Raw genomic sequence first — 57,671 nt, 5'->3', positions numbered from 1 at the left:
TCTCTAGCCGCTTCAATGGAAATTCCTTTTTTTGCAATTACTAATTTATCTTTTGGTGTCATTAATTCAGATACTTGTCTTTTTGGATTTCTTTCAAAACGGATATCTCTGTTTGTAATTAACCCCAAAAGTTTATTATTTTCATCTACAACAGGCAATCCTCCAATTTTATATTCTGCCATTATTTTATCAGCTTCTTCAACTGTTACATTCGGCAATATAGTAACTGGGTCATCAATTATTCCATTTTCTGTTCTTTTAACTATTTTAACTTGATGTGCTTGTTCTTCAATCGTCATATTCTTGTGTATTATACCAATTCCACCTTCTCTAGCTATAGCTTTTGCAAGCTCTGCCTCAGTTACAGTATCCATAGCCGCACTTAAAAGTGGTATTTTAAGTTCAATTTTTCTGGTAAGTCTAGTAGTTACATCTACTTGTGCTGGTAAAACTTCACTATAACCTGGTACCAACAAAACATCATCAAATGTTAATGCTTCTCTCATAGATACACCCCCGCTTTCAGTTTTTATATTAAAATTCTTCTAATGTTGCAACAAACGCTCTTGATAATGCATAAAGATAATCATTTGATAAGTTTTCTGCTATATATGATTCTATTTCATCCATATGTTGCCAAATCTTATCAAATGCCAAATTAAACATCCTGTTTACAGCATTTCTAGTCCAAATCTCCTCGGGCCAATCTCCATCTTCAAAAATTTCAACCAAAATTTCTCCCACTTTTTCAGCAAAATTTTCCATGAAATAATTTGTATAAACTACTACAAGATCTCTATTAATCTCATATCTTTCTGCATCTAATTTTTCTAAAATTTCTTTTGTTTCTTTACTCAATTTTTCTTCATTTCCCCAAAATAAAGCATCTAAGGATCCAATTTTAATTGATTCAATATCCCCAGAAAATTCCTCTATTGTTTCTAACATTTCATCATCATCTAATTGTTCAAACAAATAACTTTCATCTTCTTCATCATCAAGTTCTTTATAATGACATTCCTCAATTATGCTCTCTATATTTTCAAGCAGAAAATCTTTTATATCTTCATCACTCAAAACTTCATCATAGTTAAAATAAACTATTTCAGAATAGACTTCATTGAAGTTAATAATAAAATTACGTAAAAATTTTACATAATCTTCATCCGACAAACTTTCTAAAAAATTCATAACACAATCTCCTGCGTCACCTTCACATCCACTAAAATCTGCTTCTTCTAAAGTTTCAATAATTTCATCTGGCGAATCATAAACAATATCTTCAATAGATGGAAATAAAGTCTCTTTTTGAGGCAAAACTCCAAAACTAATTCCTTTAATATCATCTTTCTCATTTAGTTTCAAATAGTCATTTATTCGCTCATCGTTTGTAACATCATTAACTCTATAAATAGGCATTTTTACACCTCCGAAAAAGTAAAATGAAATTTATCTTCTTAAAATTATTTGGTAGAGATAGTAAAAATACATGCTAAGAAATACTACTGCTTCAAATCTAAATATTCTCTTTCTAAAGATTGAAAAAACAAACAATAATACAGCCATTAAATTCATAACTATAAGATCAATTGTAAAATTATTAACATCAACAATTAAATTTCCAAACAACGAGCTAACACCTAGTATCAGTAAAATATTAAAAACATTACTTCCCACTATATTTCCAACTAAAATATCATTTTCACCTTTTACTGTCGAAATAACACTAACAACAATTTCAGGCAATGACGTTCCAACAGCAACTATAGTTAAACCAACGAAGGTTTCACTAAGATTAAAAAGCTCTGCAATTTTTACAACATTTCTAATTGTCATTTCTCCACCAACAGAAACTCCAACTACACCTAAAACAATTAAAAATATAGAAAACCATGTACTCTTAACTTCTTTAACTTCTTCTTCAAATTCTTCTTGAACAATTTCTTTTGCACTAGTTATAAGATAGTATATATAGATAATCATCAATAATAAAAACACTATTCCATAGTTCCAAACTAAATTGTAATCTTTCAAAAATAGCGCAGTGAAAGTAAGAGTTGAAATAAGCATGAAGGGCATTTCAGCGCGTATGGTTTGCTTTTTTATAGGAATTGAAACAAATAAAGCCGACAAGGCAAGAGCAAGCGAAATATTAGCAATATTACTTCCAACTACATTTGAAATTGAAACACTTGAATAACCTTTAAAAACTGCAACTAACGAAGCGACAAGTTCTGGCAATGATGTTCCAAAAGCAACAACTGAAAGACCAACAACCATTTTTGAAACACCCAAATTTAAAGCTACAGATACCGCTCCTTCTACAAGCCAATCTGCTCCTTTAATTAGCAAAATAATACCAATAATAAGCCCTATAAAAGTCCAAAACATATTTTTTAAGACCTCCCCAATTAAAAATATCTAAATTCAACATATGCTATAGAAATTATCAAAGAAATTAATGATGGTATAAGAGAAAATTTCATATACTCTTTAAAAGAAACAGATCTTTTTGAATATTTTAATAGCATGGTAATTGCAACAATATTTGCAGATGCACCAATTTGTGTAAGATTTCCTCCAAAACATACACCAAGAGATAAAGCCCACCAATAAGGATTTAGATTAACAAAAGTAGAGTTAATTGAAGGAAGCATCTTAATTACAGGAATCATTGTCGCAGTAAATGGAATATTATCAAAAAATCCACTAACTACAAATGACATAATAATCAGAAACATTCCAAATAATTTTGGTGTACTTCCAAAATTTTTGCTTAAAATCATTGCTAAATTTTTTAAAATCCCAGTATCTTCAAGCGCACCTGTTATTATAAACAAACCTATAAAGAAAAATATAGTGCCCCACTCAATTTCACCAAAATGTTTTTCAACATTTTTTGGATCAATAACCAAAATCGATAAAAAACCCATTCCAAATGCTATGACTGAACTATGCACTCCTATTTTTTCTTGAATTGTAAATAAAATTATTACACTAATCAACAAAACTGTAGATTTAATTAAATTACTTTTTGTAATTTCAATAGCAGAAAATTCAAAACTTATATTTTTTTTTCAAATATTTTTTATTTTTTAATACAAAATATAAAATAATAGTTCCCCAAGTTATTAATGTGGCTGGAGAAGTATTCAGTATAAAATCATTAAAAGTAAGCCTTGCTGCATTTCCAATTAAAATATTTGGGGGATCACCTATTAGTGTAGCTGTACCACCAATATTAGAACTAAAAACCTCTGAGAGAACAAAAAAGGTAGGATCAATACCCGCGGCATCAGCAACTGCAAGTGTTATTGGAATAAAAATCATTATTGTGGTTACATTATCTACAAAGGCCGAAAAAAATGCTACAAAAAAGTTTAAAAGAATAAAAATAGATAAAAATGAATTTTTAGAAAAATGAATCAGTTTAAAAGCTACATATTCAAAAAAACCAGTACTTTTAACAGCAGAAACAAGAAGCATCATTCCAATTAAGAGAAAAATAGTATCAAAATCAACATAATTTTTAAACAAGTAATCAGGATCTTCAAATACTCCAAAAAAAGTTAAGATAAAAGCACCTAAAACTACAGAAATTGATCTATGAACTTTTTCAGAAATTATTAAATAATATACAACAACAAAAATAAATAAAGAGATAATTGCATCTATAGTCAAAGTATTACCTCCCAATGTTGTCTATTAAAAAAAACAGGGCTTTTAAGCCCCGTTGGAGCGGGCGACGGGACTCGAACCCGCGGCCCTCAGCTTGGGAAGCTGATGCTCTACCACCTGAGCTACACCCGCTCAATTACATTTTTATTATATCAAATACCATTTATATTTTCAAGTTTTATAACTTTATCATACCCTGGAATCCCATAAATGCTAAAGACAACAAAGATGCTGTAATCAACGCAATTGGAAGTCCTTCAAATGGTTTTGGTAAATCATATAATTCCAATTTTTCACGAATTGCACTAAATATTATTAATGCTAAAAGAAAACCAAGCCCCGCACCAAGAGAATTAAAAATTGTTTCTAAAAGATTGTAATTATTCATACTATTTATAAGGGCAACACCCAATATTATACAATTTGTGGTAATGAGTGGAAGAAATATTCCAAGTGCATCATACAAGTTTGGATTATTTTTCTTTAAAAACAATTCAACAAATTGAACAAACGATGCAATAACCAAAATAAACGCAATTGTTCTTAAAAATTCAAGGCCAAGTGATATTAAAAGTCTATCAACAAACCAAGAAATTGTAGAGGACATTACAAGAACAAATGTTGCTGCAAGACCCATTCCAACGGCTGTATCCATTTTTTTAGACACACCTAAAAACGGACAAATACCTAAAAATCTCATAAAAACATAGTTATTAACAAGCATTGCTGATAATAGTATCAAAAAAATCTTCATTTAGTGTTCCCCCTTTCTTTCCTCTTCATACCTATATATGCAAAAAGTGCAGCAAGTAAACCTAATGTCAAATAAGCACCAGGGGGAAGAATCATGATAAACACATTAAATGCTTTACCCCAAATTTTTACATCAAATAATGTACCACTTCCAAGCAATTCTCTAATTGCACCTAAAAGAGTTAAACTTGCTGTAAAGCCAAGACCCATTCCAAGACCATCTAACATTGAATACCAAACATTATTCTTTGATGCAAATGACTCTGCTCTACCCATAATTACACAGTTAACAACAATAAGAGGAATAAATAATCCTAATGTTTTCCAAAGATCGTATACATAGGCATGCATCAAAAGATCAACAATTGTAACAAAAGATGCAATTATAGTTATAAATATTGGAATTCTTATTTTTTCAGGAACTGCTTTTCTCAAAAGAGAAACAACTATATTTGACATAACTAAAACAGCAGTAGCAGCAAGCCCCATTCCAAAACCATTCTTCGCGCTAGTAGTAGTTGCAAGTGTTGGACACATTCCTAATGCTTGAACATAAGTAGGATTTTCTACAATAAAACCTTTACTGAATTCTTTCCATGATCTGCTTGCCATTAATTATTGCACCTCCTTTTGCAAATATTCGAACATTGCGTCAATAGTTGATGCAACTGCTCGAGGTGTAATAGTTGCTCCTGTCATTACATCACTTATTTTTACAACTCCAATCTTTTTTGCTTCTTCAGGCGAAAGATTAGATTTTCCAGCATCTTTGTCAACTTTAACTCCATTTTTTAAACCTTCATATGGGATAGGATAAAATCTCTTTTGAGATGTCTCTTCAGATATCTTTGCTCCAAGTCCAGGTGTTTCTTGTGAATATTCAATAACCCTTATTGATAAAAGATCAATTTTTTTATTATTTACTAAAAAGGATGCTATTGTAATAACTTTTCCACCATAGCCAATACCATACCCCTTTAAAACGTAAACCTTTCCTCTTTCAGTATCAAAATTTAAAACAGGGGTCAAAACAGCACTAGTTCCTTTTTTAAATATTTCTTTTTCTTCCTCTTTTGAACCCTTTAATACTGCTTCTTTTATTACTTTCTCTTTTACTAATAGATTCCCATTTTCTGTAAGAACAAACTTAACCGCGTCAATGGTATTTTTCAATTCAGCTTCTTTTATTGCAGTTTGGGTTGAAGTATAGATAAATCCTAAAATCAAACCTGCAACTAAAGTATATACCATCAAAATTAGACCTGTTTTTATCATATCTTTCATGATTTCACCTCACCAAAAATGCGGGGTTGTGTGTATCTATCAATAAGTGGAACAAATGCATTCATTAAAAGAATTGATAATGAAACACCTTCTGGATAACCCGCAAAATACCTTATTAGTAAAGTCATAACTCCAGCACCAATACCAAATATAGCTTGCCCTTTTATTGTCATAGGACTTGTAACCATATCAGTTGCCATAAATAATGCACCTAACATCAAACCACCACTGAGAATATGAAATAGAGGTGTACCAAATGTTGGATTTGCAAAATAGAAAAACGATGACATAACAAAAACAGTTCCTATATAAGAAATTGGAATCATTAATTTTATTCTTTTTCTAGCAACAAGGTATGCAAAACCTATTAGCAACAATAAAACACTTGTTTCACCTATGGATCCGGCTCTATTTCCTATAAACAAATCCCAATAACTTACATTTACGCTTCCTGTTTCTTTTAAAACAGCAAGTGGTGTAGCAGTTGTTTGAACATCAACCCATTTAGAAAAGGAAAGTGTAGGTTTATACCATGTCGTCATTTGAACAGGAAATGAAACTAACAAAAATGCCCTCCCAGCAAGTGCAGGGTTAAATATGTTCATTCCAAGTCCACCAAAAGCATGTTTTGCAACACCTAATGCAAAAACTAATCCAAGTAAAAATACCCACCATGATGTTGCAGGGCTAACATTCATCGCAAGAAGCATTCCTGTTACCGCAGCACTTCCATTTGGCACAAAATTTTTATCTTTTCTAAGTACTTTCATAATAAATAATTCAAAAAATTCACCAACAACTGCACCTAAAATAGCAAGAAAAAATGCATAAAAACCAAAAAAATACCATGCACCTATTAAAGCTGGTAATAAAGCTATAATAACATCCAACATTACTTTTGAAGTTGTGTCATTTGATCTTAAATGTGGAGCATTTCCAGTAATCAACTTCATCATTTCTTCCCTCCCCTCAGGGCCCTATACACTTTTTTAGCAAGTTTAATAGTTTTAACATGTTCAATCTTAGCAGGACAAATATACGTACAAGAACCACATTCTATACAATCCATTAATCCTATACTTGCTGCTTCATCATATCTTTTTTTCTTTCCAAGCAAGTCTAATAAGTATGGCTGGAGTCCCATTGGACATACATTTACACAATAAGAACATCTAATACAAAAGGTGCTTTTCTGTTCATGTGGAACAATACTTGTAATTCCATTATTTCCCTTTACTATTGGAGTTTCTATATTGTTTATAGGTATTCCCATCATTGGTCCACCCATTAAAACCTTTATTTCTTCAAGTCCTTCTTTAAATCCTTCACCTAAATTATCCACAATCCATGAAATAGGAGTACCAATTCTTATCCACCAATTTCCTGGTTTTTTAATTGCTTCCCCAGTTAAGGTTAAGCCTCTTTCTATAAGAGGTTTACCATCAATTACTGCTTCCTTAATTGCATACATAGTACTTACATTTTGAACTACAACTCCAACATCCAATGGAAGGCCACCACGTGGAACACTTCTTTTTGTAACAGCATAAATTAATTGTTTTTCAGCACCTTGAGGATATTTTGTTTTTAATGGAACAACAGTAACTTTTCCTCTCCATTTATCATTTAAAAGATTAATTGCATCAATTTTATTATCCTCAATTCCTATATACACATTTTTAACATTTAAAATTTTCTTTACAATTTCAATACCTAACAAAATCTCTTCATGCTTTTCTAACATCATTCTGTGATCAATTGTCAAGTATGGTTCACATTCTGCACCATTTATAATTAATGTATCAATTTTTTTATCCTTTGGAGGATTTAACTTTATATGTGTTGGGAACATTGCACCACCAAGTCCTACAATACCTGCTTTTTGAATGATATCAAGAAGCTCTTCTTTTGAAAATTTCTCAAAATCACCATGAGGAAGAAGCTCCCAATCATCTTCAGATTCTCTTTCAATAATAACTGCGTCAACTGCTTTTCCAAAAATTATATTACTTATCTTTTTAACTTCAACAACTTTACCAGTTACTGGTGAATGAACATACGCAGAAACGAACCCGGAAGGTTCACCAATAACTTGACCAGTTTTAACTTCATCACCAACCTGCACTACAGGTTTTGCAGGAGCACCCGCATGCTGTTGCATAAATACTATAACCTTTTCTGGTAAAGGGGCTTTTTTAATTGGAATATCTTTACTCAACGACTTATTTTCGGGAGGATGTACTCCTCCCAAAAAGCTCGATAGCTTCAAGACACCACACCTCCCAAAAAATTAAAATTCACCATCCAATTTTACATTATAACACACTACTTCGAACTTTTCACAATCTTAAAGAATATGTTATAATAAAGAAGAAATTAATTAAGAGGTGATTAATATGGATTATCTATTAAAATTACTAAATGGAAACTTTGTCGATGAAGTTACAAGACTTCCAAATGAATCTTTTTTTAATACCGTATACTCGATGTTGAGTAATTCGAATTCAACTTTTTTTGTAATAACACTCGACCTTGATTTTGATTCACTTGCAGAAGATGAAATAAATTTTGTAATTGCAAGAGCTGCATCTGTAATCAAACACAGTGTAAGGATTCCAAAAGATTTCGTGTGCAGGAGCGGTCAAAAAAGATTTTCAATAATTTTACATGGGATTAATGAAATAACAGCCAAACAAATTGCAAATAGAATAAAAGAATCTTTAGACTATTTGCTTTTAAATTATAAAGATAAAAACATAAAAATTGATACAAAAATAAAAGTAGAAAAATTGGGAGGTGCAATTGGTGAATAATGAAATTGGCACAAGGTATGATCCAGCAAATATTGAAACAAAATGGTACAAATTTTGGCTAGAAAAAGGATATTTTACTCCTAAAAAAGAAGGCCCAAAATATTCGATTGTTATTCCTCCTCCTAACATTACTGGAAAAATACACATGGGTCACGCTCTAAACATAACCCTTCAAGATATCTTAGTAAGATTTAAAAGAATGAATGGATTTAAAACTTTATGGGTACCAGGAGAGGATCATGCAGGAATTGCAACTCAAACAGCTGTGGAAAAAGCTATTGAAAAAGAAGGTAAAAAAAGAGAAGAACTTGGAAGAGAAAAATTTTTGGAAATTGTTTGGGATTGGGCTAACACATATCGTAATACTATTAAGAATCAAATAATGGCTATTGGTGCTTCAGTTGACTGGACAAGAGAACGTTTCACTTTAGATGAGGGACTTTCAAAAGCTGTAAAAAAAGTTTTTGTTTCTCTTTATAAAAAAGGACTAATTTATAAAGGCAAATATATAGTAAATTGGTGTCCTAGATGTAAAACTGTTCTTTCTGATGAAGAAGTCGAATATGAAGAACACGATGGAAAATTATATTACATAAAATATCCTTTTGCTGCTGGTAATGGCGAAATTATAATCGCAACAACACGCCCTGAAACCATGCTAGGAGACACTGCTATTGCTGTTTCGCCTTCGGATGAAAGATATAAAGAACTTATTGGAAAAGAAGTTATTGTTCCACTTGTTGGAAGGAAAATAAAGATAATAGCTGATATGCATGCAGATCCTGAATTTGGAACTGGTGCTTTAAAAGTAACACCTGCACATGATCCTAATGACTATTTAATTGGTCAAAGACATAATCTTGAATTTATTAATATTTTCAACGATGATATGACAATTAATGAAAATGGAGGAAAATATAAAGGTCTTGATAGGTATCAAGCAAGAGAAAAAATAGTAGAAGATTTGGAAAAAGAAGGTTATTTAGTAAAAATAGAAGATATTAAACATTCTGTTGGTCATTGCTACAGATGCAATACAGTTATAGAACCTATGCTAATGGACCAATGGTTTGTTAAAATGAAACCTCTTGCCGAAAAAGCTATTGAAGCTGTTGAAAAAGGAGAAGTAAAGTTTTATCCTGATAGATGGAAAAAAGTATATTTAAATTGGATGTACGAAATCAGAGATTGGTGTATTAGTAGACAACTTTGGTGGGGACATAGAATTCCAATTTGGTATTGCCAAGATTGCGGTCACATTAACGTTTCTGAAGAAGAAGTTAAAAAATGTGAAAAATGTGGTAGTACTAATCTAAAGCAAGAAGAAGATGTTCTAGATACTTGGTTTTCATCTGCACTTTGGCCCTTTAGTACACTTGGCTGGCCTGAAAATACATCCGATTTGAAAGAATTCTATCCAACAGATGTATTAGTCACAGGTTTTGATATAATCTTCTTCTGGGTTGCAAGAATGGTCATGATGGGCTATGAATTTATGGGCAAAAAGCCTTTCAATGATGTTTACATCCATCAACTTGTGAGAGACAAATTCGGAAGAAAAATGAGTAAATCCTTAGGAAATGGTATAGATCCATTAGAGGTTATTCAAGAATATGGTGCAGATCCAATGAGATTCACTTTAGCTCTACTTGCTGCCCAAGGAAGGGACATTAAACTTGATATTAAAAACATAGATACTAGTAAAAAATTTGCTAATAAAATATGGAACGCAACAAGATTTATAATAATGAATTTGGAAGATTATAAAGAAATTCCTCTTGAAAATCTTAATTTATCTGATAAATGGATCCTTTCAAGACTACAAAAAACTATAAAAAACGTAACTAATGCAATCGAGCAATATGAATTTAACCTTGCAGCAAGAGAGATATACAATTTCTTCTGGGATGAATTCTGTGACTGGTATATTGAAGTATCAAAACCAAGACTAAAAACTGAGGAAAAGCATCTTGTTCAAAACGTCTTAGTTACTGTTCTAGATAATAGCTTAAAATTATTGCATCCGTTTATGCCATTTATTACTGAAGAATTATGGCAAAAACTTCCAACATCAGGAGAATCAATTACGGTATCTGAATGGCCAAAAGTTAATGATAAATTAATAGACAATATTAGTGAAAAACGCTTTTCATTATTAATGAATATTATAAAAGGTATTAGAAATGTAAAAGCAGAAATTAACATACCTCAAAGTCAAAAAGTAAATATTTCTTCAAATCATGACTTTACAGAAGAAGAAAAGTTATATATAAGAACTCTTGGAAATGTAGAAAATATAAAAATCAGCGATCAAAAGCCTGAAAAATCAGCAAGTGCATTTGTAAATAATGAATTAGAAGTTTACGTTGAACTTGGTAATTTAATAGATATTGAAACTGAAATAAATAGACTTAACAAAAAAATTGAAAAACTTGAAAAAGATGCACAAAAATTTAGAATCAAACTTAGTAACAAGAAATTTTTGGAAGGTGCACCTGAAGAAATTGTGGAAGAAGCAAAAGAAAAGTTAGCAAACATAGAAGAACAAATCAAAAAAATTAAAAATATAATTACATCACTAAAATAAGAAGTGATAATATGGAGTATTTAGACGCATTAAAATACTTATACTTTAAACGACCTTATGGAAAAATTAAAATAGGACTTTATAGAATAGAAGAATTATTAAAAAGGCTCAACAATCCAGAGAAAAATTATAAATGCTTTCATATTACTGGATCAAATGGAAAAGGAAGTACTACAACATTTCTACATTATTTAGCAAAAAATCATGGGTATAAAGTGGGGGGATATTTATCTCCCCACTTATCTTCAATTCTTGAAAGATTTCCAATTAACGGAAAATATATATCAAAGGAGCGCTTTTTAAATGCCTTTAATCTAGTTAAGAAATACTCTGAAGAAATGGATAAAAAAGGTGAAGAATTTTCTCCAAGTTTTTTTGAATTTGCAACTGCTCTTGCATTTGAAATAGATAAAGAGGAAAACGTAGAAATTTCAACCATTGAAGTTGGTCTTGGAGGCAGATTTGACGCAACTAATGTAATTATTCCCGAAGTTTCAATAATTACCACGGTAAGTCTTGAGCATACAAAAATTCTCGGGAACTCTCTTGAAAAAATTGCGTATGAAAAAGCTGGAATCATAAAAGAAAATAGACCAGTAGTAATTGGTAATGTTCCAAAAGAAGCTAAAAAGGTTATATATAATATTGCTGCAGATAAGAATGCAAAAGTATATGAACTTGGAAAAGACTTTGATTATGAAGTTGTAGAATATCAATTTGGAAAAAATATAATAAATTATTACGGTGAAACTACTATTAAAGGGCTTGAAGTAAATTTAAACGGGACACATCAACCCATAAACGCAGCAATTGCCTTAAAAGCATACGAGTTGTTTGAAAAAATTGATTTAAATAATACTTTTGTAGCATTTAAGGAAGCATTTATACCTGGGAGATTCGAAATGTTCAATGGTTTTCTCCTTGATGGCTCACACAATCCACAAGCTGCTGAAAAATTTTTGGAAAACTTAAATATATACTTCAAAAACGATAGTAAAATAGCATTATTTGGAATTTTAGATGATAAAGATAAAATCTCTGTTATTTCAAAACTGATACCAGAATTTGAACATGTTATAGTTACTTGCCCACCATCACACAGAGCTATAAATTGTTTAGAAACATATGAATTGGTTAAAGACTTTTCAAAATCTTGTGAATTTATAGCTGATCCAATACATGCAATCGAAAAACTAAAAGAAATGAAAGCTGATTTAAAAGTTGTTACTGGTTCATTTTATCTTGTTGGTTTCATAAGAAGCTATTTAGGTAAGGGTTATATAGATGAAGAGTTAAAATTAATGAGGAGGTGATAATTTGGAAATTTTAGAATTAATTTGGAAAAAAATTTTAGAGAAAGAAGCAATTGAACCTGTTATTTTGGATATGTCAAATACTAATGTTCCTACAGATTATTTTATAATCCTTACTGCTAATAGCAACACTCATATGAATAGTTTAAGAGATACAATATTAGATTTATTATCTGAAATTGGAAAACAAGTAATTTATTATGACAAAGAAGATAATCATGAATGGCTAATAATTGATGCATCAGACATTGTTATACATATTTTTACAAAAGAAGCAAGAGAATTTTATGACCTTGAAGGATTATGGATTGATGCCAAAAAAATAAAGGGTGAAAAATAATGATTTTAAGAAATGCATATGTTTTAAGAAATTGGAAGTCCAATATTGAGAAGGTTGACATAAAAATTGATAAAGGAAAGATAATAAAAATTGATAAGAATTTAAAAGATAATGAGGATGAAGAATTTGATCTAGATAATAAATTAATAATTCCAGGCCTTGTAAATACACACACTCATGCAGCAATGTCTATTTTAAGAGGTATTGCAGAAGATTTACCTTTTAACAAATGGCTTTTTGAACATATAATACCACTTGAAGAAAAATTAAACGAAGATATAGTTTATTTTGCATCTATGCTCTCAATGATGGAAATGTCTAAAAACGGTATTGTAGCTTTTTGTGATATGTATATGTTTGAAGATTCTGTTGCACAAGCTGTAAAAGATTTTGGGATGAAAGCACTTTTAACTAGGGGACTTGTTTCAGAAGAAAACAAAATTGAAAAAAGTAGACTTAACGAAGCACTTTCTCTTTTTGAAAAGTGGCATGGTATTGATAATAGAATTTTCGTAGGACTCGGTCCACATGCTCCTTATACCTGCTCTTTAGAAGCTTTAAAGGAAATTGGTAAACTCTCCAGAAAATTAAAAATTCCTGTTACAATGCATTTATTTGAAAATAAATGGGAGAAAGAGCAATTTTCACTTTCACAAATTCTTTCTTCTGGAATTGCTGATTATCATTTCCTTGCTGTTCACTGTGTCCATCTTGATGATAATGATATTAAAATGCTAAAAGATTTTAATGTGTTTATATCTCATAACCCTACTAGTAATTTAAAATTAGGAAATGGTATAGCACCTATTCAAAAAATGATTGAAAATGGTTTGACTGTAGCTCTTGGAACGGATGGACCTGCTAGTAACAATTCTCTTGACATACTATTTGAAGCTCGAATTGCTTCTCTATTACAAAAAAAGGACAATCCTCAAAATCTTGACATTAACCAAATGCTCAAAATGCTAACAATAAACGGTTATAGATCGTTAAATATAGAAGGCGGAGAAATAAAAGAAGGTTTCCCAGCTGATCTAACAATAATTAATTTGAAAAATCCAAGTTTTTATCCTATCGAAAATATGAAAAAACATATAATTCATTCAAAAGTTGATGTATTTGCTACGATGGTAAATGGAAAATTTACATATTATAATGGTACATTCCCAACTATTGATGAAAAGGAGGTATATAGAAAATTTTCGACTTTTTACAGGAAGGTTATAGGTATAGAAAATTAAGTGTCGAACTAAAGAAAAAATATGGTGAAAAAGTATATAGATTACCAATAAATGCAGGTTTTAGCTGTCCAAACCGTGAAAATGGATTACCTGGTTGTTTGTTTTGTGATGAAACAGGTAGCGGTTTTACCACTTTTGGTGAGTTTGATATAAAAACTCAAATAAAAAAAATGAAGGAAAGATATACAAAAAAGGGCGCTAAAAAATTTATAGCATACTTTCAAAATTATTCAAATACTTATGCACCAATTGAAATGCTTAAAAAAGTTTATTTTAGCGCAATAGATGAAGATATAGTTCAAATTTCTATTTCAACTAGACCTGATTGTATTTCAGACGAAATTTTGGATTTACTAGAAGAATTAAGAGAAAAGATTGACGTATCAATAGAAATGGGACTTCAAACTTCAAATTATCATACTCTTGTAAAAATGAATCGTGGACACACATTAGCTGAATACATCTATGCTGCCAAAAAAATTAAAGAAAGAAATTTTGAACTTATTTCACATGTGATCTTAAACTTCCCAACTGATGATATGCTTGATGTAATTGAAACAGCAAAAATTCTATCAGTTCTAGATATAGATGGTGTTAAAATACATTCACTATACGTTGTCGAAAACACAATTTTAGGAAAACTTTTTAATGAAAACAAAATTCAAATTGGAACACTTGAGAGTTATATTGAAAGAGTCATACGATTTTTAGAATTTCTCTCACCAAAAATAATTATTCATCGATTGGTAGCAGATCCTCCAAATAATGGGACTATCTTTGGTAATTGGGGAATTCCAAAAATACAAATTATTAATATGATTGAAAAAAGATTAAAAGAAAAAGTTACATACCAAGGAAAATACTTTTATAAATGGTTCGAGCCAAAAACAAACAAACTTAGCAAAAGGAGTTAAAAATATGAAAAAGATTGTTCTTTCTATAATATTATTTATCTTTTCTATTTTTTTACATGCAAATGTAATAACCTCTACTAATACAGACATTGATAATGATGGGATACTTGAAAATATAACCTTAGAAGGCAATAAATTAAGTGAAATTTATTATGACGCTTTTGTTCTGAAAATTAAAAATGAAAAGTCAGAAAAGAACATAAAATTGGACTTTGGAGGCTATTCACCAAAAATGGAAATTTATGATTTTGATGGTGACAGCATTAAAGATATCCTAATCATTAGCGATAGTGGTGGTAGTGGTAACTATAGTGAATATTTTATTTACTCCATAAAGAAGGGAGTTTTATTAAATAATGATTTAAAACTAGACCTTAAAGCAAAGTTTTTTGATGGATTTAAAGCGCTAATATCATATAAAGACAAATATACTTTTTTAGATTTAAGTGAAAAAAAGGAACAATATATAAATGAAAAAATTTACAACAAATTTGGTCAATTTATTGGTGAAAACAAAGATTTATTTATTGGAGGCATATCAAATCTAGAAGCTTTTGACTTTGGAAAAGATGATATTTATGAATTGAAAGGAATTATCACTTTATCAGGTATATATCATGCTGATAGAATTGGCTACATTCACTTTGTATATTCCATCAAAAACGACAAATTTATATGGTTAGAAGTTTCTAAATTACTATATGCAGGGTTTTGAGAAATTATGATTCATAGGTGGGATGTTACTCCAAAAGAAGCTATATCAATTCAAAAATCTTTAAATGATAAATTAATTTTCAAGCCCTTCAATAAAACTCCTACATATGTAGCTGGAGTCGATTTGTCTTACGTTAATAATAAATCATTGGCTGTTATAGTAGTTATAGACAGCAAATTCAATGTTGTGGAAATCACTTACCACATTGACAAAATTAAATATCCATACATTCCAGGACTTCTTGCATTTAGGGAAGGTCCTGTGTTTTTAAAAGCATGGCAAAAAATTAAAACAAATGTAGATCTTGTTATGTTTGACGGTCATGGAATTGCACACCCTAGAAAGCTTGGAATAGCATCTCATATGGGATTATGGATCAAAAAGCCAACAATTGGTATAGCAAAAAAGAAATTAGTTGGAACGTATGATGAACCTTCGAATACTAAATTTTCATCTTCTTACCTTTGGTACAACGGAGAAAAGATCGGAATTGTTTTAAAAAGCAGAGAAAATACAAAACCAATTTTTATTTCTCCTGGACATTTAATAGATCTTGATAGCTCGCTAAACATAGTAAAAAAATACATAACCAAATATAAACTTCCTGAACCAACGCGTCTTGCACATATTTATACACAAAAACTTAAAAACAAAATTATTGAGAAAGAATAACTACAAAATCTACTGATAAATCTGGATAATTTCTATTTTTTGTTAATGTGTCAATTAAAATCAAATAATTCTCAAGATCTTCTTTTGCAAGTAAAATTTTAAAATTTCTCTTTGGATGCACGGTTTTAACAATTTTTTCTACTTCTTCTATTTTCACTTCTTCGTTTACAATATAAACTGTATCTGATAAAAAATTTGTATTTTGCATAAAATAAATATCTTCCGGTATATATCCAGCCGCTTTCCACATATAATGCAAGTTTACATTATATGTCCTATTTTGATTTTTTGTATTGTTAACTATATAAAATCTATAGCGTTCATCTACCTTATTTAAACTTTTTGAAGAAAAAAATTCTTTTAATTTGCTTAAATCCCCAGGATAAATATTTCCATTAACGTCATATTTTATAGGGAAAGAATAACTTTTTATTGAAAATCCATCTTTAAATTTTGTAGCTAAAAATACAAGCTCTGATGTTTTTATATTTGTATCCATAGATTCATAGACCTCTTTAAAAACTTTTGCAAGTGTAAAAACATCTTTTTTCAACGCCGCTTTTATTAATTGGTTAATAATATACTTTTCTCGTTCAATTCTTCCGATATCCCCTAATGAATCCTTCCTAAATCTCATATAAGCCAATAACTGCTCCCCATATAAATAATGTATTCCTGGATCAAAATCAATAATAAGATTCTGAGAATAGTCAGTATATTTCATGGGCTTATCTACATAAACCTCAATAGGACCAATTCTATCACCTACTAATTTTACAACGTCATAATCAACAATTACATATTTATCAATCTTTTTACCAACAAAATTTTCAACCAATTCTTTTAAATAACCTAATCCTTCTTTTTGATAAATTGAATTTATCTTTGAATTATTTATTATTAAATCTCTTGGTATATTTGTAATTTTTATCTCTCTATTTTTCACATTAATGTTTAAAAACATTATTACATCAGTTCTTCGCGTATTTTGTATATCTTTATCAAGACCCAAAACCAAAAAATTAGTCTCCTCATCAAGAGGAGAGTAAATTACAGACAATAAAATATTTATCCACGGCAAAAAAACAACACCTAATGAAAATAATGTTACAAAAATTGCGATTAATAATAAAACTATATTTTTATTCATAATTCTATTCTAAATAACCAATATATGGAATATTTCTATACTTTTCATCAAAATCCAAACCATATCCTACTACAAATTTGTCTTCAATTTCAAAGCCTACAAATTCTGCATTTACAATAGGATTTTTAGAAGTTTTTTTCAACAAAGTTGCAACTTTTAAATCTGCTGGATTATACCTTTTTAAGTAGCCCAGAATGTATGACAATGTTTGACCTGTGTCTAATATATCTTCAACAACCAAAACATGCCTTCCTTCAATAGGCTCATCAATCCAGCTTTTTACTCTAATTCTACCAGTAGATTCCATACCGCTGTAACTTGAAACATGAATAAAGGAATATTCAACATTTAAATCAATGTTTTCAACAAGATCCGTAAAAAAATGAATAGCACCTTTTAAAACACACACGGCATGAATTGTATCCGTTTTTTCTTTGTAATACTCAGTAATTTCTTTACCAAGAGATTTTATACGTTCCTGAAGCTTTTGTTCACCTATTAGTACATTCAAATTCAATTCCATCCCTCCCCTTCAATTATACCTGAAACTATAACTGAATCATCAAAACCATACACTACTGCTATCTGCCCAGGTGTAATAGCAAAAATTGGCTCTTGCGTTTCAATATATAACCTTTCATTTTCAAAATGGGCTTTACATCTAACTTCTTTGAATTTTTTTCTTACTTTAACATATCCTTCAAAATCTTTGGATACATTCTGCAAAAAATTTGGTTTCAAAACTGTAAATTTTGTACTAAAAGCCGATTCTTTATCACCGACAATTAAAATATTATTTTTAAAATCTTTTTTAATTACATAAAGCCTTCTTCCTGTTGCTACACCTATTTTTCTTTGACCAATTGTATAATTAGCAAGTCCTTTATGCGTTCCAATAATATTGCCTTCAGTATCAATAATTAATCCTTCTTTAAATTCCATATTATTTTCTCTCAAAAATTCAGAAATATTTCCATCTGGTATAAAACATAAATCTTGCGAATCCACCTTGTTATGAACATGAATTCCAATTTTCTCAGCTATCTCCCTAATTTGTTGCTTTGTATATTCTCCATTAGGTAAAATAATTTTTTTCAGCTTCTCTTTCTTTATAGAAGCCAGAAAATATGATTGATCTTTTTCATAGCTTTTAGCCTTATATAATTTACCATTCTTTATTATTGCATAATGTCCTGAAGCAACATAATCCATACCATCTTCAAACATTTTTTCCATTAAAACACCAAATTTTATCCAATCATTACAAAAAAAGCATGGATTTGGAGTTTTACCACGCTTATATTCACTAACAAAGTAATTAATAACCATTTCTCTAAAATCATCTTCTAAATGCACTACTTTAAAGTCTACACCAAACTTTTCCGCAATCTTTTTAGCATCATATGTATCTGAAGGACTGCAACAAACCTTATGTGTAATTTTTTTTGTTAAATATATCTCATCAAACACTGTCTTCATATGATAGGCAGTCACCTCATATCCTTCTTGTAAGAGAAAATATAGAGCTACTGCACTATCAACACCGCCACTTAAGGCAACACCTACTTTTATAATTTTTGCCTCCTTTCAAATTCTTCACATTTTTTTAAATACGATTCTTTCAAATCTTCTAAAGTAACAGATTTTAACGATTGTTTAAATCTTTTCATAACAATTTCCCAAACTTCATTTACAGAGCAAATTTCAGGTGCCAAACTTATTTTATCAGGTGGAACAAAACAAGTTATCATTGAACTAATATCATCTACTGAAGTAACAATGTCATATACTGTAATATCTTTTGGATCTTTTACTAATTTATAACCTCCGAACTTACCTCTTGATGACTCCAAAATTCCGCTTGCTACAAGTTGGGAAAGAATTTTTTGTGCAAATTCATATGGAATACTTGTCTTACATTTTGAAATCAATTCTGATGTACTCATCCTCTTATTTTCAATAGATAATAAAAGTAACAATCTTAATGCATAATCACTTTTCATTGTAACAGCCACGTTTTAACTCCCTCCAACCTCTAAAACATATACATCATATTTTTTAATACTATTTTTTCTCGCAAGAGAAACCTCTTCTACGTAGACATCGATTCTTCTTCCATTCACAGCACTACCTGTATCCTCTGCAATGAAAACTTTTTTTAATTGTGGAATATATACATAACTTCCAAGTGGAATTAAACTTGAATCAACAGCTACAGTTTGCCACTCTTTGGCTATTTTTCCTATCCTTGTTAATCTAAAAGTTGGATGTTGAACAATTTTGCCATCATCCCATGGGGTATAAAAGGTAACATCAAATTTTCCTTTATATTTGAAAAAAAATCTAAACGGATCCTTAGGCTCACCATCAACCCAAATTTCAAAATGAAAAATTCCATGGACTTTACCTATTGATTTTTCTGAAACAACCCAATCATTCTCCTTAAAGTCAGTTTCTATCCCTTTATAAATAGCAAGAACTCCATTTCCATGGTCTATGTATAAAACGTTATTACCTTTTACAGTTACTCTTCCAGGTAAAATTGGATATACATCTTTTCCTTCAGCACTTATATCTATTCCAAGATTAGTCGCACCACTTTTTATATCTCCAAAATAGCTTAATATATCTTCCGGTTCAATGTCAATAGGTACTCTAACATAGTCATTTAAGTTATCTATAGGAATCTTTATTACTTGTCCTGGAATAATCCGATTTGGATCTTCAATAGCATTAAACGTGATTAGTCTTTCTACACCATCCTTACCTAAATTATATCTTTTACTTATAATATATAATGTATCCCCAGGCCTGATAACATAATTTATATAACCTTGTCTCAACTTTAATATATCTTCTATATCTTCCATTTTAAACTCTTGCTTTAAAAAATTCAATTCAGAACTAATTTGTTTGATAGTAGCGAGTTCTCTTTCTAAATTTTCTTTCGAAGAAATACTATCTACTTTAAAACTTAAATCGTTTAATCTTTCTTCCAAGTCCTGAATTTTTTCAAACTTTTGTAAAATCTGATTTACCGCAATTGAATCTTGAGTAACTCCTTCTCCACTTATCGACTGTATTTCATCAACTGTTTCCTTTAATGAATCTACAGTTAAATTCATTTCATATAATCTATTTTCAATGTCTAGTATCTGTTTATATCCTGTTTCATATTTTTTGAGCGCTTGATTTAACAAATCATTTACTTTACTTAATTCTAAACGTTCCGCCATTCCTTCTAAATAATTCAACCTGTAAATAACTGTTTTAAGATTGTATGAAGTTATCTCTGAAGTAACTTTATTCATTTGATTTTGCAAATCTGAAAGTTCAATTGCAATTTTTCGGGTAAAATTTTTTAAATATTCAATATCACCTGCATTATTTATTTCAATTAATTTATTATTTAAATCATTAATCTGAGTATCAATTCTTTGAGATAAATTATAAAATTGTTTTTCCAATGAAGATATTCTTGTTTCATGTTCATTAACTATGTTTTCAATACCATAAACTCGCTGCTCCAAAAGTTTATACTGATCGTATGTAACATAATTACACGAAAACAAAAAAAACATTAAAATCAAAATTACTCCCGCATACTTTGCCATCTATCTTTCCCTACCTTTGCATAATAAGAAGAACTGTTTTTATATTTCTGCATCAACTTTGAAAACCATTTTACTGCCTCACTTTTATTCCCAAAATGCCTATTTAACTCACCAAGGTAAAATAATATTTTTTCTTCCATTCTCCCGTCAGAAATGTCTGAATTCATATAGCAATTTTCAAAATTCTTAAGCGCGTGTGCAAGTGATATTTCTTCTTGTTCTTTTTCACCGCCCTTTTCACGCAAAAGCCAAGCAATCTTTAAATAAGAATCTGCAAGTTTACAATATTTTTTGAGTAATGTGGATAATATTACTACTATAGCATAAGCTTTAAGTGCAGTATCAATATCTCTTTCATCGGTAAATTTAACATTTGATAATTTCGATTTTAGCTTACCAAGTATACTTTTTATTTTTTCAACTTCTGTTATTTTTACATCTTTTTCAAATATACTTTCGTACTCTGCATATAAGCAATTTGGGCAAACAACTACTTCATATAAAAAAGGATTTACATCCAAATAATTTGGTTTTAAATCTTCATCATAACTAGCAATCTTTATAGAATCGATCCTTACTTTTTTACTATAAAATTCATTTCCACATACTGGACATTTATAACTTTTATCCCATAATGCATTCATGCTAATCATCCCTCAAGTAAAGCATTAACAAAATCTTCAGCATCAAACGGTTTTAGATCGTCAACGCCTTCCCCTAAACCTACAAATTTTATAGGAATCCCTAATTCCTTTGCAATTGCAATGGCAATTCCACCTTTTGCTGTTCCATCCAACTTTGTCAATACAATACCTGTAATATCTACAAATTCTTTAAAGATCTTTGCCTGTTGCAAACCATTTTGACCTGTTACAGCATCTATTACTAATAAAACTTCGTGTGGCGCATCTTCGATTTTCTTCTTAATTACCCTATTAATTTTTCTTAATTCTTCCATTAAATTTTTCTTGGTATGTAATCTTCCAGCAGTATCTAAAATTACTATATCTTTCTCTTTAGATATAGCATGACTTACAGCATCAAATGCAACGGCAGCAGAATCTGCACCCTCTTGATGCGCAATAAACGTAGAAGATGTTCTCTCCGCCCATACCTTTAGTTGATCAATTGCAGCAGCTCTAAAAGTATCACATGCAGCTAACACAACTGACTTTCCAGACTTTGAAAAATATTCTGCAAGTTTTCCAGCAGTGGTAGTTTTTCCCGAACCATTAACACCAACCATACTAATTACAAAAGGTTTTTTTTCTATTTTTAATTCACTATTAAAATTAAGTATTTCCAATAATACTTTTTTCAACGATTCATATGCATCTTCTCCCTTTAACTCCTCAATTCTATTTAAAATATACTCAGTTGCTTCAAAGCCTACATCAGATAATATTAAAAGCTCTTCTATCTCTTCTTTTGTTTCATCATCGAGTTTTTTTCCTGATAGGATACTTTTCATTTTACCAAAAAAACTTTCTCTCGTTTTTTTCAATCCTTGCTTGAACTTTTCGAAAAATCCCATCAACTTACACCTCCGATTTATTAATAACACCATACACTATTCCACTTTTTCGTGAAATAAATTCCTTTGAAAAATAATTTTTAATTTTTTCATACAAACTATCCTTTTTTAGTGTTTTAATAACAACTCTTTTTCTTGATATTCTAATCATATGTTCGAGATCCTCCAAACTCAAAGGTTCATATACAGCAAAACCTCTCAATGGATTTAAAGAATTACTCTCGTATATTGGATTTTCAAACATTGGATCACAATATACAATATCAAATGAATTATCAGGTTGATTTCTAACAAAATTTTTATAATTATCATGTATAAGCTCTATTTTTTTCATAGCATTATTTATCCATTCTTCATCAGAAATATATCTTTTTAATCCCCATTTAACAACTCTATAAATATGCTCAGACCCTTCAGTAGCAACTACCTTTTTTGCAAAATTAGCAATTAAAATAGCATCTGAAGCAAGCCCACAAGTAGCATCATATACTACGTCCGTTTTTTCTGGCTTCAATGATTCTATTAGGTAATCTCTTTCTCCATGCTTAATATTTTCCATCCTGATCTTTGCTATCCCTTGGTGAAAAAAGAATTCTCCATCTTTCCATTTTATTTTCAACATACCTTTTTTATCTACAACATAATAAAAGTCTATTTTTCCACTTTTTAAGTATTTTGAAACATGATTTCTGTTAATATACTTTACATTAAATTCCTCTGCTATATTTTTTGCCAACCTTACAATTTCTTTATTAGCATTGTATGATGTAGTAACAATATATCTCATTTCCTTCCCTCTCTTAACATTTTTAATTTTTCATATATAATCAAATTTTTTTCATACTTTTCTTTTAACTCTTCATATTGCTTTTTAACCTGATTTAACTCATTTAAATTTACTTTATATCTTATAATTGAACTAGCAAGTATAACCACCAAGAAAAACACTAAAAGCAAAACAAAAAGAATATATATATATCTAAATAAATTTTTCTTTTTTTTTCTTCCCAAATCAAACACCTACCTAGTAATCATTTTACTCAGAAGGAAAGACGTATATGTTACTAAAATCAGAATCTGCATCCACATATATCTCATTAACTTTGTCATTTTTCAAAATTGAATAAAAATCATTATTAGATTCAACATAATAAATTTTTCCATCTTCAACTATACCTTCTTTAATTACTTTTTTATCTTCATATAAAATCTTTGGTTTTAAAGTAGGTGTACCACTTTCATCATGGATAAAAAATACTAAATTCAATTCCTGAAAGTCTAATAAATTTAAATCATCTATTAAACCTGTATCTTTTAAGACAACTTCTGTACTATCAATTAAATCCCTTTTCAAAGTATAAGTTACCTCAATATCATATTTCACCATTGCATCTTTTGATTTTTCAATAACTATTGGAGGGGTAACATTATTGTTTTTTCCCTTAAGATTAAAAGTAAATATATCAGAATCATTAACTTTTAATTTCACAGTTATTTCATCTAAATCTGAAAGCGTAAAACTTTTTTCAAGTTTTTCTTCAAAAAAATCTTTTAAACTTGTAGAATAATAAGCTTCAAAATAAACATTAAAATTAATTGTTTGATTTGATTCTTTTTTTGGAATTATCTTATCCAATGTAAGTGCACAACCAGACAACAAATAGATTAACACTCCAATTATAAGAGCTATTTGAAATTTATATTTGTAACAATTACAACGTAACCATCTTCTTCTTGACAATCTACTTTCACCCTTTCAACAGGCACATTAAATTTTCTCGAAATAATCTGTACTACTTCTTTTTTTATTTCTTCTGAATTCTTAGAAAATACTTCAATAGGGATCTTGTGTGTTATTTCCTTTCGCCTGCTAACAATACTTTCTAATCTTTCGAGAGCCTCATCTCTAGGTTTTCTTTTTTCACTTCTTTTAAAAACATCTAACAACCACATTTTACTCACCTCTTATTAAAAAGGGACAAAAATTTTCTGAAAAAATTCTCATTATTTTGAATATCTTCTGCTAAAGAAATTTCTTCACCTTTTAATCTCTTTACAATATTTTCAAAATTCTTTGAAATTCCTTCATCTTTTTCCAAAACAATCGGTATTCCCTTATTAGTAGAAATTATAACCTCATTTGAATCGGGCAAAACACCTATAAGTTTAATTGCTAAAGCCTTTTCTACATCAGCTTCTGATAACATGTCACCTTTTTTGACCATTTGAGGTTTATATTTGTTTAAAATCAACATAATATTTTCTTCATTAAATCCATTATTTTCAAGTAATCCAATTACTCTATCAGCATCAGAGATCGCAGGAAGTTCTGGAGTAGTTACAACAATAGCATATTCTGATGGAGCAATTGCATTCCTAAAACCTCTTTCAATCCCAGCAGGTGAGTCAATTATAATATAATCAAAATCTTCGTCTAGTTCTTTTACCAGATTAATCATATCTTCTGGTGAAACCATTTCCTTTGTTGCAATCTGTGAAGCAGCAATTAGATATAAATTTTTTAAATTTTTGTGTCTTACAAGCGCTTCTTTAGCACTAACATTTCCTCTTATTACATCAATTAATGTATAAATTATCCTATTTTCCAACCCTAAAACCACATCTAAATTTTTTAATCCAACATCTGCATCTATTACACAAACTTTATTACCATCTTTTGCTAATGCGCATCCTAGATTTGCTGAAATTGTAGTTTTTCCCACTCCACCCTTACCAGAAGTTACAACATAAACCTTTGCCATAATCCCCACCTCTATTGCTTATTTCTAATACCTGCAAAATGTATTAATTCACTCTCAATAAAAATATCAATTTCTCCATCCATAACAGCATCGATATTCCCTGTTTCAACATTAGTTCTATGATCCTTCACCATAGTATATGGTTGGAATACATATGACCTTATTTGATTTCCCCAAGATATATCTTTTAATTCGCCTTGAATTTCTTCAAGTTGTTTTTGCCGCTTTTCTAGTTCGAGTTGATAAAGTCTTGCCTTTAAAACTTTCAATGCAGTTTCTTTATTTTGAAGTTGTGAACGTTCTGTTTGACAAGTAACAACTATTCCTGTTGGAATATGTGTAATTCTCACTGCTGATTCTGTTTTATTAACATATTGACCACCTGCACCAGATGCTCGATATGTATCTATACGTAAATCTTCTGGATTTATTTCTATATCTATATCATCATCTATTTCAGGTATAACGTTAACTGATGCAAAGGAAGTATGGCGCCTTTTATTTGCGTCAAATGGTGAAATTCTAACAAGCCTGTGTACACCTCTTTCGTATTTTAAATATCCATATGCATAATCACCTTTTATATAAATCATTGCACTTTTAATCCCAGCTTCTTCTCCAGGTTGATAATCAACAATCTGTACATCAAATCCTTTTCTCTCAGCCCAGCGCATATACATTCTCAAAAGCATTGATGCCCAATCTTGAGATTCAGTTCCACCTGCGCCCGGGTGTATTGTTAAATATGCATTACTAGCATCAAATTTGCCATTTAATATCAATTCAAGTTCGAATGTTTTTACTTTTTTTTCAATTTCTTCTACCATTTCTTTAATAGTTTCAACAAAACTTTGATCTTCGTCTGATAATTCAATTGCAGCATCTAAATCTTCAAATTTTGCTTCAATATCTTTCATATCATCAATAATCTTTCTAATTCTTTGAGCCTTTTGAGAAATTTCTCTAGCTTTTCTTTGATCACTCCAAAAATCAGAATCGCCCATTTGCTTTTCTAATTCTTCAAGTTCTTTTCTCTTATTCTCCGGATGAAATACCTTAATAATATCTTCAAATTTCTTCTTTGCCTCATCAATTTTTTGTTTTAGCTCAAAATCTATCAACTCATATACCTCCTCTATTTTTTTAGTACAAAATACAGTATTGTTCCAAACATCATAATAAGTGAAGTTATAGCTATCTCCTTTAAATACGTATATTTATCATCTAGTAAAACTTTTGTTTCTTTAACAATTTCGTCATTTCCATCATTAGCAATTACTTTAACTAAATATTCACCAACTTCACTAGCCCCTGAACCGTCCCATGTAAATAAATTCAAGTAAGGCTTTCCAGAAAAAACTCTTTCAAATATTTTGATATCATCTTTTAATATATCTACTGTAACTGTTGCATAAGTAGAAAGATAAATTTCTAATTCCCATCTATCCATATACCAATCATTATTTGGTGAAAATTCATTTATTTTGCTTCTTATGTTTAATTCTAATTTAAGCTTTTCAAAATTCAAATTAACTGCACTTTTTTCTTCAAATTTTATATATACCTTTTTAGTTATAGGATTATAACCAGGGCTTTCAAATGTAATAAAATGCTCTCCCTCAGGTAATTTTATCTCTTCATCAATACTTCTTATTGTTCCATAGTAATAACCATTAATATAAACATTAACTGGATAAGTGTTTGAAAATACAACCAGTTTTCCAGCTTCAACTAATGGAATTTTTAAATATTTACCAGTTTTATCTACAAAAACTAACACTGAAATGTTTAAATAATCTTCATCTTTAATAGTAATAGTGTGATAACCAGAAGTGTCAAAATTTACTAATAACTGCCCAAAAATATCTGTTTGTCCAGCATAAACATCATCTATATAAACATCTACAAAAGATACTCCCGTATCAATTAAAATAGAATAATCAGGAATATTTTGTGGTGCTCCAAAATTTAAATTAATATTAATACTCCAATTTACATTTGAAAAAGAAAGCACCGAAAGAATTAATAAAAATGAGAAAATTACTCTTTTAAATGCCATAAAAATCACCTACTTTCCAAAAATACAATAATTTCAGCAACAGCCAAGTACAACTTTTTTGGAATTTCTTCTAAAACTTTTAACTTGTACAATTCATTCACAAGATCTGGAGACTTTACGATAGGAACTCCACTATTTTTTGCAATCTCTAAAATCTTTTTAGCAACCTCTTCTTTTCCTTTTGCAATAACAAAAGGCACAAAATCTACCTCAGGATCATACTTCAAAGCAACCGCTAATTTCTCTCTAAACGTAAATCCCTCCCTCGAAATTTTCATATTTTATATAAACATTTAAAAAATACTTCTTTAGTCTTTCTTTTAATTCTTCAATATTTTCTATTATCTTATCGGTACTTAAAATTATATCATTACCTTCCACTTTTCCTTTAATAACATTATCTTTAAAATACAATACAAATTCTTCTGCTTTTCTATCCACAAAAATTTTAATCATTCCAAAAGAGCGAAAACCATATCTTCCACTTAATAAATTTACATAATTTCCATACATTTTATTATCCTCATCTACTTCGCCTGCTTCAAAATATTTTTTAAATTTTTCCAAAAAACTCCTATCAATCTTCACTCTTTTAGAAAGTTCTTCAAATAAAAATGATAGTTTTTCAACTAAATTTCTATCCTCAGTTATTATTGAAGAGTAATAAATAGCATTCAACGAGGGCAAGACTTTTGAAGGGCCCATTAATATTTTACCTTTATAATCACCTTGCCCTATATTTTTTATTTCAACTTTTAAACCTTTAGGAATTTTTTTATTTGATTTAATCACTACATCACCATTATTAGTCTTAAGCCTAACTATGTTTCTATAAAGATCAGAAACTATTCCATACATTTTCTTACTCCTCAAAATTGTTAGAAGCAAATAATTCAGATAAGACACTATGAATTTCTGCATCGTATTTCATCGTTCTATAAAAAGCCTTTAACGCAAGAATCCTTCTTTGATGGAGAATTACATCTCCACATTCTTCTAAACTCTTTAAAACTTTATCGTAATCTTCAGGGTCTGAAATAACTATTACATCTCTATAATTTTTTGCAGCGGCTCTTAGTAATGCAACACCACCTATGTCAATATTTTCAATTAACTTTTCCTCATTGCGTGTTTCTTTTGCAACAAGCTCAAATGGATATAAATTAACAACAACCATATCTATAGGTTTAATATTATTATCAGACAAATCTTTCATATGTTTACTATCACCAAATTTTGCAAGAATTCCACCAAATATTTTAGGATGAAGAGTTTTGACTCTGCCACCAAGAATTTCTGGAAAACCCGTAACTTCAGACACACGATTAACTGGAATACCATTTTCCTCTAATAAATTTGCAGTATTTCCAGTACTTATTATTTCCACTCCCCACTCAGAAAGTTTTTTCGCAAATTCAACTATTCCTTCCTTATTATACACACTAATAAGAGCTCTTTTTACATTCATAGATCCCACCCCTTTTATTTATATTTTATCACAGATTGTTTTTTCTATTTAAAATAGCTACAGATTCAATATGATAAGTTTGCGGAAACATGTCAAAAATTCTTATATCTTCTATTTCATACTTTTCAAGTAGCAATTTTAAATCCCTTGCAAAAGTTGTAGGATTACATGAAACGTATCCAATTTTTTGAGGAGATAATTCCAATATTTTTTTTACAGCTTCAGACCCAATCCCTGCTCTTGGTGGATCAAGAACAATTACATCAAATTTTTCATTTACTTGGTTTAAATAATCTAACGCATCAGCTTCAATAAATTTAATATTCTTTAATCCATTTATATTTGCATTTGCCCTTCCTGCCTTTACTGATACATGGCTAGATTCAACTGCAATAACAAATTTTGATAAAGCAGCAAGTCTTAAAGAAAATGTTCCAAGACCACTAAATAAATCTAAAACAACCTCATCACCATTTAAATCTAATCTTTTTGTTAAAAATTCTACCATTTTCTCTGCAACATGAAAATTATTTTGAAAAAATGCAGTTGGAGGAACTTGAAATTTTTCCCAGCTGAATTCATAATTAATTACTCCATCACCACTTAATACCTTATAAGGACCTCTTAAAACTATTTTATCATTGCTATTCATTACATGAACAATTGACTTTATAAAAGGAAACTCTTTTTTGATTAAACTTGCTATTTTTTTACCTTCTTTGAAATACTCCGATTTTGTAACAAAAATCAGCATCACTTCTCCATTTGGCGAGTATCTTAACACTACGTGTTTTAAGATTCCCTTTTTACGCTTAAAATTATAAATAGGTATCTTAAAATGTGAGAGCGTTAATGACAACTTTTCAAGTATTTTACCAAAAACTTTTGGAGCAATAATACAATTTTTTACACTTACAACTTTATGACTATTCTTCATTTTAAAACCAAAAGAATAATCATTCAATATTGAATATTCCATCTTTAACCTATATTCATATTCTTTAGAACTTTTTTCAATATATAAATCGTTCAATTTTAGTTCAGCGATTCTTTCAAGTTGATCCATAAAGACCATTTTCTTAAACTCTAATTGTTTTTCATACTTTAAATCTAAAAAATTGCAACCACCACAATTTCTAAAATAAGGGCACTTTGGATTTCTTCGCTCAGGAATTTTTTCAACTATCTTTTCCAGCTTTCCAATTGCATAATCACTTTTTTCACTTAAAACATCCACTTCAACCAATTCACCGGGGTAAGCCCCATCTACAAAAATTACTTTTCCACCGGGCAACTTTCCTATTCCACTGCCTCCATACGCCATTTTTTCAATATATACAATTTCTGACATATTAAAACCTCCAATCTAAAACAAACCTATATTTGGTGAATTTTCTTTAAAATCCCATCCTAAAAATTTATCATCAAACTCTTTAATATAAAATAAAACAGACAATTTCTTCACATCATCAAAATTAAATACTTGATCATGATTAAATTCAAATTCGCTAGAAAGTTCAAATACCCAGTGATGTAAAGATTTACTTAATGTCGCTTTCAAATTATTAAACCTTTCATTCTTAATATCATATGTCGTATAAAAGCTAATCCCAGGATCTATTGTCTTTAAGTTAAAACCCAAAGTTAACATTTTAGTCGAAGTCTTGTATGATAAATCAAGAGAATTTTCTTGATTTTTTAAAGAATACTTACAATAAACTTCTGGAGTTGCTTCTTTAGAAGTTCTACCATATGAAAGTTCTAAAGTATTCTTATAATTATTTATAGAAAAAGTTCCATTTATATAAGCGCTTTTCACATAATTTTCCTCTATAGATTGGACAACCTTCCCTTTTAGCTTTTGAAAAGTAAAAATATGAGTTAGCTCTTTTATTGGCTGTTGTTCACCAACGTAATATTTAGTATTTAGTCTATATATCAAAGAAAAAGGTTTATTAACATAAGATAGTGAAACATCATAAGGAGATAGTTTTTTTTTCTTCGTTGTCATAAGTTGCTTTTGATTCAAGTTCAATCTTACCGTTTAAAACAATAAAAGAAAACTTCGAAGAAATTTCATCATCCAACCTTCTTTCATTTAAAAAGTCCCAACCTTGTTTTAATGAAAAATTCAAATTAGGAGTATTAACATATACAATACTACTCAATTTATTATATTCAGTATTTGTTGATTCATCTCGAAAATTTTCTCTTAGTTCATATTTTGCTTCAATATCAAACACTTTAAATTTTAACTTCCCACTTAACTCATAAATATCATATAACCCCAAATTAAAATAATACTTGTCAACAATTGCATTATATAAATTTGCTCCAAATCCATATTTAGCATATACTTTGACAAGTTCATTCTCAAAGCTCAAAGGATAAGAAAAAGTATGCCTAATATTACTTGAAAAAGTATCGTTGTACACTTTACCGTAGAATTTAGTACTAAAGCTCTTATTTTTAAATGAAAAAGAGTAATTTCCAGATTGATATAATGTCCATGTACTATCATCTGTGAAAAATGTTGATTTTTCTAATGAATTATTAAAACTCAAATTTTGAATGTTAAATTCTGCTAAGGAAAGATCTTTTTTAACATTAATTATAGAAAACGAATTATTAATTCTACTTTTATTTCCATCCCAATAAAAGTTGATGTCCATTTTTCCCTTGCTATAAAGATCAAAATTTAAACCAAATTTTTTATAATAACTACCGTTATTTAAATATTCTTCAAAGTAAAAAGGAGAATAACCTACATGAAAAAACGTCTTATTTGTAACCCAATTAGAATTGTATTTTAAATTTTTCAAATCTAAGTATATGTAATTTTTCTCATAATCTATAGAAAACTTTATGTTCTTATCATCTTTTTTGTAAATACTAAATTGAGGAATAGTTTCTTTATTTTCTGTAGTAATCTTAGTAGAAAGAAGGTAATCATTAACATAAAGATTATACTCTTGATGTGTTATAAATCCACCATCTTCATCCCATGCCAGAGAAAACGAAAAAGGAGGAAACTCATCCTCAGTCAAATTTAAAAAATATACAGGATATGGAAATAATGGAATATCAAGTAAAAATAAAATGGAATTCTCAGCAATTAAAAATTTGTTATCGTAAACATAAACCCTTAATGCTTCAATTTTGTAGTGTGGATTTTCAAATTCACACGTTGTTACGTAAGCTTCTTTCATTAACACTGTTTCAGAACTTTTTTGGGTAATTTCAGAATTAAAATACAGATTTATATCTTTACCTTTTTTTTTATACTTTTCAACACCTTTTACTTCAACTATATAAATATCATCATTATCAAAAAAGTATTTCATATAATTTGAATAATATTCCTTATTTTCTCTTCTTAAAACAACATTTCCTTCTGCTTCTAAAACTTTTACTTTATCATCGATTAAGAATACAGTTGCTTCATCAGAAAATAATGATATATCTTCCCAATATATGTTAACATTTTGGCTTGCATATATATACGAAGTATTATATTCAATACTTGATGCATCCAATGTCAAATCTTTCGAGTATAAATTTGAACCTATAAAAAAAACAAAAAATATCACTAAAAATTTTGCTATCAATTCTCTAATTCTATAGGCCACAGGTGTATCTAACATAGCAAAAAGAATGAATCCTACAATCGCAAATAAGAGATCAGGATACCAAGCAGCAAGAACCGGATTAATTAAATTTTCTTTCCCCATTGCAGAAAGCCATGCTCCAGAGCCTTGATACAAAACAACAATTACAAAAGTAAAAATAACACTCCAAGACTTACTTTTCAATCCAAATAATAGTGATAGAGGAACACCTAGTATTACTATTATAAAAGGCCCTACTGAATTAGCGTACCTTCCATGAAGCTCTACAATCCAAGGCGAAGGATCAACTCCTAACTTTTTAAATGTCTTTATTTTTTGTATTAATTCCTCTCCTGTCATATCCCTTGGAGATTTGCCAACCCTCATTAAACTCTCCAAATCATCTTTCAAATCTAGCTTTATCTTTGAAAAACTAAGGTCTAACTTCATAAATCCATCTCTATCAGTTACGTACATTTTCCCGTTTATTAAGTACCAACTATTTTCTTCTTTTTCGACTTTTTTAGCTGTAATTATTCTTTCTTCACTTTGCATATTTTGAAACAAAACAACATCATATAATATCCCTTGCTGTTGATCATACCTTTTTACAAAAAAGTATTGAGATTCATCAATCTTGGTTAATACATTTTCTTTAATAGTAACTTCCGGCTTTTTATAGACGTACTTTGATATTGTTTCCATTGCCTTCTGATTAAATTTTGGAACTATCTGATCATTCAAATAAAATGAGACTGCTCCAAAAATTATAGACAAAATTAAGAAAGGATATACTAATTTTCGTGATGGAATACCGTGAACTAAAAAAGCTGTAATCTCTTTTGAGCTATATAATTGTGATAACACCCAAAAAATAGAAAATAAAATTCCTACAGGAATTCCCAATGAAGCAAAATATGGTAAGTTATAATATATCAATTCAAATAATTTTAAAATACCCACCCTATGTCTTACAATAATATCCGATAGTTGATATAATAGTTCAACACTTGCAAATACAATAAAAGCTCCTATTCCCATCAAAAATGGGCCTAATGAAAGTTTCAAAATATATTTAGTTAATACTTTCAATTAACTCCCCCATCCTTTTCCAAACTATCAATTGTATGTAACTTGTCTTTAAAACATTTATATTGTTTTCCTGTAATTATATAAGAAGTAGCCTCCACTATTTTAGTTGCAAGATCAGCAATTTCCTCTATCTTTTGAGAAATTTCCAGTAAAATTAATGCTCTTTTTACATATTTTGGATCTTCCATCATGTATACCATTAATTCTTTTCTAATCTCATCATAAAAATTGTCTATATCAGCATCTTTTTCACAAATTGTTTCTGCTCCATAAATATTATTATCTGCAAACATTCTCATACTTTCTCTTAACATTTCTATAGATATTTTCGCCATTTCAGGAATAGTAATTAAAGGTTTTAATTGAGGCTCCTTTATTAACTCCAACACCATATTAGCAATGTCCGTAGTTTTTTCAGCTATTTCTTGAAAATACCCCGAAACTATAAAACTTCCTGTTACCATTCTTAAGTTCTTTGACATTGGCATCATAGTAGAAAGTATGATTAATGCTTTTTCTCTTATCTTCAGATCCATTAGGTTTACCTCGTTTTCCTTTTTTAACACCTCAACTGAAGCTTTTTCATCCCTTTCTTTCAAAGCATTGATTACTTGATTAAACAAACTTTCTACAAGCCAACCTTCTTTTAAGACCATTTTCTTCAATTCTTCAACATTTTCACTCAATATCCAATCCATATACATCACCTTTTTATAAAATTTTTTTACCGTAACCCAATTTTTCCTTTATAGACTTTGTGAAATCATAATCTACTGGCCTTAAAATTGAAATTTTTTTCTTTGATTTCATAACCGTAATTTTGCTAAATTTACCAAAATTTACTCCATCAATTATTAAATTTACTCTTTTATCAACTTCAATATTAACTTTTTCATTATCAGGTATAACAATACTTCTTGAAGCTAAAAACTGCGGTGCAACCGGTGTAATAACAAAAGCTTTTGTGTTTGGCAATAAAATAGGGCCGCCTAAAGATAATGAATATCCTGTTGAACCAGTTGGAGTACTCAGCATTATTCCATCTGCATGAAAGAACAATTCACCATCTTGAAAAGAAATTTTTATATCCACCATTTTTTGGTCCGGATCCTTAACTAAAAGAACCTCATTTAAACAAAAAGTGTTTAGATCACTAACTTTTAAAAAAGTCCTCTCATCTGATACAAAATTATTATTTTTTAAATCTTTTAAAAATTTGTCAAACTCTTCAACAGTATAGCTTGATAAAAATCCTAATCTTCCACCTTTAAAACCAACTAACGGATTATTAACTAAATGGGATGCCTTTAAAAAAGTTCCATCTCCACCTAATACAATTGTTAAATCAACTTTATTGTTTTTTATTCTTTCACTTGATTCACAATAATCTACTATGTAACCTTCATTTAAAAGCAATTCTTTTAAACTTTCTGCTTTGCCAAAAAGCTCCGGCTTATAAAATATACCTAAATGCTTCATTTTATATAATACCCCAATTCAATTATACTTTGAATTAAAAATCTATCAAAAAAAACCAAAACAACTATTGCTACCATTGGTGATATATCTACAGGTCCAATTCTTGGAATAAGTTTTCTAATTGGTTTTTCAATAATGTCTGCAATCGATTGAAAATAATAATAAATACTTTGCACATTAGAATAATAACTAAACCAACTCAAAACAGCAGAAATTACAATAAAGAACATTTCGATATTTATTAAAACCCTTAATGAATATCCTAGACCAATTAAAAAATTACCTAATATAAACATTTTACAAGCTCCCTCCCTCTTTATTTTCTTGAACCAAAAATTTTACTACCAATTCTTAAAATAGTCGCTCCTTCTTCCAAAGCAATTAAATAATCATTCGACATTCCCATTGACAGTTCTACTACATCAGGAAATTCTTTTGAAACATTATCCCTTAATACTCTTGCTTTTTTAAAAACATTCCTAATTATCTCCTCATTATCTGTAAAAGGTGCCATCGTCATTAAACCAATAACTTTTACGTTTTCGTATAATTTAGATTTTTCAATTAAATCAATAAGCTGCTCAGGCTTTACTCCAGATTTTGTCTCTTCACCTGAAACATTGACTTGTATTAATATTTCTTGAATTTTCCCCAATTTTTTAGAAATTTTATCTATCACTTCAATTTCCTCAATTCTTGATACAGAATGTATCAAACTTGCTACAGGTACAATATATTTTAACTTATTAATCTGAATCCTTCCTATAAAATGCCACTCAATGTTATAATCTTTTAATACCTTTGATTTATCACGTAGCTCTTGCGCATAATTTTCACCAAAAATATTTATTCCTGAATCATATGCCTCTTTTAAAACTTCAACCGGAAACGTTTTACTAACAGCTACTAATTTAATTTTACTATAGTCTCTATCTATTTGTTTACATTTATTCTTAATTGAATCTACAACTTCCATATACCTTTTATAAATTTCACTCATCAAACAATCCACCCCCATTTTTATAACCAAGGTGTTTATATGCTTTACTAGTTACTACTCTTCCTCTATGAGTTCTTGCTAAAAATCCACTTTGTAAAAGATATGGTTCATAAACTTCGGAAATACTATCCTCTGAAAGTCCCACTGAAGCAGCCAATGATTTTAAGCCTACAGGGCCACCTTGATAAACTTCAATGATTGTCGTTAATATTTTTCTGTCTACCTCATCTAACCCCTCATTATCAATCCCTAATAACTCCATTATTTCTTCTACCATCATTACATCAATTTTCTTCTTTTCTGTTACAGTGCTCATATCACGAACTCTTCTTAATAATCTTAACGCAATTCTTGGAGTCCCGCGAGAACGTTTTGCAAGAAGTTGTGCAGCATCTTCATCAATTTCAACATTTAAAACAGTTGATGCCCTCTTTATTATTAAACTTAATTCTTCTACCGTATAAAAATCTAACTCCATAATCAATCCAAATCTATTTCTTAAAGGTGAACTTAATAATCCACTTCTCGTAGTAGCTCCAACAAGTGTAAAAGGTTGCAAATCAATTCTAATTGATCTTGCTGAAGGCCCTTTTCCAATTAAAATATCAATTTGAAAATCTTCCATTGCAGTATACAAAATTTCTTCCACTGATTTATTCATTCTATGTATTTCATCAATAAACAAAATATCTCCATATTCCAAATTACTCAATATTGCAGCAACATCACCTTGCTTTTCTAAAATGGGACCACTTGTAATGTGAATATTTGTTCCCATTTCATTTGAGATTATATGTGCAAGTGTTGTTTTTCCAAGACCAGGTGGTCCTACTAATAAAACATGATCAAGTGCTTCTTTCCTTATTTTAGAAGCATTTATAGCTAATTTAAGCCTTTTCTTTATATTTTCTTGCCCTATATATTCTTCTAATTTTTGTGGCCTTATTGTTAAAACATCGTTTGGTAATTTCTCAGGGTCAAATATTCTCTCCGAGATAATCACACCTCCCTAAATGAAATGATACCATAAAAATATTGATATACAAACATTAAAAAGTGCTATAATATTACTTGACAATTCTAAAAATTTATGTTTTATCTAATATGTATAAAATAAAAATTCGAGGAGGGAAAGAATGGAAAGAGCAGAATTATTTAGACAAGTAAGTAAAATATTAGCCGAAAAATTGAACATTCCAATTGAAGATATTGATGAAAGTTCCAATATTATTGATGATTTGGGAGCAGATTCATTGGATGTAGTAGATTTAGTAATGATTCTCGAAGACGAATATGGAATTAGAATTGAAGACGATGAACTAGAAAATATATCTACAGTTGAAGATGTAATCAACATAATTGAATCCAAATTAAAGGTTCAAGGAGATTAAAAACAAAAATGAAAGCTATCAGTAAATGCCTTATTTGTCATGTTAACCAGGCTCAGAGAATACTTGACAAATTTGTTATTTCAGAACATGAGAAATGGAATATACTTAAAAAAGTGCTTAATGATTTATCCCAACTAAATTATAATCTAAAACCTATCGATATTGCCGAGGTAATGTATGAAAAGCTTGAAAACTATCTAAACAAAAGTGACCTCTATTCTGAAGAAAAGAAAAAGTCAAACGATGCAGCCTTATCGTTATATAAAGATTTTAAAAGCAGAATCCTTGATTCGAGCGATCCACTATATGAGGCAGCAAAACTATCGGTTGCTGGCAATCTAATTGATTTTGGAGCTAAAAAAGGTTCAACCGAAGAATTATTTAAGCAGGTTATAGACATATGGAATCAACCATTTTCTATCGATGACTTTGAAGAATTTAAAAAATCACTTTTTTCATCAAAAAATCTATTATTTATTGCCGATAATGCTGGAGATTTAGTTTTCGACATGCTCTTTATTGAAATTATTAAAGAAACTCTTCATGACATTGAAATCTTTGTGGCTCTAAAAGGAAAACCTATTATAAATGATGCAACAGTTGACGATGGTAAATATATAGGTATCGAAAAATTTGCAACAATAATTGATACAAAACTTAAAACTGCAGGGGCTTCTTTGCCAAAATCTTCTGAAGAATTTAGAAGATTATTCTACGACTCAGATATTATAATAGCAAAAGGCCAAGGAAACTTCGAAGGCCTTTCTGAAGAATCAAGGAATAATCTATTTTTTGCATTAGTTTCTAAATGCGAAGTTATCTCTGACTTTATAGGTGTTGAAAAAAATTCAAAATTATTTATGAATTCAAAAAGAATTCGCCAAGAGTAATTATTATAGAATCTCTAACGAATTCTTTGGAGCCTTTTGGTATTAAAAAGGCTCCAAAATTTTTTTCGATTTTTTTAGGTACAGCTACTGCAAATCCATCTACATAACCTTCAAATAATTCTTCCATATTAAAGTATTCACATGAAATCTTTTCCATCAATAAATTTTCATATTTAGTTTTTTTTGCTACCTGTAATGCTTTTTCAATATGTAATTCTCTTTGCCTTCCCCAGTCGTAAATTCTATATGTTAAATCCGAAGATTGTTGAACTTCAATTATAGTCGAATTCGGACCTAATGCATGAATAACTCCTGCAGGAATATAAACAAATGTTCCTTTTTTAACCTTGACTTTTCGAATTACCTTTTCCCAATTTCCACTTTTTAAAGCTTGAGGAATTAAGGATGGATTTTCACAAATTGCAATTTCACCATCCTTCAAAAAATACCATGCCTCACTTTTTCCCCAAGGTTCCCCCTCAACTCTTTGAGCATATTCATCATCAGGATGGACTTGTAAAGAAAGCCAAGCATTTGTTGATATTAACTTTATTAGTAATGGGAATCTTTTAAATTCTTTTCCACATAACTCGTTTGATGCTTCATTAACAGTTTTTCCATTAATATTCGTGGTATAAAGTGGGTGACCAGAAAGTAGCCAAACTTCACCTATTGGATTACCTTTTATTCCAAACGTTTTATTTAAATTGAAGTCTCCCCATACCTGCTCTCTGAACTTTGGCTCAATTTTTATCATTCTTTATACCCTCCAACAATAATGTTATCATTCTCAATTCTCAATACCGCCTTATTTAATGGTTTATTTATATAATACTTAAGCCCTTGCAACATAATTTCAACTCCAGGATAAATAATTTTTCGAGCTACAACTTTAGCATCAACTTTAATCTTATTTATCATTTCCTCAATTTCATCCAATCTTTTTTTATTTTTTTCAAGTTGTTCTTTTATATTAAGAAGAGTTGTCGTTGCTTTAACAAACAATTGTTTCTTATCATTAGGTATATCAACTTTCTTCTCTTTTAATAGTTTATATTGTTTAACTATCTTCATTAATTTCTCAGCATTCTGCTTATCAAGCATTATTTGCGTATGAAGAAGTTTTCTCTCTTCAAGTAAATGTGGTGGAATACCAACTTCAAGACGTGTAGGAATTCCTATCTCCGAACCAATTTCTTCAGCCTCAATTTTTACTCCTGCTATATATTCTCCCCCGACAATAACCCCTCTTCCATTCTCTGAAATAATACTTTCAGAAACTTTTACGTTACAATTATTCAAAAGATCTTTGAAAATCAAATTTTTTGCTTCCAAATTTGCATTTTCGGCAAATCTTACATTCAAATCTTCAGAACATTTTACTATTCCTTTATCTCTTCCTTTAATTCCACTAACAATTATATTACCCTCTAACGATATTACAGTTGCTGCTTCAATTATTCCTTCAACCTTTATATCTTTCTTTGCCCTTACTACAAACCCTGGCTTCACATCACCTGTAATGACCACTTCACCTGGAAAATCAATATTGCCTATCGAATAATCTACATCCCCTTTTATCTCTAAAACTTCACCTACATCAATAAAGTTTTCATTTAGATCAACTATCAATATTCCATCAACTTTCGAGTATATACTGTTATCCTTTAACTCAACGTTGTTTCCCAACTTTATATCTACTTTATTTCCAACTTTTCCAGCTATTTTTTCACCAAATACGTTTATTCCATCTTCTCCTTCTGTTGGCTCATAAACTGTAGCAATTTTTTGCCCCTTTCTTACTATTATCCTTTTGTGAGTAGGGAATTCTCTAAAATCGATATTCTTTTTATCACTTTCCTTTTCTTTTTCAAAATTTACAAACTCAATGCGACCATCTTCACCATTTTTTGGTTCTTTACCCACAGCAACTTGCAATGGTACAAAAAATTCAGGATTTTGGCAAATTCTATTTATTACATCATAATCTATACCAAATTTAACCCCTGCTTCATTCAAAGCATCGACTATTTCTTTCGGGGTAACTTTATCATCATCACCTGCTTTTTCGAGTATTATACTTGCACTCATTTTATTTTCCGGGACTTTAACTTTTATTATCATACTATCCCCCTTAATTTCTTTACTTTTATTATTTAGTAATTGTCAATATGAATGAAATTACTGATATTGCCGCTGAAACAATTGAAACAATTAAAATGGTTCTCATATTATTGTTAGTTTCCACTAATTTATCACTCATAATGTCAAGTGCTTTTTTTGAATCTTCTTTATACTTATTTAACTCTTCAACATCATTAGAAATTTTTTCTAAATTATCTAACATAATCTTCTTGTTTTCAATATCTGAAATTTTTGCATTTAATTCTTCTATCTTTTGATTCAAAAGTTCAATTTTTCCAACACTATTTTCCAAGTATTGTACTCTACTATCAATTTGCTGGTATCTATTCTCCAAAATTGAAAATTTATTTACAACATTTCTGACCGTTAATATATCAATCCCTTCTAGCCTTTTTCTTAAAGAATCTAAATCCATCGAGAATGCATTTAGATCTGTCAAAATTGAATACATTTGATTAACCTTATCTTCCAATTCACTCAAGTTTTCTAATTTATCAATGTCAGAAGCTTTTATATTTGATAGTTTAGTATAAAGTTCTTCTATTGAAGAAACTTTATTAGAAAGCTGAGCTACTGTAACATTGAGGTTTGTAACATTTGTTGGAATATTAGAAAGTTGTTTTTCAATATCAGAAAACTTCGCAATATTCTTTGCCTGTTCTTCCAAAAAGTTTGTTTTCAAGTCTTCAAGTTGATTACTCACAATATTTATTTTCTTTTCAATTTCTGAAATTTTCTCAATATCATTTATCTTTTCCTCAAATTTCTTTGTCTGAGAATTGTAAACCTGAGAAATCAAAGTAATTTGTGCTTTAAGAGAATCAAAATCTTCTCTTTTTACATAATTTTTTTCAATATTTGCAAAAAGTGTTTCCGATGACTGAGTTAAAAATGCATCAAAAGCTTCAATCTTTTGCGTTAATTCTTCTTGCTTTGTTTCAAGATTTACCAACCTTTTATCAATCCCACTAACTAAACCTTTTGCAATTTTTATTTCGTCACTAATGTTAGCAAGAGATTTTTCAATGTCTGAAATCTTTGAAAGGTTATATTTTTGAATTACAGTATATATAACTTTTGCAATATCTAATCTAGTTATTAAAAGAGATGGTTTAAAATTACCATTTACATCTAAATCCATTATTTGGTTTTCAACCAAAAATTTTACTGCTGAATATTCAGGAACAATCGGAGAAAGATCTGTTATAACTGTCTCAACTGCAAATATAATCATCATTAAAAACATTATTAGAAAAATACTTAGCACTTTTCTCATCTAATCCCCTCCATATATTTCATTTAAAATCCCTTGTTTTATTTCAACATTTTTTTCATATATTGTAATTCCATTTTTTAAAAATTCCATCCTATATCCACCTTCAGGAAGTGACAACAAATATATTGGAGTTCGTCCTATAAATTTCCCATTAATTTTTACATCAAAAACCTGCTTTGAGTAAATATTTACAGCACAACTTTTAGGATCATCCAATATTTTATTTTCTTTCACAATAACCGATTCTTCTTTCCCATTAGAGACTACTTTCACAGTATCATCGTAATTTACATTCAATATCACCGGAGAATTATATCTTACACCTTTATACTCAATATATCCATCTTTAGTAAATATTACGCTAAAACTTTTTGGAATTTCTTCAATTGAACCATCAGTAAAACCAAACCATTCCTTATTGTCACCAACTACTTTTGTAAAATACAATCTTTTAGGAACTAGGTTATCTTTTGAAATATAACCATCAAAAAAAACAGTTAAAGAATTATTAACTGAGGAAATTAAATTTTTACTTAAATTATACATAAAAGTATTACTAGAAGTTGTAACATTAATTTTTTCCTTTAATGTCTTAAATCCATCACTTTCTATTTTTATATCGTATATCCCAGGAATAACCTTAAAAATTGCAGGAGAAGTCTTTGAAATATTATTCAAAATCACATTCGCATTCTCAGGATAACCATAAACATACAAATTCACATAAACAGTTTCATCGACATTATACTCATATTCTTCAACTGCCGGAACTTCTATTTCTTGAACAGTTTTAATATAATCTTTTCCATATAATTTTAGTACATGCTTTCCAGGTAGCACTTCAACTGTAGTAGGTAATTTTATATATTTTCCATCAATAGTTGCTTCAATTACATCATTAGATATCAATTTTAATTTTACATTTTTAGTTAAAGTTACATGAATTTTTTTTTATCTGGGATGGCAAAAGCGTTATTTTAAATTTTTTTGAAATATAGCCTTCTTTTTCAAATGTCAAAAGAAGCTCCCCAGAACTTACTTCAAACACATCTGGAGAAGTTCCTAAAAAATTACCATTCACAATAACATCTACATTTTCAGGGTCAGACGTAACTTCGATATATGAAGGAAGGGAAAGTTTTACTTTCAATATCGTATCAGTTGAGACTAATGTTTCATAAGGTGCATAACCAGGTTTAACTATTTTCAAGGTACCTGGATAATCAAGATTTTCAAGTTCTAAAACACCATCTAATGGTACAACATCTATCAAGGCTCCATTCCAATACACCATTGCACTAGGCTCAGTTATAATAGTTAAATTTGCAAATAAAAACATTGAAACAAAAAACATCACAAAAACTGCAAATTTTTTCATACTTATCACCTATATTTCTTTAGTGATTCATTAAATAAACTTAAGAGTTCTTTTAATTTTTCTTTAGATGATTCATCAAAATCTTTTAAAGCTTCTTCAACAAACTCTATCCTCTTTAATATTACTTTATCAATTACTTCTTCTCCTTTTTTTGTTAACTTTACAGTAATTACTCTTTTATCTTTTTCCCTTCTTTTTCTCTCAACAAATCCATCAATTTCAAGCCTACTAACAAGACCCGTTGTTGTACTTTTTGCAATTCCAAGAATTTTACTCAAATCGGTCATTGTCTGTTCACCATTAAAATACAATTTTTGCATTAAATCAAACTGAGCAGGCGTAATTGGGAATTCTTTTAAAACTTCCCTTCCTTTTACCTTTACTCTAAAGCATATTTCTCTTAAAAGGCTTTCAATGCTTGTTGACACAATATCACCTCTTTGAGATTAACTCTTTATATGCTAAATATGTTTCATATAAATCAACCTTTGAAACCAATTCGTATGGAGAATGCATACTCAAAAGACCAGGTCCCATATCAATAACATTAAATCCTTCTTCAGCTAAAAATTTTGCAACTGTTCCGCCACCACCAATTCCTATCTTTCCAAGAGTTCCAACTTGCCATTTTATATCTGCAGAATTTAAAACTTTCCTTACATGAGCTACAACTTCAGCATGTGCTTCGCTAGCACCTGCTTTTCCTCTAGAACCAGTATATTTTACAAGTACAATTCCTTCTCCGACTTTTGCAGCATTATATTTATCATGAACATCTTTATAAGTTGGATTTATTAAAGCTCCAACATCAGCTGATACTACAAAAGAATTTTCTATTAATTCATCTAGGGATGATTCTGTATCATTAGAACCATTTATTTTTAAAATTTTTCTAAAAAATTTCTTATAAAATCTAGCTTTTGCACCTGCATTTCCTTCACTTCCAATTTCTTCCCTATCAAATAATATGACAGCAGCTGATTTTTCCAAATTTTCTGCATCTATCAATGCTCTAATTGCTTGATAAGCGCAAATTCTATCATCATGGCCATAAGCTGCTATCAAGCTTTTATCAAATCCAACTTCTCTTGATTTAAATGCAGGAACTAACTCAATATCAGCACTCACAAAGTCTTCTTCCTCAATATTATACAAATCTTTCAAAATTTTTAAAACATTCTTTTTTACCGCCTCTTTTTCTTCACCATCTAATGGGATAGAACCAACTATAAGGTTCATCTTCTCACCTTGAAATTTTTCGCCAATTTTTTCATCTTTTCTATCAAGATGTGGCAACAAATCAGCTATTACAAAAACTGGATCATTTTCATCAAAACCAATTTTTATATTCAATTTTGTTCCATCATCTTTGTATACAACTCCAACAAGTGCTAGCGGTATATTCAACCATTGATAAAGTTTTACTCCTCCATAATAATGAGTTTTCATAAGCGCAAAACCCTCATCTTCGTACAAAGGATTAGGTTTTAAGTCAATCCTTGGTGCATCAATGTGAGCAGCAACTATATTAAATCCATCCTCTGGCTTGTTTATAATTCTTGCAGCAACCAAAGACTTATTTGCATTCGTATAAAAAACCTTTTCTTCTTTTCCTGTATATTTATCTAATGGTATAAAACCATTTTCAATAAGAAGATTTTCAAAAAAATCAACAGCTAGCCTTTCACTGACTGCTTCATCAATAAATTTTCTATAATCTTTACTAAATTTTTCAACTTCTTCTAAATTACGTTTCTTCCATAAGCTCATCCAAATCCCTCCTCACCAAATTTCTATTTCTGTTTCTAAATTGATTTTATAATTTTCATAAATTTTTTCTTTTATGTATTTGATTAAATTTACGACATCATCATATGTAGCATTATTGTAATTAATAATAAATCCTGCATGTTTTTCCGAAACTTTTGCACCACCAATCTTAAAACCTTTCAAACCAGCTTTTTCAATTGCACTACCAACATAAAAATCTTTTCTAGGCCTTTTAAAAACACTTCCTGCACTCGGGAATTCTAATGGTTGCTTTTCAACCCTTTTTAAAATTATCTCACGCATTTTTTCCAATATTAAATCAGGTTCATCATTAAACTTTTTAAAAGCTACTCTTAAAATAATTAAATCTTTTTCTTCTCTAAATAAACTATTCCTATAAGAAAATTTTAATTCATTAACATTAAAACGAACTATTTTATTTCCATCATAAGCTTCTACGTATAATACCAAATCGGCAATCTCACTTCCATAAGCACCTGCATTCATATAAACAGCTCCACCAACGCTGCCAGGAATACCATATAAATTCTCAAAACCGGCAATCCCATTTTTTGCAGTTATATTACACAAACTCTTAAGATTCAATCCACTTTCACAAATAATTTTATCTTCTAAAATTTCAATTTTATTTAATCTATTTGTTGATAATATAAAAAAATCCATTTTTGAATCTTTAGGCAAAACATTAGTTCCATTTCCTAAAACTTTAACTTCTCTAATTTCCTTTAAAAATGAAAAAGTTTTAATAAATATTTCAATGGAAGGTGAAACCACAAAAGCACTTACAGGGCCTCCAATTCGAAAACTCACATGGCATTTCATTGGTTCATCAATATAAACATCATTACCAAATTTTAAAATTTCTTCAATAATCTTATCTCTCATTAAACATTACCACCTTATTCCTTCCAGTTTCTTTAGCTTTATACAATGCATCATCAGCATGATGTATTAACTCGTCAGGGCTGTTAACCTTAGTCTCTGGATAACTTGCTATACCAAAACTCATTGTTACTTTAAAAGGAAATTCATCTAACTTTTCTATTTTTTTTCTTATTCTTTCAGCAATCTCATACGCTTGTTTTGAAGAAGAATAAGGTAAAAATATTATGAATTCTTCCCCTCCATATCTTCCAATAACATCTGTCATCCTTACATTTCTTCTCAAAATTTGAGCAATTTTTTTCAAAACTTCATCACCTATCAAATGACCATACGTATCATTTATCTTTTTAAAATGATCTAAGTCACACATAACTACTGAAAGTTTTTCATTAAACTTAATTGCTCTTCTAAACATCTGTGATAATTTTTCAATAAAATAATACCTTGTATATAATTTTGTAAGAGGATCAAGGAAACTTCTCAACTTTAAAATTGAAGTTTTTAATGAAGTTACAAAACCATATTCAATAATTTCAAGAAAATCTAGAATGTTATATAAATTTTCTTGTGTAACAGATAACAATGGATTTGAAACATAAATCTCATAATGTAAGTATTTATCAACTCTATCAGAAATCTTTATCTTTAAAGGATCTGAGAAAATCCCATCTTCTTGTAAGATATCATCTGTATTTGAAAATTTGTATTTCTTTTCAATTTGTCTATCCTCAACAAAAATATAAACATCAGTAACTGGTAAGTTCTGAACTATTTTCCCTGCAAAATAATTTAATAGATTTTGTGGATCTTCTATTTCTTCAATTGCTTTTAATTCTTCTAAAAGATTAATTGAAAGATTTGCTTTTTCAAAGTAACCCTTCAAACTCTTAGAAATATTTTCGGAATCTATAAATTTAGAAATATTTAAAGATTTTTCAAAAAATGGTTTCAAAAAATCATTTTTCTTTTCAATAATTTTTAAATAATTTTTAAACCCCATTTCTTTGTATAAAGAGTAAACTTTTGACATATATATTTGATGCTTATAACTTTTACCAATTACCTTATAATATTTTGCATATCCTTCATACAACAACGCAAGAGAAAGTTTCAAACCTTGACTTGAATATTCTCTTTCCAAAAAATTTAGCTGCTCGAAAAAACCATCCGGATCAACTTCGGCAATTTTGTCACCTAATAATGCATAAATTTCCTCACGCCACAGGAAAATCTCAGAATCCCTATACTCTTTCCAAACCATTTCAAATTCATCTAAACTTTTCGCAAAAGCAAGCTTTAAAAAGTAATCAAATCCATATTGTCTAAAAACACTTTTATCTTTTACATTTTCATAAATCTTTTTTGCTTCTGTAAATCTTTCAGAAAACAAATAAAGCATTATTAATGTTCTAAGGTACCTTCCCCTTATACTGACAGTATCAAGTATCCTTTTAAAATTTTGAAGATCATTATATCCTTCTTCAAATTCCCTATTATAAATGTGATACAAAACTTCGAGGCTGTGAGTTGAAGCAAGTTCTGGTTTCAAATTTCTAAGTTTAGCTATTTTTCTAACTTTATTTAATTCTATAAAAAATTTATCAATTTGTCCCATATACAACATTATTCTTATTTTATCCAATGTCGACAAAATAGCAATATTTGAAAGTCCTGCTTTTTCCGCATATTGAATCGATTTATCCAATAAATTATCCGCAATTATCATATTTGATGTATTAAACGATAGATCTTTATAAACAATCGAAAGAAGATGATATATTTTATTTTTCTTAGCAATATTTTTAGCCTTTTCAAAGTAAAAATCTGACAGTAATCTATTTCTTTGCGAATAAAAATTTCCAAGCAGAAGTAAAGCTCCAATTTTTAAGCTACAAACAAAGGAAGTAGTACATGGAATATCAGAAATTTTCTGTAATACTTCTAAATCTATTTTCTCATATTCTTCAAGCACATACAGAGTTTGATAGTATAACAACTTCCTCCAATAACTTCCTACAAGACCATAACCATTCAACCTTTCTTTATCTTCTTCAAAGTATTTTTTTAAAGCATCATATTGAAAATTTATCTGCATTTTCAAAATTTTTAAATATTCAAAAATATTTTCATCAGGTATTTCAAAATCTACCTCTTTAAATACCCTTCTATAAACTTCAAGTTTAAATCTAAGTAAAGTGTATAAAATCTTATCCTTTGGGATCAATTTTTCTGTTTCACTTATAAGATAAAGTAACAGATTAGGCGAATAATATTCTTCTAATCCTCTTCGAATAGATTTTATATAATAAATAATAGCTTTACTTTCTTGATTTAACATTTTATAATGCCAAGCAATTTTCTGATAAACACCAAAAAACGTCATCTTTGAATATTTTTCAATTAACTTTTTGTGCATATGTTCCTTATCATCTATTTTCTCATAGAACTTTTCCCAATATTGCCTTAAAGTAAATCTCCAGACATTATACTCTCTGTATAAAATTCCTTTTCCTTCAAGTAATTTAACTAAATTTTGAAAAGAAATATCGCACACTTCTTCAAGCAATTCTAACTCTTCATCGGTAAATTTTTGGCCTAAAATTGCAATATTTTTAGCTTTTAAAAATAAATCTTCATCTAAATTTTGACTAATATCATATACTTGGTCAATATTAGTATAAGATAACCTATCAAAGTCGCATTCCCAAACTCTTTTTTCAATATTTTTTACTAATATCCTTTTTCCCACTAACAATTTGAGTACTTCAACCAATATTCCTGGATATCCAGAACTAATCTTAAACAAAAAATCAGTTAAAATATCTATACCATTTATTTTAACAAAGGATTTTTTAAGAATTTTTTTTATATCATCTTTTGAAAATTTATTTACCTCAATAATAAATTCAAATTCATCAAATTCTTCAGTAGAAAACGCTATAATCTGGTGTTTATTAACAAAATTAAGCAATATAAGTTCTTTCAAAAACGCTTTAAAATTATCAAATTTTTCCTGATAATCATCAACTAAAATAAACAGTTCTCCTATACTATCCATAACTTCTCCAACAAGAGGAACAATAACATCTATTTTTCCACCATTTTTTATCACGTTAAAAAGCTCTTCAAGAATCTCATCAGCTACTTTTCCTGCAGCAACTTGTAGCAATTGATTAACCAATTGAGTAATACTAGTCGGCCTTAAAACTATCTTTCCTTCCATTTGAAGTCTATCTTGCAACATATTTAAAAGTGTGGTTTTTCCTAATCTTTGATCTCCAACAACTCCAATAAATTTATAACTCTTTTCATTTACTAATTCCAGTATTTTATACAACTCAGGCCTTTCAATTATTGGTATAACAAATTCGTCATTTACAAAAGTCTGATAGAGAGATGGTGCAACAAAATGTATTGTTCTCTCATTTAATTCTTCCTTTACCATATTTGGAATAATTGACCTAAAAAATTCGTTTTCCAAATCTAAACCTTCTAGAGCTTTACCAAATACATACACTACTGATCTATCGCTAAATTTAAATTCTTTTTCAAACTCTGGTGCTACAAATGTTCTAAAGTTTTTTGGGGGAACAATATTTTTACTCAACCAAATAGGAGGTTGAATAATTACATCATTTTCGTTCAATAATATATCATCATATGAAAAAACAGGAAAAGAAAGATTTGGAATATGAAAAACTTGTTGAGCAATATTCAACATTTTGTAAGCAATTAGATCTTTTGAATCTACAGAAAGTTTTTCAATATTTATTTCATTTTCTCCATAATAAGGAAATACCACTGTATAAAAATCTTCTTCCACAAAAAATCTTTCAGGCTTTAAAAACTCATCTACATAAGAAATTAAATTCAAAAATATTGAAAAATCTCTAAAGTTACTAATTATTTCCTTGTTTATCTTTTTAATCCTTTTTAATTTACCATCTTCTTCAATTAAAAACTCGTCTCCATTATAAGTTTTTCTAAAAAACTTTACGATTTTCATATGTTCCCCCCTAGGATTTCAAAAATTCATGGCTTTTGATTTTTAATTTCAGATATAGTCAGTTTTACAACCTCATCCACAATATCCTCTATTTTTCCTTTAACTGAAGCTCCAGCAGCCCTAGGATGACCCCCTCCACCAATTAACAGCGCAACTTTACTTACATCAAACCATTCTTTCGATCTAAAACTGATATGGATTTCACCTTCAGTATACTCATAAAAAAATATTGCAACTTCAACACCTTTTATTGAACGTATCTCGCTTACAAACCCCCCACTATCTTCATCTGTACAATTTAACTCTTCATAATCTTCTTTACTTAAATAAGAATAAGCTAAAAGTCCATCAGACTCTATTTTGAGTTTTTCTATCATTCTTGATAGAAGCTTAAATTGTTCCAATCTTTTATTTTCTAAAACCATTCTAGCAATCACATCTGGCTTTGCGCCAAGAGAAATTAGAGCTGCCGCATCCTTAAAAACTCTTTCATCAGCATTAGAATACCTAAAAAAGCCTGTATCTGTCTCAATTCCAAGTAAATTTATTAAAGCAAGTCTTTCATCATACTCTACTTCTAATTCTCTGTTTATTCTTAATATCATTTGAGCTGTAGCACCAAACGTTGGATCGACCCAATTAATATTTCCAAACAATGTATTAGTTGCATGATGATCTATTACTAAAACATTATAATCATTCAAATATTGTGAAAAACGCCCAACTCTGTCTGGACTTGACGCATCTACTATTGCAATAATATCCGGTGCAAAATTTTTTATATCTATCTCTTCAAAAGATTTTATAAGCAAAACTTCGTCTATTTCACCAAGGTAAGATGGTATCTTCCAATCAATAGCTGGAATAACTTCTTTACCAAGCTTTTTCAAACCAAGCGTTAAAGACAATACTGAACTTATATCATCACCATCAGGCATAATATGTCCTAAAACCAAAACTTTATTAGCTTGTTTCAAATTTGCAACTATATTTAAAAAATTATTTGCTACCAAATCAGAGCACCTCCAAAGTTTTTAATATAATTTTTGAAAATGTATCTTTCACCCTATTTGCAACTTCAACAACCTCTTTATGTGATAATGGGGTATCTAAAATTCCAGCAGCCATATTAGTTACACATGAAAAAGACAATGTTTTAATACCACAATGCTTTGCGGCGATTATCTCAGGAACAGTTGACATCCCAACTAAATCCGCACCCAATCTTTTAAATGCTCTAATTTCAGCAGGAGTTTCATAGCTTGGTCCCAAAACTGCCATATAGACACCTTCTTTTAAGTTAGGAAACTCTTTCTTAACTTTTTCATACCATTCAAAATCAACTACACTGGACATATCAGGAAATCTTGGCCCAAAATATTCATCATTCGAGCCTCTTAAAGGATTTCTAAATTGAAAATTGATTATATCTTTTATTAATACAACATCTCCAGGCTCAAAATCTCTATTTATTCCACCTGCTGCATTTGTAATAAGTAATCTCTCAACACCTAATTCTCTTAATGTATAAATTACAAACTTTATTGTCTCAGGATTCCAACCCTCATATAAATGGAATCTTCCTTTTAAAACTACAACATTTTTACCTGACAAATTGCCAAACACCAATTTTCCTTCATGCCCAGGAACGGTAGAATATGGAAAATTAGGAATATCTTTATACGATATTTCTGTTGAATTTTCAATTTTCTCAGCTAAAAAACCTAATCCCGAACCCAATATTAATCCAATATCAGGTAAAATTTTTATTTGATTTTTTATAAAATCAACAGTTTCTTTTATTTTTTCATTCATTTTTTGCACCTCCTTTGTTATAATAATTATAGCATAAAATTTTTTGAGGAGGAAAAAGAATGGTTAAGTTAAGTGGTTCAATACTTGCTGCAAACTTATCAAATCTTGAAAGTGAAATTAAAAGAGTAGAAAAATTCATTGACGAAATTCACTTTGACACTATGGATGGGCATTTTGTTCCTAACTTAACATTTGGCTATCCCTTAATAGAAGCTGTTAAAAACTGCACCAACCTGCCTATAGATGTGCATCTTATGGTAACAAATCCTGAGTTTCATGTTGAGAAACTAAAAGAGTTTGATATTCAAAGAATTACTGTTCATTTAGAAACTACATATCATATACACAGATTGATATCAAGAATTAAAGAATACGGTTTTGAAGCATTTGTTGCATTAAACCCAGGCACACCTTTATACTTAATTGAAGAAATTATACCTTTTTTAGACGGCGTGCTAGTAATGAGTGTAAATCCAGGATTTTCAGGTCAAAAATTTATTGCAAAGTCAATTGAAAAAATAAAAACACTAAAAAGTTGGAAAGAAAAATATGGCTTAAACTTTTCAATCGCAGTTGACGGTGGGATTAATGAAACCAATGCTGATGTTGTTTCTTCAGCTGGTGCAGACATACTCGTAATGGGATATGGTATTTTTAAAAATAACAATCTAGAACAGTTCAGTAAACTTTTGAAGAAATGATTACTGCAATAGTTAGTCCATATTCATTTTCAGGATCAATTTTAAAAATTGAAGACGCAGTTAAATATGCAAGCATTAATGGAGCAAGATGCTTGATTCTTTGTGATACTAATTTTCATGCTACTGTTAAATTTATTGACATATGTAAAAGTTATGGTATCAAACCTATTATTTCATTTAAACATAATAATAAAGTATTTTATGCAAAAAATACATATGAATTATACGAACTATTTGAAGCATATAACAAAAATGATTTTTCAAAAATAAGCTTAAATTACATCCCTTTAGATGAAATATATTTTGCTTATTATCTTCCAGGTCAAAGGTATTTATACGAGATTTTTTCAAAATTTTTAGGTTGTAATCCTGTAGAAAAAGGAGTTTTAAAAAAGATTTACTGCGACCTACAAGTATCAGATTATAACATAAAATCAGATCAAGTACTTCCGAAGGCAAACAAAAATTTTCTTGAATTTAAAAATGTTAAGAATCCCATCTACAAAAAAAGAATAGAAAAAGAAGTGTCAATAATAAAAGAAAAAAATTTTGTTGATTACTTTTTTACAGTTTATAAAATCGTTAAAATAGCGAAAAAGAATAACATAAAGATTGGACCTGGACGTGGAAGTGCCGTTGGTTCATTAGTTTCATACTTTCTTGGAATAACAAGCGTAGACCCCATTAAATACGATCTACTGTTTGAAAGGTTTTTGAATAAAGGAAGAAATGAACCACCTGATATTGATTTAGATGTAGAAGATACAAAAAGAAAGTTATTAATTGAAAAGATTAGGGAAGAATTTAAATATGTATATTACATTACAACATTTTCAAGTATTGGAGAAAAAACTTTAAAAAAAATTGCTTATGAAAATAAAATATCTTCAGACAAAATTAAATATCTTTTAAATCTTCCAATACATAAAAGTGTTCATGCTGCTGGAATAATCATCTCCAAAGAAAAGATTAATGTTCCAATAAAAGATCAAACAATAGAATGGGATATGGAATCACTTCATAAAATTGGATATATTAAATTTGATCTACTTGGTTTGAAAACTCTTACTATTTTATCAGAACTTGAGAAAAAATTTGGAGTTCCAAGGTTGAATGATCAAAAAACGTTCCATTTAATCTCAAAAGGTTTTACAAATGGTATATTTCAACTTGACAGTAATTTAGGAAAAAAAGTTATTAGAACCATAAAACCTAGAAATATAAAAGAATTATCTATAGCTTTATCATTAAACAGACCTGGTCCTTTAAAGGCTGGAATAGATAAAAAATATGCTAATTCAAAAATTGAAAATAGTTCACAGAAATTAGATGTTCTCAAAGATACTAATGGAGTATTAATATTTCAAGAACAAATAATGAAAATTGCCACTGAATATGCAAATTTCACAGAAGAAGAAGCGGATGTTTTTAGAAAGGCGGTTTCCAAAAAAGACAAGCAAATTATGAAACCTCTTTTAAAAAAATTAAAAGATGGACTTTTGAAAAAACTTAATCCAAATATTGTAAATGAATTGATAGAGACAATAATAGAATTTTCAGAATATGCTTTTAACAAATCTCATGCAATTGCTTATGCTCATATCACATACTACCTATCATATTTTAAAACTCATTTTCCAAAACAGTTTTACAAAACAATTTTAAAATATGATTCTTCAAAATCTGAAAAAATAATCTTAGAGCTTCATGCAAGAGGATTTAAAGTTATTCCACCAAACCTTACTCAAAACGAATTGGAAAATTTAGAAAATAATATTTTCGAAATTCCTATAACCTTAATTTCTGGAATTAATGAAAAAACTGGGTTGCAAATCATCAAAAACAAACCTTACAATTCATTACAAAATTTCTTGCAAAAAAATCCAAACATCAATTATTCTATTATAGAATCGCTTATAAAAATTGGAAGCTTTGATTACCTATCAGATAGCAGAAGAGCACTTCTTGTTCAGTTAAAAGAATTAAGAACCGGAATTAATACAAAAATGTTAGAAATATCTAGTTCACTCTTTGGAAAAAAGTTTTCCAACGAATACAAAATAGAAAAAAGCTGGGAACGATGCGACATGGAATATACAACTGTAGGATTTTGCATTTCAAAACCTGTAGAAAAGGTCGAAAACAAATTATCCCCTCTTTCTTTAGCATTATCTCGAAGTCAAAAAATTGCATCCCATGTTTCAGTAATTGGTGGATATGCAACAGATGGAATTTCTACTATAAAATTAAACGTACCTGATGGTGAATATACGATTATACCAGAGAAAGATTTTTTAATCTTTCAAGGTCAAAGAAAAATTTTGTACGAAATTGAAAAACTAAATGCTAAAGAAGATATTGAAAAGGGAAATGAATTTGAATATGTTTCACTTAAAGAAAAAAGAATAAAAATAAAAAATGCAAGACCTGTTTTAGATGAATATACAATCTTCGTAGAAGGTGAAAAAAATGTTTATTAACGAAAAAATTTGTAAAAAATGTGGTGGTAAATGTTGTAAAAGCTATCCAGGAATTGCTCTCCCTAAAGATTTTGGAAATAGCAAAGAAGAAATATTACAAAAACTCACCCAAGCCCTAAAATCAGGAAAATGGGCAATTGATTGGAATGACAGAAAAAAAGAAGAATATTTTGTAAGGCCTGCTGTTAAAGGAAAAGAAAACTTTATCTTTGATCATTCAATTTCTGGAGAATGTGCTTTTTTAACAAAATCAGGTTGTAAACTTAATATTAATGAACGACCAAGTGGTTGCCTTCTTTTAGAGCCAAAATCTAATGAAAAATGTATACAACATCTTTCAAAAAGACAGGCCATAGAAGAATGGAGTAAATATAAAGACATTATAATTGAAGCCGCAATAAATGCAGAAGAAATTGAGGGGGATTTAATATGAAAAAATTTATAATTTTTTTAGTATTTTTTGTTATATCTCTTGTAATAATTTTTATAAAGGGCTCAATATACACTGGTCCTGATGTATTTTTGCCAGGATTTAAGTATGGAAAATCATTAAATGAAATTGACAATGAAAGTGTAAAAAATTTTGCAAAGCTCTCAAAAGACTTTAACGATGGCAATTCACTATTTGTCATTATTTATTCAGATAATGGATTCTTCAATAAAGAAAACACAAAAAAACTTTTAAACCTAACGAGTGAATTATTAAATGAACCTTACATATCTACCATTATATCTCCTGCAAATTTCCCAAAAATTGTTGGTTTTTATATAACTACCTACATAAAAGATAATGTTCTACAAAAAGAAATTTTAAATGACAAAAATGCAGCTAATTTAATCAGTAAAGATGGAAAATACTCAATTATAAACCTTACCTTTAAACAAAATGTAGATGCAAGAAAATACATTGCTAAAATTGAAAAACATGTAAAAAAATTTTTTGAAAATTATTATCTTTTTGGTGAACCAGTAATTGATAGCGAGCTTTTTAAAGAATTGTTAAAACAAATGTATATTTATCCAGTTATCATGCTACTACTAATTTTGTTCTTTTTCTATTTTCAAACAAAATCACCTAAAGTTGCGTTTTTTTCAGTCTTTACACCCATAGTTTCTTCTATTTTTACAGTTTCTATTTTATTTTTATTTAACAGACCATTAAACACATTGACAGTTATGATATTTTCATTTTTATTAATTATTGGTTCGGGATACGGTCTTCATTATTATAATGCTTACTTTAGAATAAAAGATTTTGAAAAAACTAAAAAACATATACAAATTCCTATTATTTTTTCAATGCTAACAACTGTTGCAGGATTTTTGTCATTTTTATTTGTAAATATAGAATCATTTAAGGAGCTAGGATTATTAGTATCTATAGGTCTTATAATAAACGTTTTATTAATATTCAGTTTTAGTAAAGAAATCTTTAAAAATACAAACTCCAAAAAAAGGCCAATAAACTTCGGTATAAAGTATTTTGGCGACAAAATTTCATTTACCTTACTAATTATTTTTATATTAATTGCAATTATATCTCCATTATTAATTAAAAATATTTCAATAAAATCAGATATGATTTCTTATTTTTCAAAAGATTCAAAAATAGGTAAAGCCTATAACATAATGGAACAATTTTTTAATTTTAGAGAACCCATATTTGTAGTTTTAGAAAAAAACTCACCATTTTTAGCAGCAGATAATAAAAAAATTAAAAACATTTTAGAAACTTTAGAAAATACTGAATATGTCTCTAATACAAATTTTCCAATTGATATTCCAATACCAATTCTTTACAATTTTTCAAAAAATAATCCTTTGTTAAAGTATTACATATCTTCAAATTCAAAAATTAGAATTATAATTAACTTAACAAAAAAAGGATATGAAAATATAGATGAAATTTTAAATATACTAAAGGAAATAACGCCTTACAAATATTACGTTGCTGGTTCTGCACTAATCTGGAATGATATAAACAAAAATATATTAAATGCACAAATTAAGTCAATCATTTTTGCAGGAATATTAATATTTGCTATGGTATTTATAATTTTTAAATCAATCAGAATCACATTAAGTGTAATAATTCCAATAGGATTTACGACACTATTTAATTTTATATTTATGACTATTTTTAAAATCAATCTTGATGTTTCAACATCAATAACATCGAGTATACTAATGGGGCTTGTCATTGACTATTCTATTCATCTTGCAAACGATGAAAAAAATACAAAATCTCCAGAAAAATCTATAATAAACGTAGGACCACCAATACTAGCAAATGGTATAGGCCTCATACTTGGTTTCTCCGTTTTATTATTCTCATCTCTAAAATTATTTAAATCAATTGCGTTATTAATAATTTTCGGAATTTTAATAGGATTAATTTTTACTCTTATTATTCAACCTTTTATACTTAAGAAACTTACTCTAATTAACAAGATTTACAGAGATTTGAAAAAATAAAATTCAAACCTTTTTGACAATTTATAAAAAAATTTATGGAGTAAAAACTTATTTTATTTGTAATATTCAATTTAACATTTATAGAATAATAAAAAAATTAAAAAAAGCATAAGTTAATAATTAAAAATAAAATATTAATAGGCTCAAACCTTTTTGAACTAGACTACTGAAAACTAAGAAAAAAACTATTATCATTAATTTCATACAGCATGTTTCAGAAAAAATGTATTAAAAGTAAGAGATGGAAACTACAAACATTGATTCATTTTAATGAAAAACATGATATAACATTGAAAAGTGAAACATAAAAGTACACACAGTTGCAAAAAAAATGACAAGTAATATCAAGTAAGTTTAATATT

60 protein-coding genes and 1 tRNA gene (1 of these 61 running past the window's edge) are annotated in these 57,671 nt (G+C 29.0%); 14 read left to right on the top strand and 47 right to left on the bottom strand.

Annotated elements, in window-relative coordinates:
* The 11 genes from guaB to rsxC all read right to left on the bottom strand — a co-directional run.
* Positions 1-506 carry the 5' portion of an IMP dehydrogenase gene (guaB, locus tag OB7_RS06295; RefSeq protein ID WP_114702790.1) on the bottom strand. 946 nt of this gene lie to the left of the window's left edge, so 506 of the gene's 1,452 nt are visible here — the first part of the coding sequence; the start codon lies at positions 504-506; the stop codon falls past the left edge of the window.
* Between the two features lie 28 nt (positions 507-534).
* The gene (locus OB7_RS06290) at positions 535-1,419 is read right to left on the bottom strand and encodes a hypothetical protein (protein WP_004102928.1); all 885 of its coding nucleotides are present in this window, start codon (positions 1,417-1,419) and stop codon (positions 535-537) included.
* A gap of 30 nt (positions 1,420-1,449) precedes the next feature.
* Positions 1,450-2,391 carry a calcium/sodium antiporter gene (locus OB7_RS06285; protein ID WP_114702789.1) on the bottom strand — a complete coding sequence of 314 codons (942 nt, stop codon included), beginning with the start codon at positions 2,389-2,391 and terminating at the stop codon, positions 1,450-1,452.
* Positions 2,392-2,411: 20 nt separating this feature from the next.
* Positions 2,412-3,008 carry an ArsB/NhaD family transporter gene (locus OB7_RS10165; RefSeq protein WP_282956781.1) on the bottom strand — a complete coding sequence of 199 codons (597 nt, stop codon included), beginning with the start codon at positions 3,006-3,008 and terminating at the stop codon, positions 2,412-2,414.
* A 49-nt stretch (positions 3,009-3,057) separates the two neighbouring features.
* Complete coding sequence (locus OB7_RS10160) at positions 3,058-3,681, bottom strand: ArsB/NhaD family transporter (protein WP_282956780.1); 624 nt, start codon at positions 3,679-3,681, stop codon at positions 3,058-3,060.
* 53 nt (positions 3,682-3,734) lie between these two features.
* Positions 3,735-3,810: transfer RNA gene (locus tag OB7_RS06275), tRNA-Gly, on the bottom strand.
* A 46-nt stretch (positions 3,811-3,856) separates the two neighbouring features.
* On the bottom strand, positions 3,857-4,432 hold the full coding sequence (rsxA, locus tag OB7_RS06270) for an electron transport complex subunit RsxA (RefSeq protein ID WP_004102926.1): 576 nt from the start codon (positions 4,430-4,432) through the stop codon (positions 3,857-3,859).
* Positions 4,429-5,043 (bottom strand): electron transport complex subunit RsxE, encoded by a 615-nt coding sequence (gene rsxE / locus OB7_RS06265; RefSeq protein ID WP_114702788.1) that lies wholly within the window; start codon positions 5,041-5,043, stop codon positions 4,429-4,431. Before rsxE ends, rsxA begins: the two co-directional genes overlap by 4 nt.
* A gap of 3 nt (positions 5,044-5,046) precedes the next feature.
* Entirely contained in the window at positions 5,047-5,715 is a 669-nt protein-coding gene (locus OB7_RS06260; protein WP_114702787.1) for an RnfABCDGE type electron transport complex subunit G, read from the bottom strand.
* A complete protein-coding gene (locus OB7_RS06255) occupies positions 5,712-6,668 on the bottom strand; it encodes an RnfABCDGE type electron transport complex subunit D (RefSeq protein WP_114702849.1) in 957 nt (318 codons plus the stop codon). Before OB7_RS06255 ends, OB7_RS06260 begins: the two co-directional genes overlap by 4 nt.
* A complete protein-coding gene (rsxC, locus tag OB7_RS06250) occupies positions 6,668-7,984 on the bottom strand; it encodes an electron transport complex subunit RsxC (protein ID WP_114702786.1) in 1,317 nt (438 codons plus the stop codon). The genes OB7_RS06255 and rsxC overlap by 1 nt, the downstream gene beginning before the upstream one ends.
* 127 nt (positions 7,985-8,111) lie before the next feature.
* Between rsxC and OB7_RS06245 the strand changes: the two genes are divergently transcribed.
* From OB7_RS06245 to nfi, 8 genes are read left to right on the top strand one after another with little or no spacing between them, the layout of a single operon-like run.
* A complete protein-coding gene (locus OB7_RS06245) occupies positions 8,112-8,528 on the top strand; it encodes a GGDEF domain-containing protein (RefSeq protein ID WP_114702785.1) in 417 nt (138 codons plus the stop codon).
* Positions 8,521-11,115, top strand: coding sequence for a valine--tRNA ligase (locus tag OB7_RS06240; RefSeq protein ID WP_114702784.1), 2,595 nt, complete (start codon positions 8,521-8,523; stop codon positions 11,113-11,115). The genes OB7_RS06245 and OB7_RS06240 overlap by 8 nt, the downstream gene beginning before the upstream one ends.
* 11 nt (positions 11,116-11,126) lie before the next feature.
* Positions 11,127-12,428, top strand: coding sequence for a bifunctional folylpolyglutamate synthase/dihydrofolate synthase (locus OB7_RS06235; RefSeq protein ID WP_004102916.1), 1,302 nt, complete (start codon positions 11,127-11,129; stop codon positions 12,426-12,428).
* A gap of 4 nt (positions 12,429-12,432) precedes the next feature.
* Positions 12,433-12,768, top strand: a complete 336-nt coding sequence (gene rsfS / locus OB7_RS06230; protein ID WP_004102912.1) for a ribosome silencing factor — start codon at positions 12,433-12,435, stop codon at positions 12,766-12,768.
* Positions 12,768-14,009 (top strand): amidohydrolase, encoded by a 1,242-nt coding sequence (locus OB7_RS06225; RefSeq protein ID WP_004102910.1) that lies wholly within the window; start codon positions 12,768-12,770, stop codon positions 14,007-14,009. Before rsfS ends, OB7_RS06225 begins: the two co-directional genes overlap by 1 nt.
* Positions 13,967-14,923, top strand: coding sequence for a tRNA modification radical SAM protein MnmL/YtqA (gene mnmL, locus OB7_RS06220; protein WP_114702783.1), 957 nt, complete (start codon positions 13,967-13,969; stop codon positions 14,921-14,923). The genes OB7_RS06225 and mnmL overlap by 43 nt, the downstream gene beginning before the upstream one ends.
* Before the next feature lie 4 nt (positions 14,924-14,927).
* Positions 14,928-15,638: a hypothetical protein gene (locus tag OB7_RS06215; protein WP_004102906.1), complete on the top strand. Its 711-nt coding sequence runs from the start codon at positions 14,928-14,930 to the stop codon at positions 15,636-15,638.
* Between the two features lie 6 nt (positions 15,639-15,644).
* Positions 15,645-16,310, top strand: a complete 666-nt coding sequence (gene nfi, locus OB7_RS06210) for an endonuclease V (protein ID WP_004102905.1) — start codon at positions 15,645-15,647, stop codon at positions 16,308-16,310.
* On the opposite strand, the gene OB7_RS06205 is transcribed toward nfi, so the two are convergent.
* The 25 genes from OB7_RS06205 to ruvB form a co-directional block, all read right to left on the bottom strand.
* Positions 16,294-17,391, bottom strand: coding sequence for an LCP family protein (locus OB7_RS06205; RefSeq protein ID WP_249031037.1), 1,098 nt, complete (start codon positions 17,389-17,391; stop codon positions 16,294-16,296). The genes nfi and OB7_RS06205 overlap by 17 nt on opposite strands.
* 73 nt (positions 17,392-17,464) lie before the next feature.
* On the bottom strand, positions 17,465-17,977 hold the full coding sequence (gene hpt / locus OB7_RS06200; RefSeq protein WP_004102901.1) for a hypoxanthine phosphoribosyltransferase: 513 nt from the start codon (positions 17,975-17,977) through the stop codon (positions 17,465-17,467).
* Positions 17,974-19,032, bottom strand: a complete 1,059-nt coding sequence (gene mnmA / locus OB7_RS06195) for a tRNA 2-thiouridine(34) synthase MnmA (protein WP_081429717.1) — start codon at positions 19,030-19,032, stop codon at positions 17,974-17,976. The genes hpt and mnmA overlap by 4 nt, the downstream gene beginning before the upstream one ends.
* Positions 19,029-19,475, bottom strand: coding sequence for an RrF2 family transcriptional regulator (locus tag OB7_RS06190; protein ID WP_004102897.1), 447 nt, complete (start codon positions 19,473-19,475; stop codon positions 19,029-19,031). Before OB7_RS06190 ends, mnmA begins: the two co-directional genes overlap by 4 nt.
* A gap of 3 nt (positions 19,476-19,478) precedes the next feature.
* Positions 19,479-21,074 (bottom strand): 3D domain-containing protein, encoded by a 1,596-nt coding sequence (locus tag OB7_RS06185; RefSeq protein WP_114702781.1) that lies wholly within the window; start codon positions 21,072-21,074, stop codon positions 19,479-19,481.
* Positions 21,053-21,718: a DUF2225 domain-containing protein gene (locus OB7_RS06180; RefSeq protein ID WP_004102893.1), complete on the bottom strand. Its 666-nt coding sequence runs from the start codon at positions 21,716-21,718 to the stop codon at positions 21,053-21,055. Before OB7_RS06180 ends, OB7_RS06185 begins: the two co-directional genes overlap by 22 nt.
* Before the next feature lie 5 nt (positions 21,719-21,723).
* Positions 21,724-22,608, bottom strand: coding sequence for a signal recognition particle-docking protein FtsY (gene ftsY / locus OB7_RS06175; RefSeq protein ID WP_004102891.1), 885 nt, complete (start codon positions 22,606-22,608; stop codon positions 21,724-21,726).
* Positions 22,609-22,612: 4 nt separating this feature from the next.
* Positions 22,613-23,395, bottom strand: coding sequence for a class I SAM-dependent methyltransferase (locus OB7_RS06170; RefSeq protein WP_004102889.1), 783 nt, complete (start codon positions 23,393-23,395; stop codon positions 22,613-22,615).
* Entirely contained in the window at positions 23,392-23,628 is a 237-nt protein-coding gene (locus tag OB7_RS06165) for a hypothetical protein (protein WP_373419040.1), read from the bottom strand. Before OB7_RS06165 ends, OB7_RS06170 begins: the two co-directional genes overlap by 4 nt.
* Before the next feature lie 16 nt (positions 23,629-23,644).
* Positions 23,645-24,268 (bottom strand): hypothetical protein, encoded by a 624-nt coding sequence (locus OB7_RS06160; protein ID WP_114702780.1) that lies wholly within the window; start codon positions 24,266-24,268, stop codon positions 23,645-23,647.
* A 26-nt stretch (positions 24,269-24,294) separates the two neighbouring features.
* A complete protein-coding gene (locus OB7_RS06155) occupies positions 24,295-24,561 on the bottom strand; it encodes a cell division topological specificity factor MinE (RefSeq protein ID WP_114702779.1) in 267 nt (88 codons plus the stop codon).
* 5 nt (positions 24,562-24,566) lie between these two features.
* A complete protein-coding gene (gene minD, locus OB7_RS06150) occupies positions 24,567-25,370 on the bottom strand; it encodes a septum site-determining protein MinD (protein ID WP_114702778.1) in 804 nt (267 codons plus the stop codon).
* Positions 25,371-25,381: 11 nt separating this feature from the next.
* Entirely contained in the window at positions 25,382-26,491 is a 1,110-nt protein-coding gene (gene prfB / locus OB7_RS06145; protein WP_004102881.1) for a peptide chain release factor 2, read from the bottom strand.
* A 14-nt stretch (positions 26,492-26,505) separates the two neighbouring features.
* Positions 26,506-27,429, bottom strand: coding sequence for a PEGA domain-containing protein (locus tag OB7_RS06140; protein ID WP_114702777.1), 924 nt, complete (start codon positions 27,427-27,429; stop codon positions 26,506-26,508).
* A 5-nt stretch (positions 27,430-27,434) separates the two neighbouring features.
* The gene (locus OB7_RS06135) at positions 27,435-27,707 is read right to left on the bottom strand and encodes an EscU/YscU/HrcU family type III secretion system export apparatus switch protein (protein WP_114702776.1); all 273 of its coding nucleotides are present in this window, start codon (positions 27,705-27,707) and stop codon (positions 27,435-27,437) included.
* Complete coding sequence (locus tag OB7_RS06130) at positions 27,676-28,287, bottom strand: hypothetical protein (protein WP_114702775.1); 612 nt, start codon at positions 28,285-28,287, stop codon at positions 27,676-27,678. Before OB7_RS06130 ends, OB7_RS06135 begins: the two co-directional genes overlap by 32 nt.
* A gap of 4 nt (positions 28,288-28,291) precedes the next feature.
* Positions 28,292-28,897 (bottom strand): IMP cyclohydrolase, encoded by a 606-nt coding sequence (locus tag OB7_RS06125; RefSeq protein ID WP_114702774.1) that lies wholly within the window; start codon positions 28,895-28,897, stop codon positions 28,292-28,294.
* A 28-nt stretch (positions 28,898-28,925) separates the two neighbouring features.
* Positions 28,926-30,248 carry a 23S rRNA (uracil(1939)-C(5))-methyltransferase RlmD gene (gene rlmD / locus OB7_RS06120; protein ID WP_114702773.1) on the bottom strand — a complete coding sequence of 441 codons (1,323 nt, stop codon included), beginning with the start codon at positions 30,246-30,248 and terminating at the stop codon, positions 28,926-28,928.
* Between the two features lie 15 nt (positions 30,249-30,263).
* Entirely contained in the window at positions 30,264-30,716 is a 453-nt protein-coding gene (locus OB7_RS10030) for a hypothetical protein (protein WP_249031036.1), read from the bottom strand.
* 157 nt (positions 30,717-30,873) lie between these two features.
* Entirely contained in the window at positions 30,874-33,597 is a 2,724-nt protein-coding gene (locus OB7_RS06115) for a YjgP/YjgQ family permease (RefSeq protein WP_249031035.1), read from the bottom strand.
* Complete coding sequence (locus OB7_RS06110; protein WP_004102875.1) at positions 33,594-34,295, bottom strand: phosphate signaling complex PhoU family protein; 702 nt, start codon at positions 34,293-34,295, stop codon at positions 33,594-33,596. The genes OB7_RS06115 and OB7_RS06110 overlap by 4 nt, the downstream gene beginning before the upstream one ends.
* Positions 34,296-34,308: 13 nt before the next feature.
* The gene (locus OB7_RS06105) at positions 34,309-35,076 is read right to left on the bottom strand and encodes an NAD(+) kinase (RefSeq protein ID WP_004102873.1); all 768 of its coding nucleotides are present in this window, start codon (positions 35,074-35,076) and stop codon (positions 34,309-34,311) included.
* Positions 35,073-35,372 (bottom strand): YggT family protein, encoded by a 300-nt coding sequence (locus OB7_RS06100; RefSeq protein WP_004102871.1) that lies wholly within the window; start codon positions 35,370-35,372, stop codon positions 35,073-35,075. Before OB7_RS06100 ends, OB7_RS06105 begins: the two co-directional genes overlap by 4 nt.
* A 20-nt stretch (positions 35,373-35,392) precedes the next feature.
* Positions 35,393-36,076, bottom strand: a complete 684-nt coding sequence (locus OB7_RS06095; protein WP_004102870.1) for a YggS family pyridoxal phosphate-dependent enzyme — start codon at positions 36,074-36,076, stop codon at positions 35,393-35,395.
* Positions 36,069-37,076, bottom strand: coding sequence for a Holliday junction branch migration DNA helicase RuvB (gene ruvB / locus OB7_RS06090; protein ID WP_193330478.1), 1,008 nt, complete (start codon positions 37,074-37,076; stop codon positions 36,069-36,071). Before ruvB ends, OB7_RS06095 begins: the two co-directional genes overlap by 8 nt.
* A gap of 136 nt (positions 37,077-37,212) precedes the next feature.
* On the opposite strand from ruvB, the gene acpP reads away from it, so the two are divergent.
* Together acpP and OB7_RS06080 are read left to right on the top strand one after the other, a co-directional pair.
* Positions 37,213-37,467 (top strand): acyl carrier protein, encoded by a 255-nt coding sequence (acpP, locus tag OB7_RS06085; RefSeq protein WP_012580466.1) that lies wholly within the window; start codon positions 37,213-37,215, stop codon positions 37,465-37,467.
* 8 nt (positions 37,468-37,475) lie between these two features.
* On the top strand, positions 37,476-38,357 hold the full coding sequence (locus OB7_RS06080; protein WP_114702772.1) for a damage-control phosphatase ARMT1 family protein: 882 nt from the start codon (positions 37,476-37,478) through the stop codon (positions 38,355-38,357).
* Here the strand turns inward: OB7_RS06080 and OB7_RS06075 are convergent.
* Genes OB7_RS06075 through OB7_RS06030 form a run of 11 tightly spaced genes read right to left on the bottom strand, consistent with a single transcriptional unit; the run spans position 38,326 to position 51,653 of the window.
* Positions 38,326-39,114, bottom strand: a complete 789-nt coding sequence (locus tag OB7_RS06075; RefSeq protein ID WP_004102859.1) for a type I phosphomannose isomerase catalytic subunit — start codon at positions 39,112-39,114, stop codon at positions 38,326-38,328. The two genes, OB7_RS06080 and OB7_RS06075, sit on opposite strands and share 32 nt — an antisense overlap.
* Complete coding sequence (locus tag OB7_RS06070) at positions 39,111-40,481, bottom strand: flagellar assembly protein A (RefSeq protein WP_012580465.1); 1,371 nt, start codon at positions 40,479-40,481, stop codon at positions 39,111-39,113. The genes OB7_RS06075 and OB7_RS06070 overlap by 4 nt, the downstream gene beginning before the upstream one ends.
* A gap of 28 nt (positions 40,482-40,509) precedes the next feature.
* The gene (locus tag OB7_RS06065) at positions 40,510-41,778 is read right to left on the bottom strand and encodes an S-layer homology domain-containing protein (RefSeq protein WP_012580464.1); all 1,269 of its coding nucleotides are present in this window, start codon (positions 41,776-41,778) and stop codon (positions 40,510-40,512) included.
* Positions 41,779-42,687 carry a PEGA domain-containing protein gene (locus OB7_RS06060; RefSeq protein ID WP_038042522.1) on the bottom strand — a complete coding sequence of 303 codons (909 nt, stop codon included), beginning with the start codon at positions 42,685-42,687 and terminating at the stop codon, positions 41,779-41,781.
* Positions 42,688-42,703: 16 nt separating this feature from the next.
* Positions 42,704-43,156 (bottom strand): PEGA domain-containing protein, encoded by a 453-nt coding sequence (locus OB7_RS10025; protein ID WP_249031034.1) that lies wholly within the window; start codon positions 43,154-43,156, stop codon positions 42,704-42,706.
* Positions 43,157-43,161: 5 nt separating this feature from the next.
* A complete protein-coding gene (locus OB7_RS06055) occupies positions 43,162-43,584 on the bottom strand; it encodes a MarR family winged helix-turn-helix transcriptional regulator (RefSeq protein ID WP_004102855.1) in 423 nt (140 codons plus the stop codon).
* A 4-nt stretch (positions 43,585-43,588) separates the two neighbouring features.
* Positions 43,589-44,926 (bottom strand): aminopeptidase, encoded by a 1,338-nt coding sequence (locus OB7_RS06050; protein ID WP_114702771.1) that lies wholly within the window; start codon positions 44,924-44,926, stop codon positions 43,589-43,591.
* A gap of 12 nt (positions 44,927-44,938) precedes the next feature.
* Complete coding sequence (gene murB / locus OB7_RS06045; protein ID WP_004102850.1) at positions 44,939-45,832, bottom strand: UDP-N-acetylmuramate dehydrogenase; 894 nt, start codon at positions 45,830-45,832, stop codon at positions 44,939-44,941.
* The gene (locus OB7_RS06040; protein WP_114702770.1) at positions 45,822-49,838 is read right to left on the bottom strand and encodes a GGDEF domain-containing protein; all 4,017 of its coding nucleotides are present in this window, start codon (positions 49,836-49,838) and stop codon (positions 45,822-45,824) included. The genes murB and OB7_RS06040 overlap by 11 nt, the downstream gene beginning before the upstream one ends.
* Positions 49,839-49,864: 26 nt before the next feature.
* Positions 49,865-50,851 (bottom strand): DHH family phosphoesterase, encoded by a 987-nt coding sequence (locus OB7_RS06035; RefSeq protein WP_004102845.1) that lies wholly within the window; start codon positions 50,849-50,851, stop codon positions 49,865-49,867.
* A gap of 1 nt (position 50,852) precedes the next feature.
* Entirely contained in the window at positions 50,853-51,653 is an 801-nt protein-coding gene (locus OB7_RS06030) for a purine-nucleoside phosphorylase (RefSeq protein WP_004102843.1), read from the bottom strand.
* A 59-nt stretch (positions 51,654-51,712) separates the two neighbouring features.
* On the opposite strand from OB7_RS06030, the gene rpe reads away from it, so the two are divergent.
* Genes rpe through OB7_RS06010 form a run of 4 tightly spaced genes read left to right on the top strand, consistent with a single transcriptional unit; the run spans position 51,713 to position 57,309 of the window.
* Positions 51,713-52,354 carry a ribulose-phosphate 3-epimerase gene (gene rpe, locus OB7_RS06025; RefSeq protein ID WP_114702769.1) on the top strand — a complete coding sequence of 214 codons (642 nt, stop codon included), beginning with the start codon at positions 51,713-51,715 and terminating at the stop codon, positions 52,352-52,354.
* A complete protein-coding gene (locus OB7_RS06020) occupies positions 52,351-54,834 on the top strand; it encodes a helix-hairpin-helix domain-containing protein (RefSeq protein ID WP_114702768.1) in 2,484 nt (827 codons plus the stop codon). Before rpe ends, OB7_RS06020 begins: the two co-directional genes overlap by 4 nt.
* Positions 54,824-55,267, top strand: coding sequence for a hypothetical protein (locus OB7_RS06015; RefSeq protein WP_114702767.1), 444 nt, complete (start codon positions 54,824-54,826; stop codon positions 55,265-55,267). Before OB7_RS06020 ends, OB7_RS06015 begins: the two co-directional genes overlap by 11 nt.
* Positions 55,264-57,309: an efflux RND transporter permease subunit gene (locus OB7_RS06010; RefSeq protein WP_114702766.1), complete on the top strand. Its 2,046-nt coding sequence runs from the start codon at positions 55,264-55,266 to the stop codon at positions 57,307-57,309. The genes OB7_RS06015 and OB7_RS06010 overlap by 4 nt, the downstream gene beginning before the upstream one ends.
* Positions 57,310-57,671: the final 362 nt, after the last annotated feature.

It is taken from the genome of Thermosipho africanus Ob7, from assembly GCF_003351105.1.
Lineage (GTDB): Bacteria > Thermotogota > Thermotogae > Thermotogales > Fervidobacteriaceae > Thermosipho > Thermosipho africanus.
This window is presented reverse-complemented; position numbering and strand designations above follow the sequence as displayed.

What these genes read in the sequence shown, in the direction of transcription:
- OB7_RS06290 (WP_004102928.1), bottom strand. Translation starts at nt 1,419, where the DNA reads ATGCCTATTTATAGAGTTAATGATGTTACAAACGATGAGCGAATAAAT.
- OB7_RS06285 (WP_114702789.1), bottom strand. Translation starts at nt 2,391, where the DNA reads ATGTTTTGGACTTTTATAGGGCTTATTATTGGTATTATTTTGCTAATT.
- rsxA (WP_004102926.1), bottom strand. Translation starts at nt 4,432, where the DNA reads ATGAAGATTTTTTTGATACTATTATCAGCAATGCTTGTTAATAACTAT.
- rsxE (WP_114702788.1), bottom strand. Translation starts at nt 5,043, where the DNA reads ATGGCAAGCAGATCATGGAAAGAATTCAGTAAAGGTTTTATTGTAGAA.
- OB7_RS06260 (WP_114702787.1), bottom strand. Translation starts at nt 5,715, where the DNA reads ATGAAAGATATGATAAAAACAGGTCTAATTTTGATGGTATATACTTTA.
- OB7_RS06255 (WP_114702849.1), bottom strand. Translation starts at nt 6,668, where the DNA reads ATGAAGTTGATTACTGGAAATGCTCCACATTTAAGATCAAATGACACA.
- OB7_RS06245 (WP_114702785.1), top strand. Translation starts at nt 8,112, where the DNA reads ATGGATTATCTATTAAAATTACTAAATGGAAACTTTGTCGATGAAGTT.
- OB7_RS06235 (WP_004102916.1), top strand. Translation starts at nt 11,127, where the DNA reads ATGGAGTATTTAGACGCATTAAAATACTTATACTTTAAACGACCTTAT.
- OB7_RS06225 (WP_004102910.1), top strand. Translation starts at nt 12,768, where the DNA reads ATGATTTTAAGAAATGCATATGTTTTAAGAAATTGGAAGTCCAATATT.
- OB7_RS06215 (WP_004102906.1), top strand. Translation starts at nt 14,928, where the DNA reads ATGAAAAAGATTGTTCTTTCTATAATATTATTTATCTTTTCTATTTTT.
- nfi (WP_004102905.1), top strand. Translation starts at nt 15,645, where the DNA reads ATGATTCATAGGTGGGATGTTACTCCAAAAGAAGCTATATCAATTCAA.
- OB7_RS06185 (WP_114702781.1), bottom strand. Translation starts at nt 21,074, where the DNA reads ATGGCAAAGTATGCGGGAGTAATTTTGATTTTAATGTTTTTTTTGTTT.
- OB7_RS06180 (WP_004102893.1), bottom strand. Translation starts at nt 21,718, where the DNA reads ATGAATGCATTATGGGATAAAAGTTATAAATGTCCAGTATGTGGAAAT.
- ftsY (WP_004102891.1), bottom strand. Translation starts at nt 22,608, where the DNA reads ATGGGATTTTTCGAAAAGTTCAAGCAAGGATTGAAAAAAACGAGAGAA.
- OB7_RS06170 (WP_004102889.1), bottom strand. Translation starts at nt 23,395, where the DNA reads ATGAGATATATTGTTACTACATCATACAATGCTAATAAAGAAATTGTA.
- OB7_RS06155 (WP_114702779.1), bottom strand. Translation starts at nt 24,561, where the DNA reads ATGTGGTTGTTAGATGTTTTTAAAAGAAGTGAAAAAAGAAAACCTAGA.
- minD (WP_114702778.1), bottom strand. Translation starts at nt 25,370, where the DNA reads ATGGCAAAGGTTTATGTTGTAACTTCTGGTAAGGGTGGAGTGGGAAAA.
- OB7_RS06140 (WP_114702777.1), bottom strand. Translation starts at nt 27,429, where the DNA reads ATGGCATTTAAAAGAGTAATTTTCTCATTTTTATTAATTCTTTCGGTG.
- OB7_RS06135 (WP_114702776.1), bottom strand. Translation starts at nt 27,707, where the DNA reads ATGAAAATTTCGAGGGAGGGATTTACGTTTAGAGAGAAATTAGCGGTT.
- OB7_RS06130 (WP_114702775.1), bottom strand. Translation starts at nt 28,287, where the DNA reads ATGTATGGAATAGTTTCTGATCTTTATAGAAACATAGTTAGGCTTAAG.
- OB7_RS06125 (WP_114702774.1), bottom strand. Translation starts at nt 28,897, where the DNA reads ATGAATGTAAAAAGAGCTCTTATTAGTGTGTATAATAAGGAAGGAATA.
- rlmD (WP_114702773.1), bottom strand. Translation starts at nt 30,248, where the DNA reads ATGTCAGAAATTGTATATATTGAAAAAATGGCGTATGGAGGCAGTGGA.
- OB7_RS06110 (WP_004102875.1), bottom strand. Translation starts at nt 34,295, where the DNA reads ATGGATTGGATATTGAGTGAAAATGTTGAAGAATTGAAGAAAATGGTC.
- OB7_RS06105 (WP_004102873.1), bottom strand. Translation starts at nt 35,076, where the DNA reads ATGAAGCATTTAGGTATATTTTATAAGCCGGAGCTTTTTGGCAAAGCA.
- OB7_RS06100 (WP_004102871.1), bottom strand. Translation starts at nt 35,372, where the DNA reads ATGTTTATATTAGGTAATTTTTTAATTGGTCTAGGATATTCATTAAGG.
- OB7_RS06095 (WP_004102870.1), bottom strand. Translation starts at nt 36,076, where the DNA reads ATGAGTGAAATTTATAAAAGGTATATGGAAGTTGTAGATTCAATTAAG.
- acpP (WP_012580466.1), top strand. Translation starts at nt 37,213, where the DNA reads ATGGAAAGAGCAGAATTATTTAGACAAGTAAGTAAAATATTAGCCGAA.
- OB7_RS06080 (WP_114702772.1), top strand. Translation starts at nt 37,476, where the DNA reads ATGAAAGCTATCAGTAAATGCCTTATTTGTCATGTTAACCAGGCTCAG.
- OB7_RS06075 (WP_004102859.1), bottom strand. Translation starts at nt 39,114, where the DNA reads ATGATAAAAATTGAGCCAAAGTTCAGAGAGCAGGTATGGGGAGACTTC.
- OB7_RS06070 (WP_012580465.1), bottom strand. Translation starts at nt 40,481, where the DNA reads ATGATAATAAAAGTTAAAGTCCCGGAAAATAAAATGAGTGCAAGTATA.
- OB7_RS06065 (WP_012580464.1), bottom strand. Translation starts at nt 41,778, where the DNA reads ATGAGAAAAGTGCTAAGTATTTTTCTAATAATGTTTTTAATGATGATT.
- OB7_RS10025 (WP_249031034.1), bottom strand. Translation starts at nt 43,156, where the DNA reads ATGAAAAAATTTGCAGTTTTTGTGATGTTTTTTGTTTCAATGTTTTTA.
- OB7_RS06050 (WP_114702771.1), bottom strand. Translation starts at nt 44,926, where the DNA reads ATGAGCTTATGGAAGAAACGTAATTTAGAAGAAGTTGAAAAATTTAGT.
- murB (WP_004102850.1), bottom strand. Translation starts at nt 45,832, where the DNA reads ATGAGAGATAAGATTATTGAAGAAATTTTAAAATTTGGTAATGATGTT.
- OB7_RS06040 (WP_114702770.1), bottom strand. Translation starts at nt 49,838, where the DNA reads ATGAAAATCGTAAAGTTTTTTAGAAAAACTTATAATGGAGACGAGTTT.
- OB7_RS06030 (WP_004102843.1), bottom strand. Translation starts at nt 51,653, where the DNA reads ATGAATGAAAAAATAAAAGAAACTGTTGATTTTATAAAAAATCAAATA.
- rpe (WP_114702769.1), top strand. Translation starts at nt 51,713, where the DNA reads ATGGTTAAGTTAAGTGGTTCAATACTTGCTGCAAACTTATCAAATCTT.
- OB7_RS06020 (WP_114702768.1), top strand. Translation starts at nt 52,351, where the DNA reads ATGATTACTGCAATAGTTAGTCCATATTCATTTTCAGGATCAATTTTA.
- OB7_RS06015 (WP_114702767.1), top strand. Translation starts at nt 54,824, where the DNA reads ATGTTTATTAACGAAAAAATTTGTAAAAAATGTGGTGGTAAATGTTGT.
- OB7_RS06010 (WP_114702766.1), top strand. Translation starts at nt 55,264, where the DNA reads ATGAAAAAATTTATAATTTTTTTAGTATTTTTTGTTATATCTCTTGTA.